Here is a 55,855-nt window from a genome sequence, read left to right as displayed (position 1 = left end):
CTCGGGGACCAGATGGTCGAGATATTCGATGATGATCGACGATTCGAACCAGGGCACGCCGTCGTGGACGAGCAGCGGGAATTGTCCGACCGGCCAGTGCGCCTTGAGTTCAGGCATATGATCCGGAAACGCCGGATCGACCGATCGATAGTCGAAGTCTGTCCCCTTTTCGTAAAGCGCGATCAGCACCTTCCATGTGTAGGACGAGAAGGGGTGGCCATAACAGATCAGCATCGCGTCAACCCTTCACCGCCGCCTCGATCGCCGCGATGTCGATCTTTTTCATCGTCATCATCGCGTCGAAGGCGCGCTTCGCGACCTCGGGGTCGCCGCCCATCGTCGCGTCGGTCAGGACGCGCGGGGTGATCTGCCAGTTGAGGCCCCATTTGTCCTTGCACCAGCCGCAGGCGCTTTCGGTGCCGCCGTTGCCGACGATGGCGTTCCAGTAGCGGTCGGTCTCCTCCTGCGTGTCGGTGTGGACCTGAAAGGAAAAAGCCTCGCTGTGCGGGAAGATCGGCCCGCCGTTAAGGCCGACGCAGGCGATTCCGAGGACGGTGAAATCGACCGTCAGCGCGTCGCCTTTCCGGCCGCCCGGAAAATCGCCGGGTGCCTTGTGGACGGCGCCGACCCGGCTGTCGGGGAAGGTCGCGGCATAGAAATTTGCCGCGTCCTCGGCGTCCTTGTCGTACCAGAGGCAAAGCGTCACGGGCTGGCTCGTCGGCTGGCTGGACATCATTTCTCTCCCTTGATCGGCCCGCCGATCGACCAGAGATGGCCGAACGGATCCTTCACCTGGGCATAACGGTCGCCCCAGAACGCATCGTGCGGGTCGAGCGTCGAGGAGGCGCCCGCCGCGATCGCGCGCGCGAACCAGGCGTCGGTGTCATCGACGTGGAGATGCAGGGTCGTGCCGGTCGGAGCGCTCATCGCACTGCCCGAATATTCAGGAAAGTCGTCGTGCAGCATCAGCGAGGCGCCGTTGATGTGGACGTGCGCATGCAGGAAGCGCACGCCGTCCTCGGCCGGGACGCGCACCACTTCGGTCGCGCCGAACGCCTGTTTGTAAAAGTCGATCGCTTCGCTGCCCCGCTTGTCGGGGATCGCGATGTGCGGGGTCAGGCCCGAACTCGGGCGCTGATCGGCTTGGGTCGGCATGTCTCTCTCCTTTCAGTTCGTCATTGGTAGGAGCCGAAGGCGACGCGGCAATCTCCAGCTATCGAGATAGCGGAATGGGTGCCGGGGATTGCTTCGCTTCGCTCGCAATGACGCATGATCATTTCCGCGGCCCCACCAGGCCGAACGGGGCCCCTTGCGGGTCGATGCCGTTCATCGCGAACTCGCCGCCGGGGATTTCCATCGGTTCGTTGGTGATCGTGCCGCCGTTTGCGGTGACCGCGGCGTGTGCGCGATCGATGTCGCCCACGCCGATGTAAAAGCTCCACGCCGGGGCGGGCATGCCGGGCATCAGCGGCATCACCGCGCCAAGCCCGACGTCGCCGCGCTGGAGGAAGCGGTATGCGCCCATTTCGCCCATATCCATTTCGCCATCCTGACCCCAGCCGAAGTGGCGCGTGTAAAAGGCGATGGCCGCGTCGGGGTCGGACGTTGCGAGCTCGTTCCAGCGGATGCGTTGCGCTTCGGTGACCGAAAAGACGTCGCTCTCCATGCCTTCCATGCCCGGTGGCGGAACCGGATCCATGATATAGAAGGGCGCGCCCTGCGGGTCGGCGACCATTGCGATGCGGCCGACGGGGATGTCCATCGCCGGCATCTGGACGCTCCCGCCGTCGGCCTTGATCGCCTCGACCGCGGCGTCGACGTCGTCGGTGTGGATATAGCCGATCCAGAAGGGGCGGGCGCCGCCCGCGAGCATGTCGGCATTGAGCGCCAGCACGCCTCCGGCGTTGCCGCCGTCGCTGCGTCCGATCATGCGATAATCGATATCGCCCGCGGCGGGATCGCGTGTCGCGGCGATCGTCCAGCCGACGACGGCGCCATAGAAGCGCGCGGCGCCCGCCGGGTCGGGGGTCATCAGTTCGTACCAGATGAAGTTGGAGGCATCGGTCATCGGGGAATCCTCTCTTCTCGTTTGGGTCGCGGTATCGGGGCTGATCCCGCGTGCCGATCCCGGAGGCCTGTCCCTAAGCCTCGACGATCGGCTCGAAGCCGCCGTAGATCATGCGCTTGCCGTCGAACGTCTGGTCGGCGGGGTCGTGCTTCATCCGCTCGTCGGCCATGATCCTTTCCCAGCCGGTGGTGCGCGCTTCCTTGCTCGGCCATTCGACCCAGCTGAAGACGACCGTCTCGCCGGCCAGCCGGTGTGCGGCCCGGTTGTAGTCGGTGATCTTGCCGTCGGGGACGTCGTCGCCCCACGCCTCGACGACCCGCGTGGCGCCATGGTCGCGGAAGACTTCGGAGGCCTTGACCGCCATTGCCCGATAAGCGTCCCTGTTGCCGTCGGGGACCGGCACGAGATAGCCATCGACATAGCCCATCCGGCCCTCGGCACGGTCGTCGATCATCGAATCGAAACCCGCAAAGATCATCCGCTGGCCATCGAAAGGCATGTCGGCGCCCATTTCCGCCATGCGTGGATCATTCATCATCCTGTCGGTCGCGGCATCGCGCGTTGCCTTGTCGGGATATTCGAACCAACTGAAGACGACAGTCTCGTCGGGTTTTGCCTGCACGGCACCCTTGAAGTCGTTGACCTTGCCATCGGGGACGTCGTCACCCCAGCATTCGACCATCCGCGCGACGCCAAATTCCCGGAACAGCGGCGCGGCGCCCGCGGCATGCTTGCGATAGGCGTCCTTGTTGGCCGTCGGTACCGCGAGCACAAATCCTTCTACATAAGTCATCGTATCTCTCCTCGGGGGTTGGCGTTCGGAGTCAGGCGGTCGGCCCTGCCTCTTCGTCGAAAGCGTCGAGCTGCGCGGCGAGCGCGCGCTGGAAAGCGGGGCGCGCGAGGCAGCGGTCCAGATAGGCTTGCAGGCGTGGCTGCTCCGCGATCAAACCCGCTTCGACGGCCTCGCGCAGGACGGTCGCCATCGCGATGTCGGCGACGGTGAACTCACCGGCGAGATAATCCTTGCCGCCGATCGCATCGTTCAGTCGGCCGAGCCGGCCCTGGATGAATTCGATCAGGCCCGGACGCCGAAGCTGCGCCCATTGCTCGTCCTTTGCGAACAGATCGACATTGCCGAGCTCGAACAGCATCGGTTCGACGCTGTTATAGGCGGCGAACAGCCAGGCGAGGGTGTTGGCACGGGCTTGCGGGTCGCGGGGCAGCAGCCGTGCGTCCTTTTCGGCAAGGTGGAGCAGGATCGCGCCGCTTTCGAACAGGCGGATGCCGTCGTCGTTCAGGACCGGTACCTGTCCCCAGGGCTGGAACAGGAAATGGTCGGCCGGCCGGTTGATCGCGCTGATCAGATGTTCGGCATAATCGAGTCCGATCTCCTCGCACGCCCAGCGTGGACGCAGGTCGCGGACATAACCGCGCGCAAAATCGGGCACCCAGTCGAAGGCGGTGACTTCGAGCGTGCTGTGGGGGTTGACGGGCATGATCCAGCTCCTCTTCCTTGCTTTCCCGTCGTCCCGGTCTTCGCCGGGATGACGACATACGGGGCGCGGCTCTAGCTTCGCTTCCCCTTGATATAGGCGACGATCGCCATCGCGTGGCCGTGCCCGAGGTCGAAATCGCTCTTGAGCCAGTCGACGATCGCGGTCGCCTTTACGCCCGGTGCGAGGCCGCGCTCGTCGGCGAGGCCCCTTTGGGTCGCGATGGCCCTGAGTTCGTCGGCCGATTGGCCCGTCTTCGCTTCGACATTGTCGAGATAGGCCTGAAAGCTCATGACGAGACCTCGGGCACGGCGGCCTCTCCATTGGCGACGGCGGGATCCATCCAGAAGGGCCCCCAGACATGACCGTCGGGATCCAGAATGTCGCGACCGTACATGAAGCCATGATCCTGCACCGGGTTGACGTCGGCGGTGCCGCCGGCGGCCGCGGCTGCCCCGACCATCGCGTCGACGGCGTCGCGGCTGCCGAGCGCCAGCGCCAGCGAGACCTCGCTCGACCCCCGATCGGCGATCGGGCGATCGGTGAAGCTTTTCCACTTGTCGTGCGACAGGATCATCACGAAAATCGTATCGGACCACACCATCGCGGCGGCCGTGTCGTCGGTGAAGCGCGGCTCGTTGGTGAAGCCGATCGCCTCATAGAAGGCCTTCGATCTGGCGAGGTCGGCGACCGGGAGGTTCACGAAAATCATCCTGGGGGTATCGGGCGTGTCGGGCATGGTGGCACTCCTTTCGTGAAAATCTTCAATTCCGTCCGAACAGCATCCGGACATAACGCTTCAGATGGGTGACGGTGCCGCGCGCAATCGCCGGATCGTTGGTCGTTTTCGCCAGGACGAAGGCGCCCTGCAGTACCGACTGGACATGCTGGGCCAGGCCGATCGCGGTCATATCCTCCGGCACGCCATAAGCCTCGATCGCCGCCTGGATGTCGGGCGCAAGCGCTTCGCAATAGGCGTTGATGCTCGCCTCGCACGCGGCGCGGATGCGGTCGCTCGTCGCATAGGCCTCCTGCACCATCGTGCCGACGAAGCAGGTATAGTCCTCCGTCGGTCCGTCGAGCATCGACAGGCGGAAATCGATATGGCCGAGCAATCGGGCGAGCGGATCGTCCAGCCGGTTGTGCGGCGCCAGTTCGAACATCGGCCGCGCACGCTCCGTCCAGCCTTCGGCCGCCGCGACCGCGAGCGCTTCCTTCGATTCGAAATGGTGGAAGAAGGCGCCTTTGGTGACGCCGGCGACCGCGCAAATCTCGTCGACGCTGGTTGCGGCATAACCCTGCCTGCGCACCGTCGCGTGCGCCGCCGCAATGAGAGCCGAACGCGCGCTGCCACGCGGCGCGCGGTTTCTGGGGACTGGGGAAGAGTGAGTCGCGGCCATGTCTTCTACATACCGACTGGTTGGTATGTTGTCAAACAGGTCGCAGCAGATTGCGCCAAGGCGGCGCTAAATTGACTCGACCCCCCCGACGCTTGGCGTAAGAGGGAATGGGAACAAAGGGGGATCATGGTCGCGATCGTTTCTACCGTCGCCTATCTCGGCATCGATGCGCGCGGGGTCGAGGTGCAGTGCCAGATCACTCCGGGCGTTCCGCGCTTCGTGGTGGTCGGGCTACCGGACAAGGCGGTGGGCGAAAGCCGCGAGCGCGTGCGCGCCGCCATCGCCGCGATCGGCCTGTCGCTGCCGCCGAAGGTCATCACGGTCAATCTGTCGCCTGCCGACCTGCCCAAGGAAGGGTCGCACTATGACCTGCCCATCGCGCTCGCCCTGCTCGGTGCGATGGGCGTCATCGATGCCGAGACGCTCGCGTCCTATGTCGTCGTTGGCGAACTGGGTCTGGACGGGCGGGTCGCGGCGTCGCCCGGCGTGTTGTTGGCGGCGATCCATGCGGGCAGCGTCGAGCGCGGGCTGATCTGCCCTGCCGCGCAGGGGGCCGAGGCGGCCTGGGCCGGCAGTGTCGAAGTGCTGGGGGCGCCCGACCTTTTGGCGCTGCTGGGTCATTTCAAGGGTCACGCGATCCTCGCTCCCCCGATCCCGGGCGAGGTCGAGGCGCCGGTGCGTGCGGTCGATCTCAATCAGGTCAAGGGGCAGGAGACGGCGAAGCGCGCGCTCGAAATCGCGGCCGCCGGCGCGCATAACCTGCTGATGTCGGGGCCGCCGGGGTCCGGAAAATCGCTGATGGCGGCGTGCATGCCGGGCATTCTGCCCGATCTGACCCCGGCCGAGGCGCTCGAAGTCTCGATGATCGCGTCGGTCGCCGGAAAGCTTGAGGGGGGTCGGCTGATTCGCGCGCGCCCGTTTCGCAGTCCGCACCATTCGGCCTCGATGCCCGCGCTGGTCGGCGGCGGGCTGCGCGTTCGTCCCGGTGAAGTCAGCCTTGCCCATCTGGGCGTGCTGTTCCTCGACGAGCTTCCCGAATTCCAGCGCGGCGTCCTCGACAGCCTGCGCCAGCCGTTGGAAACCGGCGAGGTCAGCGTCGCGCGCGCCAATGCGCATGTCACTTTTCCGGCGCGCGTGCAGCTCGTTGCGGCGATGAACCCGTGCCGGTGCGGCCATCTTGGCGACCCTGCGCTGGCATGTAGTCGCGCGCCGCGCTGCGCCGCCGACTATCAGGCAAAGCTGTCGGGTCCTTTGCTCGACCGCATCGACCTGCATGTCGAGGTCGAGGCGGTGAGCGCCGCCGATCTTGTCCTGCCGCCCGCCGCCGAGGGAAGCGCCGAAGTCGCCGCGCGTGTCGCAGCGGCACGGGCGATTCAGACGACGCGCTATTCGGCGTACAAGGTCCGTACCAACGCCGAAATCGATGGCGAGCTTCTGGACGCGGTTGCGACCCCCGACGCGCCCGGCCGCCAATTGCTCGCGCAGGCGGCCGAGGCGATGCGCCTCTCGGCGCGTGGCTACACGCGCATCCTTCGCGTGGCGCGGACGATCGCCGACCTGGCGGGCGGCGGAGTGATCGGGCGCACTCACATCGCCGAGGCGCTGGCCTATCGTCGTCAGGCACCGCGGAGTTGAAGGTCATGGACGATATCGTGTTCGAGGCGGAGATCATCGAATGGCGCGGACCCGCGCCCTATGTCTTTGCCGTCATCCCCGACGACCATATCGCCACCATCCGCTATGCGGCGCTGTCGGAAAGCTATGGTTGGGGCGTCGTGCCGGTGGTCGCCCGGATTGGCGCGACCGGCTTTGCCACCTCGCTCTTTCCGCGCGATGGGCGATATCTGCTGCCCGTGAAGCGCGTCGTGCAAACGGCCGAGGCCATCGGTCTGGGCGACCGGGTCGCGGTCCGATTGCGGGTCGGCCGCCCGAACGACGCCGAGCGGGCGGACCCGGCACGCGAAGGGAAAGTCTGTCGGTGGTAAAGATTTTCCAAGATATTGGTGCGATGGGATGATCATGACTGCGGGGCGCGATCATCTGATGGACCTGTTCGGCCGGCTGACGCTTGGCCTGATGGCGTTCGTGTTCGCGCTGTCGGCGGCGCCCGTCCACGCCGAAGCGCTCAAGGTCGATCGCGGCCTGTGCCACGCGGAAGGCGACGTGCAGGCGCCCGATTCAAGCCTTCCGGCAATCGCCTTTTCCTGTACCGGCACGCCTTCGGGCTATCATGATCGCAGCCTGTGGCTTCGCACCGATGCCGATCATCTGGCTTCATGGCGCAATGATTTTGTGCTGATGGTCCATCAGTCGCGCTTCGATCGTCTGGCCGTCGCCTTCACCTACGCCGATGGACAGGTGCGCTGGCAGCAGGTGCGGCAGGGGGATTATGGATCGCACTGGCGCGCCGGCGGGCAGATCCTGTTCGAGGCACCCGAACGGACGGTGCCGCTGACGGCGGTGACGATGCGGTTCGATCGCCTTGCGAGCGTGGGGTTGCTCCGCGCGCGGCTGATCCCGAAAACCGACGCGGTCGTCCAGTCGACCGGAATGGCGGTCGCGATCGGTGCCGCGCTGACGCTGTTGCTTGTCAGCGGCATCTACAGCCTGTCGCTTGCGGTCGCGGTGCGGCGCCAATATCTTGCCTGGCAGGCGGCCTGGTCGGCAACGATGCTGCTGTGGGGCGGGATCTGGTCGCAGGCGCATCTTGGCCTGCTGCCCTCGCTTGCGGGGACGGTGTCGTCGCAGATCGCGACCTTTCTGGCCTGCATTGCGATTGCGATCGCGACCGCCAGCGCGACCCTGGCCGTCGAGCCCGGCCTCGTCTCGCGGCGGCTGCGTGTGGCGGCGCTTCTGCTCGGTGCTTTCGTCGCGGTCATCGGGGTGCCGCTGGCGCTGGTCCGCAGCGAAAGCCTGCCCCAATGGGCCGATATGCTGGGCCTGATCGTCCTCGCCGACCTGGTCGCCGTCGCCGCCTATCTGGGCTGGGCCTGGCGACGCGGATCGGTCGAAGCGCGCGACTTCCTGGCGGCCTGGGGGCTGCCGATGGCTGTTCTGGCCCTGATCCATGTCGTCAACGTCGACGACAGCCTGTGGGGCGGCGGGTCGCAGATCATGGTGCTGCTTGCCGCGACCTGGCAGGCGCTCTGGCTTTCGGCGTCGGCGACGCGGAGGCTCGCCCGGTTGCGGATCGAGCGTGACAGCGCGCGCGCCGCCGAAGCATTTGCGCAGCAGCTTGCGCGGCGCGATCCGCTGACCGGGCTGCTCAACCGGCGTGGCTTCGTCGAAAGCGTGACGCCACTGCTTGGCCGTGCCCATGCCGACGACCTGTCGGCGGCGCTGCTACTTGTCGATATCGACCGGTTCAAGTCGATCAACGACGTCCACGGCCATGATGCCGGCGATGCAGTGCTGTGCGAGGTCGCGCGGCGCATCGAACGGTGGGAAGGGCCGATGTGCACGGTCGCGCGGCTGGGCGGCGAGGAATTCGGGCTGCTGACCGTCGGGATGGAAGGCATCGTCCTCGCCCGCTTTGCCGAGAGCGTCCGGCGCGGCATCGCGGCGTGCGATCATCGTCTGGTGATTGGCGAGGGAACGGTCACCGCCAGCGTCGGCGTCGCCGAGGTGCGGCCCGCCAGCGATTTCCAGCAGCTTTACCGGCTGGCTGACGAAGCGCTGTACGACGCGAAACGCGCCGGCCGCGATTGCGTCGTGGTGCAGCGCTGCGTCAACGGTCCGCCGGGCGACGATCCGGCCGGTTGCGAAGCGGCCTTATCGAGCTGACATCGGCGTCGGCCCGGTTCAGAGGCCGAGCGACTTGTTCTCGACGACTTCGAGCGGCGGCGGCGACTTCACCGCGCCGTGGCGACGGTGCGACAGCTTGCCGTCGACCTTGCCGCCATTCTCGATCGTGATGGCTTCGTAGATCACGTCCCCGGTGATCCGTGCGGTCGCATGGACGATCAGCGTCTTCGCTTCGATCGAACCGTCGAGGAGGCCCGCGATCTTTGCGGTCTCCGCGATGACGGCCCCTTTGATTTCGCTCGCTTCGCCCTGGACAAGGTTCGCGCATTTCAGGTCGCCGTCGATTTTGCCGTCGACATGCAGGTCGACGCTTGCCGAGACGTTGCCCGTGATGACGACATCCGATCCGAGGACCGAGAAGGTCGTGTGGCGCGCGCCGGTTGCCATCTTAGCGGGCACTGCTGGCAGCGAGGGCGCCGACTCGCTGTCGGGCGTCGTCTTTGACTTCGAGAACATCGGCTTTGGCCTCCAGGAAACGGCGCGGATTGACCGCGACACCGTTCAAACGAACTTCGAAATGGAGATGACTGCCGGTCGAACGACCGGTCGAGCCCATCTTGGCGATCTGCTGGCCGGCGGCGACCTGGCTGCCGACCACGGTGTTGAATCCGGACAAATGGGCATAGCGGGTCAGGATGCCCTGGCCATGATCGACCTCGACGACATTGCCATATCCCGACTTCTGCCCGACGAACACGACCCGCCCGGGAGCCGCGGCGACGATCGGGGTGCCGAGCGGCCCGGGGAAGTCGATGCCCGCGTGCATCGCGCCCGCGCCGGTGAACGGATCGCTGCGATAGCCGAAGCTCGACGAGAGCATCAGCACGTCGGCGGGCTTGCCCGAGGGGACGGCGACGAGCGTGCGTTCGAGCACTTCCATGCGGAACAGCGCGCCTTCCAGTGCCGCAAAGGACGGCCCCAGGGCGTTCACCTTGCCCATCTTGCCGCGGTAGGGGATGAACGGACCACCGCGACCGGTCGCCGCGTTGCGGACGAGCGATTTGGGATCGAGCCCAAGCTGCGCGACCGCAACTTCGGCCTTGGCCGCGCGCGCATTGACGGCGGCCAGCAGGCGGGCAGCAAAAGCTTCCTGCCGCTTTTCGATGCGGGCGAGTGCCTGGGCTTCGGGCGGCAGCGTCGGATCGATGGCGCTTGTTTCGAGCGCGGCGGGTTCAGGCTTCGCCGCGCCGTTGTCGTCGGGGGTCGCGGCAGCGGGCTCGACGCCGAAATGGGCGTCCGACCATTCGTCGAGCTGATCCTGCCGTTCTTCAAGATCGGCCGCGGTTTCGGCGACCCGATCGCGATATTTGGCGATGCGAGCCTCGGCGGCGGCGGCGGCGGCCTGCTTTGCGGCGACTTCGGCGCGTTCGCCCGAGGTCAAGAGCTGGTTCGCGAGAATCGCGAGCGTGATGCCCGCCCAGACGAGCAGCACAGCCCCGACGATCAGCGCCACGCGCTTTTGCCAGACCGCCGAAATACGGAGGAAGCGCACGTTTCCGTGCGTACGGATGAAGATTTCATGGTCCTGAAACAGCGCAGAAATGCGCTGGCGCAAATTGCGCAGGCCCGTTGCTTTCGAAGACAAGTGGCGACCCCATCTTGTTGTTCTGTGGAGCCCTCCGCCCCGACTTGATGGCGCCCTTATCAGGCCGGCCGACCCCTTGCGAATCTTTGCACCGCGACTCGCGCCGAGTCGAACATGACTCGCGGTGAACGGTGTCATGGGGGATGAAAGGTGTCATTTTGGGAGAATTTCAGGGCGCGACTCACCCGTTAACATTGACGGCTTGCTTACCATTTCGGGCTAGGGGAAGGTGGTGACCCATATGCCCAGAATCTCCCCAGCCGAAGGTACGAACATCGTGGACGGCCCGGTCGGCGAAAATGCGCTGCGGCCGCGGTCCGCGGTCAGCGCCGGGGTTGGAGTGGTCGGCCTGCTCGGGCTGATGAGCTATCTTCTCGTGGCGCGTCATGCACCCGAGATCGCGGCCTTCCTGGGGATCGACTGGGGACAGCGCGGCCGGATGGATGGCCCCAATTCGGCCATCGCCAGCGTGCTGGCCTGCGGTATCCCGATGGTGCTGTGGTCGGTTCTGGTCGACAAGGTGCATCGCAATCCTTCGACCGGTATCGACTGGGCGCAGCGCCGCCCGTGGCGCGAGACGATCGACATCAGCCTGACCAAACTTGCCGGCCTGTGGGCGACATGGGCGTTGATCGCCGGGTTTTACGCGACGATGCGCTATTATTGGGAAGGCAATTACGCCTTTTCGATGGACCTGCTCGAGCGTGCGGCGCCGTGGCTGCTGCTTGTCTCGATCCCCTACATGGTGTGGCTCGATCGCCGCATGGTCGAGCCGCGCGACGGCTGTTACCAGTTCGGCCGCTGGATGTTGTCGCCGGGCCAGCCGGTCGATGGCCGCGCCATCGCCCATCATTTCCGCGCATGGGCGGTCAAGGGATTCTTCACCGCGTTCATGCTGTCGATCGTGCCGGGCAATTTCGCGTCGCTGGTGTCGGTCGAGATGAGCGAGGTACTCGCCAACCCCTATATGACGGGCATATGGACGATCAACGTCCTGTACCTCGTCGACGTCCATATCGCGACGGTGGGCTATATCCTGACGATGAAGCCGCTCGATTCGCACATCCGGACGGCAAACCCCTATTTCATGGGCTGGATTGCGGCGCTTGCCTGCTATCCGCCCTTCATCCTGATGAACGGCGGACCGCTCGACTATCAGGTGCATGGCGCCGACTGGGGCTATTGGCTGGAAGGCCACGACGGGCTGATGACGGTCTGGGCAATCGTGCTGTTTGCGCTCGTGGCCGTTTACGCTTGGGCAACGATGGCGTTCGGCATCCGCTTTTCCAACCTGACGCACCGCGGCGTGATCACGCACGGCCCTTACGCCTTCACGCGCCATCCGGCCTATGTGTCGAAGAATCTGAGCTGGTGGGTCGCTTCGCTGCCTTTCCTCGTGACCGCAGGCGGCGCGATCGAGGCGGTGCGCAACACGCTGTTGCTCGCAGCGGTCAGCGGCATCTATTACTGGCGGGCAAAGACCGAGGAGAAGCACCTCCTCGCCGATCCGGCCTATGCGCGATACTGGGCCTGGGCACAGGCGCACGCGCCGGTGCCGCGCCTCTTCGCAAAGCTGGGCGGACGGACGCGCCCGCTGATCCGCCTCGATCCCGATCCGCGCGTGGGACCGGTGGCTTAGTTTTCTCCCCCTCGCGCAAGCGGGAGGGGAAGCGCGCGTTCAGAAGCTCAACTCGTCGTAGATTTTGGAAAGGTCGTGGTCCCACGGCCCTTCATAGCGATCGAGCAGATCGTGCGCGGGGGACTTCCCGCTGGCGGCGATCCGCCGCAGCGGTTCGAGGAAGCCGACCTCGTTGTCGCCCATCGAATTGACCTCGCCGCGCGCCGCAAGGCCGGCCGCGGCAATGTCGAGAACGCGATGCGCGAGGTCGCCGACGGAGCCGCCGCCGGGCGCGGGGGCGTCGAGCCCCTCGCTCGGCACGGCGTCGCGCAGCGCTTGCTGCTCCTCGATGCTCCAGTCCTTGACGAGGTCCCAGGCGGCATCGAGTGCCCCCTGATCGTAGAGCAGGCCGACCCAGAGCGCCGGCAGCGCGCAGATGCGGTTCCACGGGCCGCCGTCCGCCCCGCGCATTTCGAGGAAACTCTTGAGGCGGACTTCGGGAAAGGCGGTCGACAGATGGTCGTTCCAGTCCGACAGGCGCGGCAATTCGCCCGGCAGCGCGGGCAACCGACCTTTCAGGAAGTCGCGAAAGCTCTGCCCCGCCGCGTCGATATATTTCCCGTCGCGGAAGACGAAATACATCGGCACGTCGAGCATATAGTCGACATAGCGGTCGTATCCGAACCCGTCCTCGAACACGAACGGCAGCATGCCGGTGCGGGCGGGATCGGTGTCGGTCCAGATGTGGCTGCGATACGACATGAAGCCGTTGGGTTTGCCCTCGGTAAAGGGCGAAGCGGCGAAGAGTGCGGTGGCGAGCGGCTGAAGCGCCAGCGAAACGCGGAACTTCTGCACCATGTCGGCCTCGCTCGCATAGTCGAGGTTGGTCTGGATGGTGCAGGTGCGCAGCATCATGTCGAGACCCATGGTGCCGACGCGCGGCATATGGTCGAGCATGATCTTGTAGCGTCCCTTGGGCATGCGCGGCAGGTCGTCGCGCGTCTTGTCGGGCCACATGCCGAGACCGAGGAAGCCGAGTCCGAGTTCGGCGCCCACTTCCTTGACCTGCTTCAGGTGGCGGCCGGTCTCGGCGCAGGTCTGGTGGAGATTTTCCAGCGGTGCGCCTGACAGTTCGAGCTGCCCGGCCGGTTCGAGGCTGATCGCGCCGTCGCTGCCGGACAGCGCGATGACATGGCCGCCCTCATAGACCGGTTCCCAGCCATAGCGGGTCAGCGCCATCAGCAGGTCGCGGATGCCGCCTGGTTCGTCATAGGAGGGCGCGCGGTGATCGGCGGTGCGGTAGACGAATTTCTCGTGCTCGGTCCCGATCCGCCACCGATCCTTGGGCTTTTCGCCCTTCGCCATGGGTACCGCGAGCTGGTCGCGGCTTTCGATGAAGGGATCGTTCTGATCTGAGGTCGTCCGCGTGCTCATTCCGCGCCCTTAAAAGGACCGGTGGAAAATGCAATCGGCTGTTTGATACCGCGATTCCACCCGCGTGCCGGTCGATCGCGCAGCCTTGTCCCGGCACCATACCCATATTCGCGCGGCAGGTGCCGGAACCATGAACGTGCATTTCGGCGAACGCCGCGCCGCCACGGAGGAATCGGCTCGTCAGTTCACCGTCACGTCGAACACGATGGCCATCGCACTGGCCGGGGCCAGCGTTGCGGCGCCGGCCGAAATGGTCGTGCCGGCGCGCGATGCACCGAAAGGATCGCTTTCGTCGGCACCCACCGCATCGTCGTCCTCGACCGTCGTGGCGCCGGTGCAGGTCGTGCCGCTACGCAACGAGCCTGCAACGAACGTCGTCGTTGCGGGGAGCGGGTCGGAGACGATGATGTTCGTCGTCGTCGCGCTGCCGTTGTTGGTGACAAGCAGGCAATAGCGCACCGTCGCGCCGGGAATGGCCTTGGGGTTGGCGGCGCCGTTGATCGGGTCGCTCACGACGCTGCTTGCCTTCGCGATCAGCAGATTCGCCACCGGGCGGCAAAAGCTGATGTCGTGGATCGCCATACCCTGTTGCCCCGGATTGGCGGGCGCCAGGGCGTGACTGCCATATTCGATGACGATGCTGTCGATCGGCGAACTGAAGGTAACGACCACCGTTCCGTCGGCGCTGGTGTCGGCCGACAACACATCGCCATACGCGCTGTTGCCGACGACATAATTGGCGACGCCGTTGGTCAGCACCGGATAGACGGGCGCGCCGTTATAGGTTCCGGTCACCGTCACACGATCGGCGAACTGGCCGGAGGCATAATCGATGTCGAACAGACGGAATTGCGCGCCGGGCACCGCGGTCGGCAGCGTGATCGTCGACGTGACGGTCCCGGCCTGGCTGGTGAAGTCGACCAGTTCGAAGATCGAATATTGGCCGGTCATGCCACCGTTGACGACATTCTGGCGGGTCGGGGACTGGCCCCCATAGGTCGCGTTGCTCAGGAAGGCCCCACCGCTGATCGCGATGTTGAAACCGGTATTGCCGATCGCGGTCAGCGCCGCGCTGCCGCTGGTCGTGCCGGCAGACCAGGAGACGGTGTCCCAGTCGTGGAGAGTCGTTCCCGCCGAACAGATCAGCGTCGGTGGCGTTCCGGCGGTGCGCGTTCCCGACACGGTGAAACTCGCGGATGCATAATCGTCTTCGCCCGCCGCGCCGTTGCCCGGTGTGGAATCGAAGTCGAAGGCGGAGGAGGCGCTGACCTCGGCGACATTGGTCACCGTCGCGCCGGAGGTCGCGGCAACGGTGCCGCCGATCGTCAGGGTTCGCGTCGTGCCAGGCGGAATGCTCCCGACACTCCAGACGCCGGTGGCGCTGTTATAGCTCCCGAAGCCCGAAGCCGACGCGAAGCTGAATCCTGCCGGCAGCGTATCCTGTACCGTGACCCCGTTGGCCGTCAGCGTCGACGTCCCCGCATTGGTGACGCTCAGCGTATAGGTAATATTGGCGCCGAAGGCCGGGGCCGCATTGCTCACCGATTTCGACAGCGACAGGTCGGCATAGGGCGAAAGCGGCACGGTCGTCAGATACAGGTGAGCGCGGGCGAAGGCGCCGCTGTCGCCGCTGAGCGAATCGCAGATCGATAGCTGCCAGGTTCCCGCCGACCCCTGTCCGTTGAAGCCCGCAAGCGATCCTTCGGGCTGGAAGGTCCTTTGATAAGGCGGCGCGGCGGTCGTGGTGTCGTTCGTCGTATGCGTCGAAATGTTCGTCGGCGCGCTGTCGTCGAACAGCACGTTCAGATTGTCCGCCGACGTGCCGACATTGGTGATCAGATTGACGACCGTTCCGCTGGGCGACGTCAGCGTCGCGCGAAGATCGCCGCGATAAGTGTGGGTAAGCTGGACGCCGATGTTGACGTCGCTGACCTGGGCATTGGCGGCGACGGTGAAACTGCGCACAAGCGGGCTGGTGCACGGCGTCGCGGTGTCGCTGATCGTCCCGGTCGTCGTATTGGCATAGGTTGTGGAGGTCTGTGCCCGGGCGGGTGCAACGGCGAGCGCCAGCGCCAGCCAGACGAGCAGGGTCAATGCTCGTCCTGGCAGCGTTCGCTGGCCCCCACGCCAGCGATCTCGGCTCTGGTCCCGCCGTTGCATGCCCCCGCTCTGGGAGCAATATGACTAATATGGAGTTAAAAGCTGCCAGTCTGGCAGTAATTTTGTCCTGAAATGAGACAGGTTGGATGCGGGGCGGATCATCGCCTGCGTCCGCCCCGCGCTCAATCGCGCCAGTCGCCTTGCTGCGCCATCCACAGGCTGATCGCCGCGATCGCAGCGGTTTCCGCGCGCAGGATGCGCGGGCCGAGAGCGATGCGGCGCACGGCGGGCGTCGCCAGCAGCAGTTCACGTTCGCGCGCGGTAAAGCCGCCTTCGGGACCGGTCAGGATCGCCGCCGGGGCGGGTGCTGCGACCGACGCCATCGGCAGGCCGCCTTCCTCGTCGGCGAACAGCAAGGTTCGCTCCCCGGGCCAGTTCTGCAAAAGATGCGGCAGTTTGATCGGTTCGGCCAGTTCGGGAATCGCCGTGCGGCCGCATTGTTCGCAGGCCTCGACGATCTGCGCGGACAGCCGCTCCTGCTTTACCCGCTCGACGATCGTGCGCTCGGTGATTACCGGCTGAAGGCGGCGTACGCCGAGTTCGGTCGCCTTTTCGATGATCCAGTCGAGCCGCGCCTTTTTGACCGGCGCGAAGCACAGCCACAGGTCGGGCACCTGTTCGATCGGCCGCATCTGGCGATCGATCCGGATCGTCGCTGCCCTCTTTCCGGTATCGGCGATGACCCCTAGCCACTCGCCGCTGCGGTTATCGAACAGCAGCAGCGGGTCCCCGGCCTTCAGCCGCATGACGTGGAGCAGATAATGCGCCACCGGCCCGTCGACCACGGGGGTCGAGTCGGGGCCCAGGGGTTGGTCGACGAAAAGGCGGGGCGTGCTGGCAGGGGGCCAGGCTGGTGTCGCGGGCATGACCTGCCGATAGCAGAAGGTGATTTCTTGCGCATCTATCGCCTCGATATGGGCCATTTTGTCCCGATACGGGTCAAAACTGGCGGAAAACCGCGGATGGCGCGGGGGGCGATTAGCAATTTGGTAAGCACTCCTCCCCTAGGTGCAACGATGCCGGACACGCATCTGGGTGGGTAGCGGGTCGTGGCCAAGAGGGGTTTAGACCATGCGAGGGACCTTTATCAGCCGCCTCAGGGCCGGCACCTCGAACCTGATACGCGATCAGCGCGGCAATGCCATGATGCTGACCGCGGCCATGATTCTGCCGATCATCGGCTTCGCGGGTTCGGGTATCGACATCGGGCGCGCCTATATGGCGCAGATCCGGCTGCAGCAGGCTTGCGACGCGGGCACGCTTGCCGGTCGCCGCGCGATGGCCGGGGGAACCTATAACGCCGCCGCGAAGGCCGAAGCGAGCAAGATGTTCGCCGTCAACTATTCGTCCACAGCCTATGGCAGCACGGGTGTCACCTTCGACACCGTTGCGCAGGGTACCGCCAACGTCAACGGCACCGCGACGGCGCACCTGCCGACCACGGTCATGCGCGTGTTCGCGTTCGACGGCTTCGATCTGACGGTGAATTGCACTGCGAAGCTCGAAATCTCGAACACCGATGTGATGATGGTCCTCGACGTCACCGGGTCGATGACGACGGTCAATTCGGGCGACTCGGTCGATCGCATGACGGCGCTGAAAAACGCGACGATGGACTTTTTCGATACGCTGACCACCGCCGACCTCGGCGATGGCCGCCTGCGTTTCGGCGTGGTGCCGTACAGCTCGACCGCGAATGTCGGCAAGATCCTGTACGACAAGAATCCGGACTGGCTGTCGAACACGACGACGCTGCCGTCGCGTACCGGCGGCGCGGTCACCTGGACCAACCCGCAGACAAACACTGGCACGGCGTCAAATGGCCCGGCAACGGTCGTGTCCTCGCCCGAATGGTCGGACACCGGCAACACGATTTCCGGCAAGAACAGCACGACCTGTCCTGCGACTACGCCGCAGGCCAATTCGTCGGCAACGACGTCGGGGGGTTCGTCAACGACGCAGACCGGCCAGTATATCGACGCCACGGGCGATCGCGTTACGACGTCGGATACGACCCAGAATTATCGCTATTTCAACTACAGCTATTATTGGGTGGCTGGCAGCCCTTCCGGCACGTGCAGGGAGCGGCGTCGCACGATGCAGTATACGCAGACGACGCCGAAAACCGTGACCGAGGACCGGGTTCAGAACTATACCTATCAGGACCAGACTTTCGACGTCACCTCGGCCAAGGCCGGGACGGCGCTCGATACGCTGACAGGTGATGGCGGCACGGCCTTCAGCGCCAATTGGGGCGGTTGCGTGATCGAACGCAACACGACCGCCTTTGCCTCTAACGCGGCGGCTCCCTCGACCGCGCTGGACATGGACGTCGATACCGCGCCGACGAGCGACGACAAGACCAAGTGGAAACTGCTGATTCCGGAAGTCGCCTTCCCGCGGGCGAGCGGTCCGGGCGGCACGCCCCCGTCGCCCACCACCAACCCGCGCGTGGTCAACTACAACGACGTCACACGCGACAATGCCGGTTCGAACGGCAGCTGGCAGCGCTATTCGAAATATTGGAGCAACGGTTGGGGCGTCTGTCCGGTGCCGGCCATGAAGCTGACCACCATGACGAAGACCGATCGCGGCACGTTCGACAGCTATGTCAGCTCGCTGGCGGCGGTCGGCGGTACCTATCACGATTCGGGTATGGTGTGGGGCATCCGCCTGCTGTCTCCCGACGGTATGTTTGCGGACGAAAATGCGACCGCGCCGAATGGCCGTCCAATCGGTCGGCACATCGTGTTCATGACCGACGGCGACATGTCGGCGAATATGGGCAACCTGACCTTCCAGGGCTATGAGTGGACGATGAAGCGGGTCGGCGGGACAAGCGACAGCGACCTGACCGCGCGCCATAACAATCGCTTCCTCCAGCTCTGCGAAAAGGCGAAGTCGAAGAATATCACCGTCTGGGTGGTCGGCTTCGGCACGGCGCTCAACACGCAGCTCACGACCTGCGCGACGCCGGGCAAGGCGTATCAGGCCGCCAATGCGGCGCAGCTCAAGGAGAATTTCCAGGCCATCGCCCGGCAAATTTCGCGCCTGAGGTTGTCGCAATGATCCGCCGGCCCTTCTTCGTCCGCCGCCTCGCACGCGACCAGCGTGGCACGGCCTTCATGGAGTTCGCGCTGGCGGCTCCGCTCTTCCTGCTGCTCGCGCTTGGCGGCATCGATTATTGCTGGCAGCTCTATGGGCAGCAGGTGCTGCAGGGCGCGGTGAACAAGGCGGCACGCTCGTCGACGCTCGAAGGCTATGTCAACGATCCCTCTTCGCTCGATGCCCAGGTGCGCGCGAAGGTGAAGACCGTTTTCAGCAACGCGCAGGTGAACTTCTCGCGCAAATCCTACGAGAGTTTTTCCGAAGTCGGCAAGCCGGAGCCCTTCACCGACAAGAACAGCAACAACCGCTATGACAGTGGCGAATGCTTCGAAGACATGAACGGCAACGGCAATTGGGACGCCGATCGCGGCACCAGCGGTAACGGCAGCGCCGACGATGTCGTCGTCTATGTCGCGACGATGAAATATAATCGCATTCTTCCCGTGTGGCGCATGCTTGGACAACCGCAGGAAAAGACGCTGGTTTCGACCACCGTGCTGCGCAACCAGCCGTACACGACCAACACAGCGACGAGTAAGGTGATATGCACGTGAGCCCGCTCTTCCGCCAGACCAAAATAGCCGGCCGCCGCGCGATGCGCCGTACGCGCCTGCTGCGCGACAATCGCGCGACCGTGATGGTCGAAATGGCCTTCTGTGTCCCGCTGCTCGTCCTGATCGGCTTTGGCGGTATCGAGATGTCGAACCTGACGCTGGTCAATACGCGCATCAGCCAGATCGGCCTCAACACGGCCGACAATGCGTCGCGTATCGCGTTCGGCAGCAACCTGTCGCTGCCGCGCGTCCGCGAAGTCGACATCAACGACGTCTTCGCCGGCGCCGAAACGCAGGCGACCGGCCTCAATTTCAAGAAGAACGGCCGGATCATCCTGTCGAGCCTCGAGGTCAATGCCGATGGCGGCCAGACGATCAAGTGGCAGCGCTGCTATGGCGATCTGAAGCTTGCTTCGAGCTATGGCACGCAAGGAACCGGCAAGACCGGAACCGCCTTTCCGGGCATGGGGCCATCGAACAATCGCGTGAAGGCGATCGCCGGCACGGCGATCATGTTCGTCGAGGTCACCTATCAATATCAGCCCGTCGCTTATGGCAACTGGCTGGGGCCACGGCAGATCCGCAGCGAAGCGGCGTTCACGATTCGCGAGGGCCGCGATCTTCAGGGACCCGACGGTAACGGCGTCTATAATCCCTCGCCGTCGGTGACCGCCTCGTCCTGCGCCTGAGGCGTCGGGAAAAGATTTAAGGCGATCGGGCATTTATTGGCGGCCTGCCGGCTGCTATCGCGCGGGACCATGACCGCGATGCACTCGCCCGACAGCCAGTTTCAGGGCTTTCTGACCGTTCTCCCCGTGGGCGCGCGGCCATATGCGCTGCTCGCGCGCTTCGATCGGCCGATCGGATGGTGGCTCCTCTACTGGCCCTGCGCTTTTGCCCTGGCGCTCGGCGGCGGGGCGGTCAGCCATTGGACGTTATTCCTGTGGTTCCTCCTTGGTGCGATCGCGATGCGCGGAGCGGGTTGCGTTTACAATGACATCGTCGATCGCGACCTCGACGCGCAGGTCGCGCGCACGGCGTCGCGCCCCGTTGCCAGCGGCGCCGTGTCGGTCCGAAACGCGCTGCTGTGGACCGCCCTGCTGTCGCTCGTCGGGTTGCTGGTGCTGGTGCAATTGCCCTGGCCTGCGCAGATCGTCGCGCTGGCCAGCCTTTTTCTCGTCGCCGCCTATCCCTTCATGAAGCGGTTGACCTGGTGGCCGCAGGCCTGGCTGGGCCTTGTGTTCAGTTGGGGCGCGTTGGTCGGATGGGTCGCGGTCGGCGGCACGGCGGGCTGGGCGCTGCCCCTGCTCTATGCGGGCTGCATCGCGTGGGTAATCGGGTACGACACCATCTATGCGCTTCAGGATATCGAGGATGACGCCCTTGTTGGCGTGCGGTCGAGCGCGCGTGCGATGGGTACGCATGTGAAGGGCGGCGTCGGTTTCTGCTATGCCGCGGCCTGCGCCTGCTGGGCGGGATCGCTGTGGTGCGTGCGGCCCGATCCGCTGGTCCTCGTGGCCTTGATCCCGGCGGCCCTGCACCTGACCGGACAGGTGGTGACGCTCGACCTCTCCAACGGGGCCGACGCGCTCGCGAAATTCCGCAGCAACCGCTTCGCGGGGTTGCTGGTGTTCGCGGCGATGCTGGTCGTGGGTAGCGCCCCCTGACGCGCAGCGCCGCGCGCCGGGTTCACTCGGCTGCAAGAAGCTCCTCGGCGCCGCCGAGGTCGACCGAGACGAGGCGGCTGACGCCCTTTTCGATCATCGTGACCCCGAACAGTCGGTGCATGCGCGCCATCGTCACGGCGTTGTGCGTGACGATCAGGTAGCGAGTGTTCGTCTCGCGCGTCATGCGATCGAGCAGGTCGCAGAAGCGTTCGATATTCGCGTCGTCCAGGGGTGCATCGACTTCGTCGAGGACGCAGATCGGCGCCGGGTTGGTGAGGAACAGGCCAAAGATCAGCGCGACCGCCGTCAACGCCTGCTCGCCGCCCGAGAGCAGGGTCAGCGTGCCGAGCCGCTTGCCAGGCGGCTGCGCCATGATTTCGAGGCCGGCTTCGAGCGGATCGTCCGAATCGACGAGTTCAAGATGCGCCTGACCGCCGTTGAACAAGGTCGTGAACAGGCGCTGGAAATGGCCGTTCACCGTCTCGAAAGCGGCGAGGAGGCGGGCGCGGCCCTCGCGGTTCAAATTGCCGATCGACCCCCGCAGCCGGTTTACCGCCTGCGTCAGTTCCTCGATCTCGGCGGCGCTCTTCTCCCGTTCGGTGTCGAGTTCGGCAAGTTCGTCGGCAGCGACGAGATTGACCGGGCCAAGGCGTTCGCGGTCGGCGATCAGGCGGTCGTGCTGCGCCGACTCCTGCCCTGCGTCGCCGACGCTCTCGCTAGCGAAGCCCGCCTTCTGCGGCAGGAGCGGTGGGGGGCATTCGAAACGTTCGCCTGACAGCCGGCCCATTTCGACGCGCCGAAGTTCGGCATTTTCGGAGCGTGCGACCGCGCCCGCGCGGTTCTCGCGCGCGGAGGCGACGCGCTCGCGGATCGCGGTCAACGCCGCTTCGGCTTCGCGTAGCGCCGCTTCGGCTTCGCGTTCGCGGGCTTCGGCGGCACCGACCTGTTCGCGCAGAACGGATTGCTGTGTTTCGGCGCCGGCGCGTTCGCCGGCCAGCTTGTCGGGAAGGTCTGCGAGCTTCGCAGCTTCCGCAGCAAGGCCCTCGGCACGCTTGTCCATTTCGGTGACGCGGCGAGCGGCTTCGCCGGCGCGGGCTTTCCAGCTCCTGATCTCGGCCATGACGACCGCTTGCCGTTCGCTCAAGGCGGCCAGCGCCCGGTCGTGTCCGGCTAGCGTGTCGCGCGCGGCGCCGGCATCGACACGGGCGCGTTCGGCGGCGGCTTCCGCCGCTTCGAGCGCCGCGCGGGCGATGCCATCGTCCGGGAGCGCCGCGAGGGCCGCGTCCTGAACCCTCAGTGCATCGGCGGCTTCCTGCGCGGCGTCGCCGATTTCGCCAAGGCGGCGATCGAAAAGGGCGGCGGCATCGCGATGGCGATCGATTGCCGCCTGTGCCTGATCTGCAGCACGCAGAGCGATACGGCGCGATTCGTCCGATCGGCCGACGGCCTTGCGGGCGAGGGCTGCGGCTTCGGCGAGTTCGGTGGCCTTGGCGGCGGCGGCGTCGCGGCGATCCTTCAACTCCTGTACGCCGAGTTCGACTCCGGGGCGCTGTGCCGCAAGCGCGTCGAGGCGGTTCTGGCGTTGCAGCCGTTCGGTCGCGGTCGCGCCGTCGCCGCGCGTGACGAACCCGTCCCAGCGGCGCATCACGCCTTCGGCGGTGACCAATCGCTGCCCGACGGCAAGCAGCTGCCCGCCGTCGCTTTCGGTCACCGCAACCTGCGCAAGACGGCGTGACAGAGCGGGCGGTGCCTCGACAAATTCGGCCAGCGAGCGGGTGCCCGCGGGAAGGGCGGGGTCGTTCTTTGCCGCATCGGCGCCGTTCCAGCTCCGCGCGGCCTGCGCGTCGGTACCCGCATCGAGATCGTCGCCGAGAGCGGCGGCAAGCGCCGCCTCATATCCCGGAGACACGCGCAACCGGTCGAGGATACGATCCTCGTCGCTGCGCGCCGCGGCGAGAGCGCGTTCGAGCGTCGCCGCTTCCCCGTCGAGTGCGGCCAAAGCCGCCCGCGCTTCAGCAAGGCCCGCTTCGATCGTGGTAAGGTCGGCGGCGATGGCTTCGCGATCGGCTTCGGCCGCGGCCAGCGCGGCTTCCGCCCCGGCGATGGCCGCCTCGGCGGCGTCGGCGGCGCGGACGCTTTCGGTCAGTGTTTCGGAGAGTGCCGAGCTGTCGCCGAGCGCTGCGATTTCGGTCTCGATTCGCGTCTTGTCGTTGGCAATACGGCGAACCGCGGCCTCGGCGGTGTCGCGCGCGGATATCGCGATGCGGCGGTCTGCGGCCTCGCTCGCGGCTTTGGCCCGCGCTTGCGCCAGCGACACTTCGGCGTCGCGGAGCCGCGCCTGTGCAGCCTGATCGGCATCGACAAGCGCCGCCTTGTTCGCGTCGTGCGCGGCGATATCCTGTGCGAGCGTCCTGGTTTCCGCATCAAGCGCGGAGAGCGCGCCATGGGCCTCGCGGGCAAGCTCGCCTTCGCGCGCGCGGTCGTCGGCGATCCGCTGTTGCTGGGTGACCAGATCGTCGAGTCGTTGTCGTGCGGCGCGTTCTTCGCCTTGCAGGCGGACGAGTGATGCGGTCGCCTCGGCGAGAGCGTCGCGCTTCGCCTGCGCTTCGGTCCTTGCGGCACCGACGCGCGTCGCGACCTCGACCTGCGCCGACGATATGGTTTCGAGCTCGGCCTGCGCGGTCCTGACCGCGGCTTCGGCGACATCGGCATCGCGGCGCGCCTGGTCGGCCGCCGCTGCGGCATCGCGCCAGCGGGCATAGATCAGCCGTCCCTCCGCAACGCGGATTTCCTCGCTGAGCCTTTTATAGCGTTCCGCCGCACGTGCCTGACGGCGCAGCGCGTTGGCGCGGACTTCCATGTCGGCTACGATTTCGGAGAGACGTCCAAGGTTGGTTTCGGTCGCCCGCAGTTTCTGTTCGGCATCCTTGCGGCGGACGTGCAGGCCGGCGATCCCGGCGGCTTCCTCCAGCATCGCGCGGCGGTCGGTCGGTTTGGCGGCGATCACGTTGGCGATCTTGCCCTGGCTGACCAGTGCCGGGCTGTGGGCGCCGGTTGCGGCGTCGGCGAAGATCAGCGCGACGTCCTTTGCCCGCACGTCGCGACCGTTGGCGCGATAGGCACTGCCCGCGCCGCGATCGATCCGGCGGATGATTTCGAGCTCGCGGCCTTCGCTCGCGTCTGAAAGTCCGGCGACCACGCCGCCTTCGGTGTCGCAGTGGATGGCGACCTCGGCAAAATCGCGCGCCGGCCGCGACGACGTGCCGGCGAAGATCACATCGTCCATCCCGCCGCCGCGCATCGACTTGGGGCTCGATTCACCCATGACCCAGCGGATCGCTTCGAGCAGGTTCGACTTGCCGCAGCCATTGGGGCCGACGACGCCGGTCAGTCCGGGTTCGATACGCAATTCGGTCGGTTCGACGAAGGATTTGAAACCGGTCAGGCGCAGCCGCTTTATCTGCACGGAAGGCTCCCGTGCAGTTTACCGAATCGGAGCTGGTGAAACCATGGTGTCACATATCCCCCTCGCACCGTCATGGCGCGTGGGCGGACGAGTCGCAAGGGGCGGAAAATCCTCCCCGCCGCGCGGCGGCAGGGAGGGGGGTGTTACGTCAGCGCGCGCCCATGGTGCGCAGGCGGTCGCGCAGCGGACCCCAGGAGGCGATGCCTTCCGCGACCTGGCCGTTGATGACGAAAGTCGGGGTGCCCTGAATCGAATATTTCTCGGCCGCAGCGTTGGTGTTCGCCTCCAGCTTCGAGATATTGTCGATATTGGCGAGGCAGGTGTTGATCTGGTCGGCGGTGACGCCGCGCGACTGGAAGAAGGTGTCGAGCTTCCACGCCTTGGCGAGCGCGGGGAAGCGCTGGGCCGGAGCCAGCTTCATCGCGGCTTCGCCCCCTTGCGGGTTGCCCTGGGCGCCCGCGAACAATTCTTCCTGCGAAGCGAAGACATTTTCCTGGAGCGGAAAATAGCGATCGACCGGCGCGCAGTGGATGATGGCCGCAGCGGAAGCGTCGAGCGGGTCGCGGATGAAGTTGCGAACTTCGAGGCTCACCCGGCCGGTGTCGATGAAATCGCGCTTGATCTCCTCATGACTTTCCTTGGAGAATTCGGCGCAGTGCGAACAGGTCAGCGATGCGAATTCGATGATCTTGATCGGCGCGTCGGGGTTGCCCATCGCATAGCCGCCATCGGCGGTCTTGGTGACCGTCGCCGACCATGTCTTTCCGGCGGGTGCTGCGGTCTTGGCAATGACATCCTGCTCCTTGGAGGGGTCGGTCTTGCTTTCGCCGCAGCTCGCAAGCGCGAGCGCGCCGAGCGACGACAGGAGGAGGATGCGCAGCGGGGACTTCATCATGATCGGACTTCTCCAGCAAATAAGATTTGGCGGGCTTTTACGAGCCCTTCAGCGCGGCGTCGAGTTTCGTTTTGATCGCCGCCCATGATGTGACGCCCGCCTGCCTGCCGTTGATGAAGAAGGCGGGCGTGCCCCCGACGCGATCAGCGTTGACGCCGATATTGGTCATGCCGGTGAGTTCGGCCTGCGCGACTTCATTGTCGAGGCAGACATTCTGCTGTGCGGTGGTGTAACCGCGTGCGGTCATCAGCGCGGTAAGGCCGGTGTCGGCGGCAATCTTGCGTGCGCGTTCGCCCGTCGTGCCTTCGAACCAGCTTTTCTTCTGCTTGTCGGTCGCCTTGGTGATGCGATCAAGGATCGCAGGCTGCGCGGCGAAGATCGCCTGGTGATTGCCAGCGAAGGCTTTGGCGCCGCCGCAGCGCGCGAGCAGCGCCGCCGTCATGTCGATGGGATCGCGCACGAGGTTGCGATATTCGAACTGGACCAGACCCTTGTCGATATAGAGCGTCTTCAGCGGCACCCCCGCCGCCCGGGCGAAATCGCCGCAGACGTGGCACGTATAGCTGAAATATTCGACGACCTTCACCTTCGCGGCGGGATTGCCGATGCTGTAGGCGCCGATCCCGCTTTCGGCAATGGTCGCCGACCAGCGCGGCGCGGACTGCTGGGCCGGGGCGGCCGACGTGAACAGGACGAGCGCGGTGGTGGACAGCACCACGACGGCGGCACGGCGAACCCGGTGGGCAAGATATGATGCGGGCATGATCAGACCGTCTTCCTAGCTTATTTTGGGGATATTGGGTGCGGCCGCCAGTCCCGCCGCCATGCGTTCGAGCACGGTACGCAGTTCCGGATCGCCGATGTCGCGCAGACTATCGCCCAATTCGGCCGGTACCGGCTTCAGCATTGCCGGCGGCTGAACGGGGGCAGCGGGCGTCACCTGGCCGTGCGTCATGCGGACGGTTGCGATCGCGGCATAGCCGAAGAAGCGGTTGACCGACGCGATGATGTCGGGCGCGACATGCTGAAGCATCGGGGCGTGCGCGCCGCTGATCGTGAGGTGCAATGTCCCGCCGGCCTTCTGTCCGGCCGGGAATCGGATCATTGCCGGCTGGGTCACGTCGGCCAGCCGGTCGCCGACGATCTCGCGCCACCGACTGACCACCGAAGACTGGACAAAGCCGAACTTGCGGAACGCGGTGCGGCCGATTTCGGGAACAAGGTCGGCGATCGCACGCGCGTTGCCGCCGCGTGGGCGCTCATAGGGACGTTCTGTCGAGAGGCGTTCCCTGAGCGCGCGCGCCTCGGTCTTTTTCCGGGGCTTCTTATCCGCTCCCTCGCCGTCGTTGCTGCCTGCTTTCGCCATCGCCGCCGCCATGCCATAGGCGGGGGGTGAGCGTCCAGACGTCCGATCCCTCCAGCGAAACTTTCCCGGCACGCCTGCTGGGCTGGTACGACCGGTCGGCGCGCGTCCTGCCGTGGCGAATTCCGCCGCGCAGCGGCGCGGTGCCCGACCCTTACCGCGTGTGGATGGCCGAAATCATGCTGCAGCAGACCACGGTCGCGGCGGTAACCGCCTATTTCCGGCGCTTCATCGAGCGGTGGCCGACGGTCGTCGATCTGGCGGCGGCGGACGACGCCGACGTGATGGCGGCGTGGGCCGGGCTTGGCTACTATGCGCGCGCCCGCAACCTGCTGGCGTGCGCGCGCGCCGTCGTGGCCGATCATGCCGGGCGCTTTCCCGACAGCGAGGCGAGCCTGCGTGCGCTGCCGGGAATAGGCGATTATACCGCGGCCTCGGTCGCCGCGATCGCCTTTGGGCGGCCGTCGGTCGTGATCGACGCCAATATCGAGCGGGTCATGGCGCGGCATCGGCTGATCGAAACCCCGCTTCCGGCGGCGAAACGGGAGATCCGTAGCGCGCTGGCGCCTCTTGTCCCGGCCGACCGGCCGGGCGATTTCGCGCAGGCGCTGATGGATCTCGGCGCGACGGTCTGTACCCCGCGCGCGCCCGTCTGCGCCATCTGTCCGGTCATGGCCGACTGCCGCGCGCGCGGGCGTGCCGACATCGAAAAGCTGCCCGTGAAGCCGCCGAAGAAGTCGAAGCCGCAGCGCTATGGCGTGGCCTGGTGGATCGAACGCGATGGCGCCGTCTGGCTCGTCCGCCGCCCCGGCAAGGGCATGCTCGGCGGTATGCGCGCGCTGCCCGGTGATGAATGGAGCGACCGTGCGCCGCCCGAGTCCGGCCTTACCCACGTCGATCATGGCTTCACCCATTTCGACCTCCGGTTGATTCTGGTGCGCCGTGAAGTCCAGCTTGCCGCAGGGGAAGGCGAATGGTGGCCGCTTTCGGCGCTTGACGCGGCCGGATTGCCGACGCTCTATCGCAAGCTGACCGACAAGATGCGGGAGAGAGTCACATGAACATGATGGTTTCGCGGCGGGCGCTGCTTGGCGGCATCGCGCTGGGCGGAGCGGGGGCGATGCTGCCCGGTTCGGCCTTTGCGTGGAAAGCCGACGGCGCGGCGCTTTATCCGTCGACCTATGGGTTCATCAAGGGGTTCGTCGACCGGCGCGAACTGGCGGGAACGCTTGCCGCAATCGGCAAGGGGCAGGAGGCCCTCGATGTTTTCGGCGCCGGGACGCAGGCGATGGATTCAGCGAAAGCGGTCGATGCGGACACGCTGTGGCGCCTCTATTCGATGACCAAGCCGGTGACGGGCATGGCGGCGATGATCCTTGTCGAAGATGGCAAGATCAAGCTCGATCAACCGATCGCCGACTTCCTGCCCGCCTTTGCGAAGATGAACGTCCAGAACACGCCCGACGGATCGATCACCGACGTGCGGCCTGCCAAGGGGCCGATTACGGTGCGTCAGCTCCTGACCCATACGGCGGGGCTCGGCTATGGTATCGTCCAGAAGGGACCGCTGCGCGACGCTTATAACGAGCAGGGCATCTTGGGTGGGCAGGTCAGCCGGCTGCCGATTCCGGGCTTTCCGCCGGCGACGCCGGCACCGAGCCTGGCCGCCTTCGCCGATCGGCTTGCGAAATTGCCGCTCGTCTATGAACCCGGGACGCGCTGGAGCTATTCGGTCGGTCTCGACCTGATGGGCCGCGTCATCGAGGTTGTTTCGGGGCAGCCGTTCGATGCGTTTCTGAAGGCGCGCATCTTTGATCCGTTGGGTATGGTCAGCACGGGCTTTCAGGTGGCGGCCGCCGACGTCGGGCGGCTGACGACCAACTATGCGCCCTACGGCGGTGCGTTGCTGCCGATCGATCCGGCGACAAGTTCGATCTATCTCGACAAGCCGCCGATTCCCTATGGCGGCGGCGGGCTTGTTTCGAGCGCGCGCGACTATGACCGCTTTCTCGCGATGCTGCTCGGCGAGGGGGAAACCGGCGGCGTGCGGATCCTGAAGCCCGAGACCGCGCGGCTTGCGATGTCGAACCTTCTGTCCGATGCGGTCGATCGCAAGGGCACGTTCGTCGACGGTGAGGGCTTTGGCGCGGGCGGCCGCGTTTCGCTCGCGACCTCTCCGACGGGCGAAGGCATTTACGGCTGGGGCGGTGCCGCGGGGACGATCGCGTTCGTCGATCGCAAGCGCGGGTACCGGGTTGGTGGTTACGCGCAGTACATGCCGTCCGAAGCGCTCCCGTTTCAGCGCGATTTCGGTAAGGCTTTCTTCGCCGACATATTGTTGCGCTGATGCCGTTGCCGCTAGGCTTTACCGGCGCGCGGATCGATCGCGCCGACCAGCTTCGGTCCGATGCCGCGGCGTTTGCGGCGACGGTCGCCGATCCGCGCGCGACCTGCCTTGCCATGGACGGGATCGACCCGGTGCCGGGCGAGCGAGGCGGACTGGTGTGGGAGCCGCTTGACCGATCCGACGAACGGCCGCTGCTCCTGCTCGGGATCGACGATGCCGGCGCGCCGCGTTTTGTCCGGGCGCCTGCTCCCGGCGCGCGCATCGACGCCCGCTCGCGCACGGTGATGCGGCTGCTGCCGCTGTTGTCGCCCGAGGAGGCGGCGCTCTATGGCGGCGCGCGCAGCCTTGTCGACTGGCACGCGCGGCACGGATTTTGCGCGGTCTGTTCGGCGCCGACCGAGATTTTTCGCGGCGGCTGGGGCCGCCGGTGCGGGGCCTGCGACGCCGAACATTTCCCGCGGGTCGATCCGGTCGTGATCATGCTCGCCGAATGTGACGGGCGCGTCCTGCTTGGCCGTCAGCCCGGATTTCCGCCGGGTTTCTTTTCCGCGCTGGCGGGCTTCGTCGAACCCGGCGAATCGCTGGAGGAAGCGGTCGCGCGCGAGCTTTTCGAGGAAGCGGGCATCCAGGTATCCGATGTCTCTTATGTGGCCAGCCAGCCCTGGCCCTTCCCTTCATCGCTGATGATCGGTTGCCGGGCGGTCGCGCGCGACCCCGCGCTCACGCTGGACATGACCGAACTGGAAGCGGCGATGTGGGTCGATCGCGCCGAGGTGCGCGCGGCGCTGGCCGGCGATATGGGCGCGAGTTTTCTGGCACCGCCGCCGCTGGCGATCGCACGCTATCTGCTGGAAGACTGGGCGAGTTGAAACCTTTCGCCGCGTCGCGGCAGAGAGGGATCTGAAGGTCAGAATTTCTTGCCGGTGATCCGGCTGATTTCCTTTGCCACCATCGCCTCGACCATGCCGGGCAGGTTGGTGTCGAGCCAGTCCTTGAGCATTGGACGGAGCGCTTCGAGAACGACGTCTTCCATCGTCCGTCCGCCGGTGGCGACGGGCGCGGGCGCCGCAGCAGGCGCGACCGCGGCGGTCAGCGCCTCGAGCGACTGACGCGCGGCATCGGCGCTGGCCGCCGAAACCAGTTCTTCTTCGGTCGGAATCGCCGGGGCGGGGGCGGGTGCATCGTCCGATTCCGCATCGTCGAGGTCGAGGACATCCTCGCTTTCCGCGACCGGGCGCTGCTCACGGGAGCCGGGGGCCTCGTCGCGCGCAATCACGCGCCGAATCGACGACAAGATATCTTCCATCGATGGCTCTCGCGACATGTCGCCCATTGTTGCCCCCTGTGCCCCACGAAAATCGGGCGGTTAACCATCTTCTACCGGTCGGGGGCGGCCTTTGCCAAGCCCTATTGTTGGGGCGACGTCTCGACATAGGCGGGGACGTTCGCCGTCGCGGCGGGGACGGACTTGGTGTCGGTGGCGACCTGCTGGGGTTTCGGATCGTCGGCCCAGTCGAAAATCTGGCCCCGGACGCGGCGATAATTGACCTCGGGATCATAGAGCGCGCCGCCTTCGACCCCCAGATCGCGCGCTTCCGCCTTGCCCATCGCGGCAAGGACCGAGAATGCCGCGACATAGGAATTGCGCCGTGCCGAGACGAGTTGGACCTGGGTGTTCAGATATTCCTGTTCGGCATTGAGGATGTCGAGGATGGAGCGTGTGCCGACGCTGTTTTCGGCACGAACGCCCTCAAGCGACAGGCCGTTCGCACCCACCGCCTGTTCGGTCGCGGCGATGATTCGCTCGTTCGCCTGCCACGCGGCATAGGCGCCGCGGGTCTGGGCGATGACATCGCGTTCGACTGCGACGTAACTTTCGATCGCCTGGCTCGTCTGCGCTTGTGCCTGACGCACGCGGGCCGAGGGCCGCCCGCCCTGGAAGATGGGTACCGTCATCGATACGCCCGCGATCGTGCTGGTCGTGGTGTTGTCCGATGTCGTGTTCCCCGCAGGGATCGAATTGAGATTGTTGTTGTAGCCGCCGGTCAGCGTTGCCGACAGCTTTGGCGCGCGGGTGGCGCGAGCGGCGCCGATGTCGGCGCGGGCCGCGCCGAGGCGCTGGTTGGCGGCATCGATATCGGGGTTGTTGTTCAGCGCGATGGCGACCGCTTCCTCGGCGGTCGCCGGCAGGTTCGGCAGCGTCGGGGGCGATTGCAGATCGTCCGGCGCGTCGCCGACCAGCCGGATATAGGATTCGCGGCTGCGGATCAGGTTCGATTCGGCGGTGCGCAGATCCCCTTCGGCGAGTGCGAGGCGCGCCTGCGATTGGGCGACGTCGGTTCGCGTCAGGTCGCCGATCTCGAACCGGTCGCTTGTCGCCTGCAGATTGGTGCGCAGGACGGATACATTCTTCTGGTTGAGCTGGACGATCGCGATGTCGCGAATCACGTCCATATAGGCACCAACGACCTGCGAGAAGACACTCGCCTCGGTCGCGCGAAGATCGGCCTGTCCAGCCTCGACGCGATATTTGGCGGCCTTCACCGCATTGCGGACCGCGCCGCCCTGATAGATGGGAACCGACACCTGCGCGCCCGTCGACAGCGATCGGCCGGGGGTGAAGAAGCTGTTGCCGGGGACGACCAGATTTTCCTGATAATCGACGCTCGCGCCGACCGAGGGCAGTCCCGCGGACTTCTGAATCGGGACATTCTCGTCGTTCGCGCGTTGTCCGGCACGGGCACCGGTGAGCGTGGGGTTGTTCTCATACGCCTTGGCCAGCGCCCCTTGCAGCGTTTCGGCGTGCGCCGGCGCAGCCATGGCGAGTGCTCCCAACGCCATGCCGGCAAGCCAGCGGGCGCGGCGATCGGCAACCTTGTTCTGTTTATCGTGCATCGTGATGATCAGCCTGAAACGGGAAGGGGGGAGGCGTCTTTAGAACTGGAATCCCGCGGGCGCGGCAAAACCGGGTAGCGGCGGGACATCCATGTCGGCGAAGGCGCGGATCGCGATCGTGCCGCCGGCTTTCACGCCCTGGACCAGCCGCGCGACATTGCCTTCGCGCCAGGCGGCGACGATTCGACCATTTTCGGAAAGCTGCGCCGCGATGGCGTCGGGCAGCGTTTCGATCGCGCCGTCGATGACAATACGGTCGAACGGCGCGGCCTTCGGCGCACCGGCGCTCAGCGGTCCCTCGATCCAGTGGATGGCCTCGTCGGGAGCGGCGGTGCGGGCGACGGCGAGCAGGTCGGCCTGTTCCTCGACGGCGTAGACCTCGGCGCCAAGCTTTGCGAGCAGCGCTGCGGTATAGCCGGTCCCGGCGCCGATCAGCAGCACGCGCATGCCGGGCCGGATTTCGGCTGCGACCAGCAGGCGCCCGGTGACCAGCGGCGGATTGAGCACGCGGCCTTCGCCGATCGCGATGGCGCGGTCCATATAGGCGACACCCGACAGCGCGGCCGGCACATGCGCCTCGCGCGCGACCGCGCCCATCGCACCGACCACGGCGGGATCGATGACATCGTTGGTCCGGAGCTGACTGTCGACCATCGCCGCGCGCATGTCCGCCGCACCAATCTCGCTCAATTTCGTTGCCATCGTTCCGTTTCCGATTCCCTGGGATCCAAAGCTTTGCAGGCAGCCGTAGCCCAAGCCACGCTGTATTGCAATACTAATACAGCCGTGCTCCCGCATCGCGCCGCGCATAGCTGGCAAAGGGAATGCCGCCAAGTCCGCAGTGCGGTCGGGGTTCGACGAAACGAGGCTGAAATTGCGAAACAATCGGATTGCAGTGGCGGAGCATAATCGCTAGGGGCGCTATCTCCACGCAAATCTGCGCTCGAGGCCCGATGGCGGAGTGGTGACGCAGAGGACTGCAAATCCTTGCACGCCGGTTCGATTCCGGCTCGGGCCTCCATCTCCTGTCCTGCTCTGTACGGACAGCCTCGGCGTCGAGATTCCCGGATGATCGGTTGCTTTCCCCAGTCCGCAAGTGGTGTAGGGGCGCCGCTCGCCGCGCTCCTGATTGGCGGTCGCGGCTATCTGGCGGCTTCGAGATCCTTGGATCGCCGCTAATCGACCTTGTGGGCCCGTTCGGTATTCAGCGACGGGCCTGCTCGGTAGCTTTGCGACGAGGCGAGAAACCCGAAAAAGGCGGTGCGCACTTCTTGCGGGATCGCCTTGTTCAGCACGATGTCGCGGTCGGAAAGACTATGCCGCGGTGCTCGGTGAGAGACGATGGTAGCACCGGTCAAAATAGACCAAGCCTTCCATCCGATCGAGCAGGCGCATCGATTCAACCTGACAAAAAAATACGCTATGCGTACCGATTTCGTTCACTTCCGAGATGCGACAGTCGAGCGATGCCAAGGCATCCCTCAGCGCGGGGGCTCCGGTGAACAGGGTTGTCCACGCCGAGTCATCTGCGAAACGGTCGAGCACTTCCGATCGAGCGAAAAGGTCTGCCATTCCGATATGCTGCCCCGTGAGAATATTCACGCAAAGCACCCCATTTGCCTTCAGCACAGCGTTCGTCGCGGCAGAGCGATTGACGCAGACGATGAGCGTCGGCGGCTCGTCGGTGACGCTACAGACGGCCGACGCGGTAAACCCGCGTCGACCGGCTGGTCCGTCCGTGGAAATGACGCACACTGCTGCGCCCAATCGGGCCATGCCTGCTCGAAAAAGGATGGGATCGACCATCGTGACCTCAGTTCATGAAATGGCTGCTGTTGGCATCCGAAACGGCGCCGTTGACGAACGAAGAACCGCGCGAGATGGGCTGTCCGACAATGTCCGCGCCAGGGCAGGGCGAACGGGTCCGATCTTCAAGGTTCGATATCGAAGCGAATGTCCGTGAAGTTGCCGCGCTGCCGTTTTGGGCAAGTGCGGTGCCGTCGGCCGGGTGCGCCCATCGGCGGGGCGGAAGCACGGAGAAATATCGTCTTTCGACTGCACCGGCGCTCGAGAATGAATTCATTCTGCCGTCCATCCGCCGTCTATGACGAGTGACGTGCCTGTCATAAGACTGGAGGCGTCAGAAGCCAGGAACAGAACGGCGCCCATGATGTCCTCAACCGCGCCGATCCGTCCAAGCTTGATCTTTGCAAGAACACTGGCCTTAAACGCCGCGTCCTCGAACATCGGTCGGGTCAGCGGGGTCTCGACGAAGGTGGGGGCGATGGTGTTGGAGCGGATGCCGTGGATCGCAAGATCGAGCGCGAAGCTCTTGCTCATTCCTTCGAGAGCCCATTTGCTGGCGCAGTAAAGCGAGCGCTCCGGGCCGCCGACGTGGCCCATCTGGCTGCCCATGTGAATCAGGCTGCCCTTTGCGTCCTCGGCGATCATCCGCCGCGCGCAGGCCTGCGCGACGAAGAACGCACTTTTGAGATTGAGATCGAGGACGGCATTATAGTCTGCTTCGGTCACCTCCCACATTGGTTTGGGGCGGTTGGTTCCGGCGTTGTTCACGAGGACGTGGAAGGCCGGGCGCTCATCGAAGAAGACTGCGACTGCGGCGAGATCGAACACGTCGAGCGCGGCAGCCCTGGCACTGTGCCCAGCAGAGCGGATCGCCTGCGCTGCGGCCTCAAGTTCGTCTATTGTGCGCGCGGTCAGCGTCACATCCGCGCCCGCCTCCGCCAAAGCAGTGGCACAGGCAAGGCCGATTCCGCGCCCTGCGCCTGTCACCAGCGCTCGGCGCCCGTCGAGGCGAAAGCTGGGTGCGCAGGGCAACGCCACGATCAGGCTGCAGTCTGGGCGCTGGGTTCGGCCTGGCCGGCATACGGGACATTGCGCCCGCCGAAACGGCGCACGCGGATGTTGGCCTGCTCGCCATGTCCGGCAAAACCTTCCAGCGCGCAGAGCCGGCTGCAGTATTCGCCGACAAGCGCGCTTGCCTGGTCGGTCAGCACCTTCTGATAGGTGCAGGTCTTGAGGAATTTGCCGACCCAGAGGCCGCCGGTATAGCGCGCTGCCTTCTTCGTCGGCAGGGTGTGGTTAGTGCCGATCACTTTGTCGCCGAACGAGACGTTCGTGCGCTGTCCAAGGAACAGCGCCCCGTAATTTGTCATGTGCTTCAGGAAATAGTCGGGATCGGCGGTCATCACCTGGACGTGTTCGCTGGCGATCTCGTCTGCTATCGCCACCATCTCGTCATAACCTTCGGCCACGATCACCTCACCGAAGGTGTCCCACGCCTTGCGCGCGTAGTCGGCGGTGGGGAGGATCTGGAGCAGACGCTCGATCTCGACCATTGTTTCGCGCGCGAACGTCTCGCTGTTGGTAAGCAGCACGCCAGGACTGTCGGGCCCATGTTCGACCTGGCCCAGGATATCGGTCGCCGCCATCTCGGGATCGCATCCGACCGTATCGGCGATGATCAGCGTTTCGGTCGGACCGGCGAACAGGTCGATGCCGACGCGGCCGTAGAGCTGGCGCTTGGCCTCGGCGACGAAAGCGTTGCCGGGACCAACGAGAATATCGACGGGTTCGATGCTCTCGGTCCCCAGCGCCATCGCTCCGATCGCCTGGATGCCGCCGAGAGCGTAGATTGCGTCCGCCCCCGCGAGCGCTTGCGCGGCGACGATGGCGCGCGCAGGCGTGCCACGGAATGGAGGGGCGCAGGTGATCACGCGCGGAACGCCCGCAACCTTTGCGGTGATCACCGACATGTGCGCCGAAGCGAGCAGCGGATACTTGCCGCCGGGGACATAGCAGCCGGCATTCTGGATCGGCAGATGGCGGTGGCCGAGCACGACGCCGGGCATGGTTTCGACCTCGACATCTTTCATGCTATCACGCTGAATTTTAGCGAAATTATAGACCTGTGCCTGGGCGAACTCGATGTCCTTGCGTTCCTGGGCGGTCAGGCTGTCGACGCAGGCGTCGATCTCCGACTGGCTGAGGCGATAGTCATCGCGGTCCCAACCGTCGAACCGGTTGCTCATCTCGCGCACCGCCACGTCGCCGCGCGCCTCGATGTCGGCCAGGGCTGCTTCCACGATGTCGCGAACCTTGCGATCGGTATTTGCCTTGGCCTCCGCTGCCAAGCCGCGCTTCAGATACTTTGCCACCATATCGCTCCGATTACATGCCTGTGAATGATGCTTTGGCCTCAAGCGACGACGCGATTTTCGATCGCGCCAATGCCATCGATTTCGCAGCGCATCACATCACCCGGCCGGAGAAAGCTCGGCGGGTCCATGGCAATTCCGACGCCCTCGGGCGTGCCGGTCGCGATCAGATCTCCGCTTTCGAGCGTGAAGGCAGTCGAGAGATAGGCAATCTGCTGCCAGAGGTTGAACACCATCTCCGACGTGTTGCTTTCCTGTCGCAGCGTGCCGTTGACGAAACAACGCAGCGGAAGATTGTGCGGGTCGTCGATCTCGTCGGCGGTCACGATCCAGGGACCGATCGGACCATGCGTGTCGAAGGATTTGCCCATCATGAAGGTCGGCGAGTGAAACTGCCAGTCCCTGGCGCTCACATCGTTGCAAACCACATAGCCGAACACGTAACGACGGGCATCCTCTTCACGGACGCCTTTGGCCGGCGCGCCTATGATCGCGGCCAGTTCGACCTCATAGTCGAGCTTTTCGGTAACACCCGCAACGACGTCGTCGAAGGGGCCGGCAATGCAGGTCGTCTGCTTGTTGAACCAGAATTGCTGCTGTGGCTTGGGTACCCCGAGCTTCTCGGATTCAGCCATATGCTTGCGGTAGTTCATGCCAATGGCCAGAAACTTCCCCGGTCGTTCGATGGGCGCCAGCAAGCGGACACCGGCGCTGGCCCGAGTATGTTCACGCGCGGCAATGGTGTCCTGGACTCGTGCCAAGGCGGCATCTCCGCCCCGAACGATCGACAGTATGGTGGGATAATCGGACGCGATCGGGCTCAGGTCGACGATTGTTTCGCCTTCAAGCGCGCCAAGACGGGTCTGATCACCTTCGGAATAACGTAACAGCTTCATAACAATGCTCCGGAATTGCGCCTGAGCTCACCAGGCCGTGGTTCCACCATCGATGCGGACATCCGTCGCGGTGATGAACGAGCTTTCGTCCGAACCCAGAAATACCGCCAACGCAGCCACTTCCTCCGGCCGCCCAGGACGTCCCAGCATGATTTTCCTCAGCATCGGATCCCTGAAGTCGGGATCCTGCAGTAACCCTCTGGTCGCGCCCGTTTCGATCAACCCCGGCGAAAGCGAGTTCGCGCGAATGCCGTGGTGGCGCCCCTCCATGGCGAAATGCCGGGTCATTGAAAGCACGGCGCCCTTGCCCGCCGAATGCGCCAGGCCCGGCAAGGCTTCATATCCGATCCAGGCCGATGCGGAGGCCATGTTGATGATCGCTCCACCCCGTTCCGCGAGAGCAGGCCACGCAGCCTTCGTCAGATTGAAGACGATGCTGACTTCGGCATCGAGCGTATCGACGAAGTCATCGCGCGAAAGGTCATCGATCCACGCGAACCGGGCATCCGCCGCGCAGTTGAAGAGGACGTCGAGTCGCCCGAAGTGCGAACATGCGAGATCGACCAGCGCCTGGCACATCGATGGATCGCGTGGGTCGCAAGGATGGATCGAGATCATTTCTCCCCCGGCATCGCAAACGCTGTTCACACAGGCTGCCGCCGCCTCGACATCGACGTCGCATCCAACCAGCCTGGCCCCTTCACGCGCGAACAATTCCGCCGATGCACGACCAATGCTGCCACCGGTTCCGGTAATGATGCAGACTTTCCCTGCAAGACGTCCAGCCATGTGCATTGCCCCTGCATGCCGAGAAGCCGGACAGAAGCGGCTCCTCGGCTAGGATCCGTCAGTAGTTGAACGTCAACCGGGCGCCGAACGTCCGGGGAGGACCGAGCTGCGTGGCAGTGGGGCCAGGAATGCCGCCTAAAGCCGATGATCCGGGAACGGCCTTGTCCGAGAGGTTCTTCCCCCAGATGCCGAAGCTCCAGCGTTCGTTCTCGCTGTAGTAAGTAAGCGACGCATCGACGAGCAGGAAGTTGCCGAGGCGATCACCGGCGACATGCGCAAAGTCGCCCCAATAGGAGGATTCGTAGCGCGCGTCGGCACGCGCTCTGATATAGCCTGAATGCAGGGTAAAATCGTGCGAATACCCTGCAGTGACGGTCCAGGCGGGAGCGAATGCTATCGAATTCCCGCTGTAGCTTGTACCGTTCGGCTGAACGAAATCCTTGTAGATCCCGTGTAAATAGCCAAGCGAGAGATTGAACTGGTCGGTGGATGCGGGCTTTACAACGAGGTCGGCCTGCGCGCCGTAGATTTCTGTTCGCTTGGCATTGAAGATCGGGTTGAAAACCGCACTGATATCATAGCTTTGCTGAAGAAGGTCGTTGTATCTGTAATAGTATCCTTCCAGATTCAACTGCACCATATTGTCCAGGAATCTTGATTTCATGCCGGCTGAAAATGCGCTGAGCTTTGATGGCTTTACAGCATTGTCGAATGTGGTGGAACTGGCCTTCTCATTGAAGGTGCCGGGGGTGTATCCGGTTTGGAAGCCGGTGTAGACCAGCACCTTGGGCGCGATGTCGTAGTCGATCCCCACCTTGAAATCGACGTGACGATAGCTCTTGTCGAAATCAAAGAGCGTGCTGTCGTAAGCCACGCCAGCCCCCTCGCGCTTGAAATGGCTGGCGCGCGCGCCGGCGGTGAGGCGGAGGCGGTCGCTCGCCGAATAGGTAAGTTCACCGAACGCGGAGAGATTATCCAGCCGATTGCGTGTGACATTGCTGATGTACGCGCCGCCGCCGAATAGGGCGAACGCTCCGCTGTTGGTGAGCCGCGACCCGTATAGTCCGGCCAGCCAGCGCAAGCGGCCGGCCTCGCCGAGCAGGCGGAACTCCTGCGTAACCTGCTTGTAGCGCCCGGTGAGATCCGCCGGGATTGAGGTCAGCCAGAAATTCTGGTCCGAGTTGATGTATTGATAGGATGTGATCGAGGTCAGCGTAGTGCTGCCCAATTGGGCATCGAGTTGGGCACCGACTGAATAATTATGGTATATTTGATCGAGCGCGGAAATTGCTCCGAACGGCGCCAGAGCCGCCAGAGCACCCGTTCGCGTATCATCCCAAGGATCGTTTGCGTGAAGATAGGCCCCGTTACGCAGCCCCATAGAGGTTGCATCGAATGACCGCGTGACGACGTTGATCGGATGGCCGTTCTTTGTTGCAACCGATCCCCAGACATTGAACGAGACGGCATCGGACGGGGTAAATAGCGCTGAAAGCCGGCCGACGAAGTCGTTCTGGGAATTCGCACCACTTTCCTGGTAGCCGCTATGGCGTGCATAATCGACCGCGCCGCGGATCGCCAGGTCGTTCGAAACCGGAATATTCTGAACGGCCGTCACGTGGAAGAAGTCATAGTTCCCACCTTCGACAGCCAGCTTCGTCTGATAATGATCAGTGGGACGGTTGAAGTTGATGTTGACGGTGCCGCCCATGGCGGTTCCGCCATAGAGTGTGCCCTGCGGTCCCGGCAGCACCTCGATCTGGGCGACATCAAGAAAGCCTGCGCTCGCGCCTTCGCGTGGGGTCGATACGCCGTTCAGGTTCAGCGCCACAACGGGCTGCACGTTAGCGAAATCCAGCGACGCGCCTACGCCGCGGATGAAAACCTGAACAGACTGCTGCTCGATCTGAAAACGGGCGCTCGGCACCAGCGCTTGCACGGCGGGAAGGTCGCTGATCCCACGCTCGACGAGCGTTTCACCGGTGACAGCGGTAATGGCGGCCGGCGTCTGCTGCAAAAGGGTGGAACGCTTCTGCGCCGTCACCACGATGTCCTGAACGGTGGCATCATTCGCGGCATCTGCGGGTTGGGCCCCGGCCTCTTGTGCGTGCGCAGCGGTACCATGTGCGAGACCGAGAGCAGACACGCACAATATCAATGTTTGTTTCCGCGCCATACGTCACCTCCCCTTGAGATTATCTTTTGGAATATCGGCAGGCTGCTAGATAGCATCCATGCATAAGGCGAATTAATATTCAAAATGAAATGGATAAATGCAACTTATAGTTGAAATATATATGGAAATATGTCCAAAAATGAGGACGTAATTATATAATATTCAATATATTATAATGTAGTTGAGAGTATAAATTCTGAATATTATATCTATTTGTCCATTCTATTCTCAGAATTCTGGCTGATTGTTCAGGTCGCCGGCCTCGGAAATGAATGTTCCGATGCGATTTCCCTTCACGACGGGCACAAAAAGTGCCGAAGGATGCTCCGCGTCGTGATGGATGGTGACCCAGGAGGGCCGTTGCTGCACGACATGCCCCTTGCCCAGCCGGGCGAAGAAGGAATCCGAGCGATCGGTGTCGCTGGAACTCACGCCCAGCGCGATGCGGTGCCCTTGTTTGAACACGTTCGCGGTTGGGACGAGATTGATGTCGAAGCGATGAGGTACGCCGTCAGCGAGCTCGGAAGGCTGGGTGAAGTCGTGATGCCAAAGCCACGGTCTTGACCGGCTTTCGTCGCATTGCCGCATGCTGCCCCGCAACCATCCGCGTGTCAGGAGGCGACGATCTCCGTTCGGGGCGATGTCCCACAGTGTCAGGAAAAGGAGAAGTTCGGGTTGCGTGTTCGACGCATATATGGTGGCAGTCAAAGGGCCGACGACCTCCGTCTCCTCGACCATCGCCGGCGAGGTAAACAATATGCCTCCCCGCTCGTTGTAGCGGTTGTCCTCGTAGCTGGTGCCGCCCTCGTGGGGCCAGTGTTCGTGTTCAGACAGCAGCCCTTTGAAGTGAAGATAGAATGGCTGCCAGACGGTTTCCGGCAGCGGCCAGGAATGGCCCTGCTTCCAGTCGCCTCCGCTCCCCATCAGATAAAGATTGACTGCGGGCTCATCGAGATAGCCCGTATCGTTTCCCTTGAGCCAATGATCGAACCAGCGCAGTGATTCCAAGGCATATTGGTAAATCGGGCGATCGAGATACATTGGCGGCCCGACGATCAGCTTTTTCGGTGCCGGGACTTTCTCCCACGCCCTGAATTCACCGGGCAAATGTAACATGTACATGTCCCAGGATGCGCCGATCATGATCGGGACCTCGATGTCCTCGAGTCGCGGATTGCGCTCCGCCCAATAGGGTCCGTCATGCGAGTTGATGAGGACGTCGATAATGAGCGGATGGCCGCCCTCCTCGGGGGTGGTGATCGCTTTCGCCAATGCGGGGATCGCCATCAGGTCGTGATCCGCGCGCAGTTCGGCGAGCCGGCGCTGGTACTCATCTTCGCCCAGAGCGTCGCGCGACCAGCCCTTGATTCTGGACCCGTCGAGATGCCCGGCCCAACTTGTCAGGAAGCCGGCGGCGAGAATGCCCCCGTGATAGAATTTGTCGCGATAGAAATCGTTGTAACCATAGAGGCCGAATACGGCCTTGAGGGCGGGCGGATTGCGCGCGGCAACCTGTTTGGCGCAAACAGAGAAGTAGGACGCACCGAACATGCCCACGTCGCCCGTGCACCATGGCTGTTCGGCGAGCCAGGCGATGACTTCGACCACATCGTCCACTTCACGCGGACTGTAGTGGGCATAGACGCCTTCCGATTGCCCGGTGCCACGGGCATTGACGATCACATGCACATAGCCGCGCCGCACATAGAAGTTCGGATCGCCGGCTTCGGCCTGGGCGTTGGGCAGGGTGATCGCCTTGGGGATGGATGGGGCCGACTGCATGGCCTGATCATAGGCGTGGACACCGACGATCGCCGGGAAGCGTCCGGTCGAGGCCGGGCGAAACAGGTCGACCGAGATGCGAACACCGTCGGACATCTCGACTTTGATGTTGCGCTCGATCGTTACCGCATGTTCGCGGGGCGATAGTTGCCAATCAAGGGCAAACATGCGTCAGGCCTGCAAACCGGCGATCGCGGCCTGCGCAACCGCCAAATCCATTTCCGCGGTGGCGCCGCTAACGCCGACGGCCCCGACACAAACTCCATCGACGACGATCGGCAAGCCACCCGCGATCACCGAGAAGTTCGCAAGATGGGGCATGGAAAGAGATGAGCCTTCGTCGGATGCGATGAAGGCGCGGACGTCGGTCGTCGCCGCGCCGGTGACGGCAGCGGTCCAGGCTTTTTTGAAGGCCACCTGATACGGCAGTTCACCCGCGCCATCCATCCGCGCAACCGCCTTGACCTGCCCCGCTCGATCGACTGCGACGAGAGACATGGGCACTCCCATCCGCTCGGCTGCGCTTACGCCGGCCGCCAGGGCCTTCTGCGCGGCCTGCAGCGACATCATTGGGCAAGGGACCGCGACTTTATCCAAATCTGTCATGAAGCATCTTTCCAGAATGGCTGAACTGATTGCATCGATGAAGGCCAGCTTTCGCAGCGCAGCGCATGATCATCGTTGCTGCCTCACAAGTACCGACGGCCGGAACGATCAAAAATTGTCATTTTTTATGAGCCGCATTAGAGGCATTTATCGGATGCATATGGCACGCATGCCGAGGCCCGCCGGGTGCCGTCGCGCGAACCCGGCCAACGACATTCCTCCGCGGGTCATCGTGTCCGATATCAATGGCTTGCGAAGGCAGGTGAGCGAGAGAAGTTCTTCAGAAAGTCGCGAAGCCAGACATGCGCCGGATCATTCTCGTTGCGGCGATGCCAGATGAGCTTGTGGTTGAGCGGCGCCAGTTTGAACGGCGGTTCGAATATCGCGATTCTGCCGAAATGCGGTGATCTTTCCGCGACCTTGCGCGGCACGATCGCCGTCATCGACGTGCCAACCACCGCGTCGATCGCCAGCGCGTAGGTCGATACCAGAAGCGGCGTTCGTGGCCGATCAGGCATCGTGCTGAGGGTGCGCTCGACGGTGCTGCGAAAGTCCCCGCCAAAACGGGTTTCGACATGGTCGGCAGAGCAGAAGTCCTCGAAGCTCACACCCTTGCGTATGAGCTGGTTCGACCGATCGACGACGACCACATAGTGATCGCGAAAAAGGGGCTCGCTCGCCAGCGCTTCAAGATCGGTGATCGGTTCCCACAATCCTGGTTCATAGAGCTGCACGGCCAGATCAATTTCACCATCCTGAAGCCGCCGAAGCAGGCCGGCTGTCACGAAGATATCGATCTGACAGCGAAGATACGGGGCGACGTCATGCAGGCTGCGCATGGCCGGAACCCCCAGGATCTCAGCGATCGAACTTGACATGAGCAGACGGAAGTCCCGACTGTCGGTGGCGGGATCGAATTCGGATTGCCGATTGAGTACCGACCGAATTTCAAAGAGCAGTTCTTTGACGGAGCCTGCCAATTGCTCGCCGAACGGGGTCACCTCCATCTGACGGCCGACCCGTTCCAACAGTTGGTCCGAAAATTGTGCGCGCAACTTGCTGAGCGCTATGCTCATCGCGGGCTGCGTGACGCAGAGTCGCGACGCCGCTCGTGTCACGCTGCGCTCGCTGAGCAGCGCATCCAGCGCGACCAGCAGATTGAGATCCATCCCGTCGAGGTGCATCTTGTGTGCCTTTCCACAACTTCAGCGGGCATTGCGCCATGAAGACAAGAATAGCCGTTTGCCGGTTTGCCGCCTCGCTCTGTGTTCCGGAAGCAATCGGCGCGCGTTCACTAGTTGACAAGATAACCGCCATCGACGGGCATTGCGGCACCGTTGACGAAGGAAGCATGATCCGAAAGCAGCCACGCGACCGCTTCACCAACTTCACGCGGGGTGGGAAATCTTCCCATGAGATGACGATCTTTTGACCGCCCGAGGAACGTCTTGAACTCAGGCTGTGCGGCAAGGCGCGAAATAAGATCGGTCTCGACGATCCCGGGCAGCACGCTGTTCACCCGGATGTTTCTTCCCCCAAACTCGACTGCGGCGGCGCGCGTCAGTCCAACGACACCATGTTTGGCAGATACATATTCGGCGGCGTTGGCGATCGCGATCTGGCCAAGCCCCGACGCGGTATTGACGATCGCGCCGCCGCCGCTTCGTAGCATCGCGGGAATCTGATGCTTGAGGCACAGGAAGACGGCGGTGAGGTCGATCCGCAGCGCGCGTTCCCAATGTTCGAGCCGCAATTCGGTAAGCGGAACATTGCTTTGCTCCACGCCGGCATTGTTGAACGCGCCATCAAGGCGTCCGTAATGGGCCAGAGTTTCAGCCACGAGCCGCTCAATCTCTGCCTCGGATGCAAGATCGGCCTGCAGAAAAATCGCTTCCCCGCCGGTTGCGCCGACATGTTCCGCGGTACGTTTCGCCGCCGCCTTGTCGATGTCGCTCACGATCAGGCGTGCGCCATGTTCGCTCATGACCGCACAGGCCGCCGAACCAATTCCCCCGCCGCCGCCAGTTATCAGGATCACCTTGCCGTCAAGCATCCTTTTCATCGATTGCCCTCCCGTTGTTGTCGTCCGCTTCCTCAGCGGAGCGCAATTTTGGCTGCGAGTTCGATCTGATCGCTGAAACTGCCCTGAACCTCATCAGCACTGACGACATCGAGAATGACGCGCTCATAGGCATCTCCCAGTGCTGCCCAGAAGAACGCCCCGGCGCGCAATCGCGCCTCCTCGGGGGGGAACAGCTTGCCAAGAATTCTCTCGATCACCGAAATCGCCTGACCGGGACCACCTCGATAGAAGACGTCGCCAAGGCCATTGAAGCGATTGATTTCGCCAATCATCATCCGGAAGAGCATGACGATATCGCGGCGCGTGATGAGATCGACCACGATATGTCCGTAGTCGATCAGCATTGACTCTGCTTCGTCCAGCGAAGCGGCGCTTTCATAGCGATCGGGCACGAGCATTTCACGACACTGATCATTCATGCATGCGATGAAGAGCGTGTGCTTGTCCGTATACTGACGATACACGGTCATTTTCCCCACGCCAGCCTCGAGCGCGATCGCATCCATGCTGGCGCGCTCATATCCGTTACGCAGGAAAACCCGCTGGGCGGCCTGAAGGATCTGCAGCTTTTTTTCAGCCATGCGCGCGAACCGTTTGTCGTCGGCGCTCCAGATGCGGCGGTTTTCATTTTTCATGATGATACGATACCGTCTTGTCTCATATTAAATCAAGTCCTATTAGAGCCCGACTCGCGGCACTTGGTGCGGCTTGGCCAATATGCCGAGATCGGATGATCGTCTTCGGACGAAGGTCAATAGGACACAACAGGCAGCCGCCCGCCAAAGCGAGGACAGGCGGCTCGAAGCCAGGAGATGGATCGTGAGCAATTTGGCTTTGGAGACGAACACCAACCCCGGTCTTCCGGCCCGACCGAGCGTCACGTTTGCGACGCGCGCCGCGGAACTTCGGGATTTTATCAAATCGGAGGCCGGGAAACCGGAAAATGCTGCCACCACATCCTTGAACGTGGTCGAGGCCATGCGCGAGGCCGGATTTTACTGGCTATTGGTGCCGGAAAGCCTTGGCGGGGCAGACACTGGCGTCTGTGAATTCACCGCGCTGGCTGAAGAAGTGTCGAGTGCGGATTCTTCGACGGGCTGGTCCCTGGCCGCGCAAAGCATTGCAACCATGGTGGCCGCCAACTTCTGCTCTGATGCGCACGTCGAGCGGATGTTCGGCGGCGCCCGTCTGCCGGTAATGAGCGCCACCTATGCGCCAACCGGGAAGGCGATACAGATGGGCAACACCTACAAGGGCAGTGGCCGCTACGGCTTCGGCAGCGGCTGTTCTCACGCCGACTGGGTGTCATCCGCCTTCGTCCTGCAAGAAGAAGGCAAGCCGGTCTTGCAAGCGGACGGTCAGCCGCGCGTGATCGGTGCCTTCCTGCCGGCCGAAAAGATTCAGATTCTGGGGAACTGGGATGTTGTGGGAATGGAGGCCACGGGCAGTTTCGACTATGAGGTTCCCGAACAGGCTTTCCCTGCCGACTGGACCTTCAACCAATATTGGACCGAACCGATGCGGCAATCGCGTGCCGCGACGATCGGAACCCTGGTCTCGGTCTGCGCCGGCCACACGGGAGTGGCGTTGGGGATCGCCAGGCGGTCGCTTCATGAAGCGGCTCATGTCGCAAGTTTGAAGAAGCGACTCTATGCGACGGCTTCGATTGCCGACACTCCGACCTTCAAGCTCGATTTCGTTCGGAACGAGGTGCTGTTCCAAGCTGCTCGTGCACGCGCATATGAGCTTTTCGCCAATGTGGACCGCAAGGCGAACGTCGGCGAAGCGTTGACGGAGGCCGAGATCCAGCAAATCCGGCAGATTACCACCTGGACGCACCAGGTATGTCGGAATGTTGCGGTCGCATCATACAGCTCGGTCTCTTCGTCGCTTCGTCGGCCGAGCGTCCTGGCGCAAAATCTGTTGGATGCTGCCGTTGCCGCCCAGCACTTCATCGTCAATGACATGAGCCTGTTCGACGCAGCCTCGTCGGTCATCGATCAATGGGCGAACGAGGGCGCTCAGAGTGTAGGATCCGGCTGGTGACGGGCGAATGGCTTGCCGAACCTGAAACGGTGGGTATCCATTCGCTTGACCATTATGCCCTGATCGTGCCCGATCTGGTCGAAGCAAAGCGGTTCTATGAGGCTTTTGGCCTGGACGTGAAAGACGACGGCGGGACACTCGCGCTCTATGCTTTCGGGTCGCCGCATCTCTGGGCCAGGTTGCACGAGGGGGAATCTAAGAGTATATTTTATTTAAGTTTTTCTGCCTTTCCGGAAGACATCCGGCACCTTGAGCATCGCCTGAACAGCCTGGATGTCGAACGGATCGATGCTCCCGTGGGCGCCTTTGATACCGGCGGCCTTTGGTTCCGCGATCTGAACGGCATCCCCGTGCAGATCAGGACGGGTTGCAAGAAAACGCCGGATGCAAAAGAGGAAAGCCGCCAGGCACCGAGTCTCGCGGGATGCCGCAATGCGCCAATGCGAGGAATGCAGCCGCCGGTTCGTCCATCGCGCCTTTCGCACGTCCTGCTGCTCGTCCCCGACGTTCCGGCGGCAGTGGCGTTCTATGAGCGCACTTTGGGTCTGCGGCTTTCCGACAAATCCGAGGATGTCGTCGCGTTCACGCATGCCAAGCATGGATCCGATCATCATCTGGTTGCTTTCGGGAAAGCCAACGGAACCGGCTTCCACCATTCCAGTTGGGATGTTCCTTCGATTGACCATATCGGCCAGGGCGCCTCCCAGATGCATCTCGCCGGATATGCGCGGGGCTGGGGTGTCGGGCGCCACGTGTTGGGATCGAACTACTTCTACTATGCCCGCGATCCATGGGGGAGCTATGCGGAATATTCATACGACATAGATTATATTCCCAAAGATACGCCGTGGGTGCCGACATCGCCGCCTGCAGAAAATTCGTTCTACCTTTGGGGGCCGATCCCGCCCGAGGACTTCACGTACAATTACGAAGATCCGCGAATTTGAGATATGGCTGGCGGCGCCAACTTCGATGGCTGATCTGGCGCGCATCTTTCGTCCATCGGCAACCAGAGGCCGAGGGATGTCGTCGCGGGCCACGACGCTCAGCGGGCGGTAGGTAACACCCATCGCCGCGGCCATCAGATCGTAAACGAGGACGGGCAAAAACGGCTGACGGTCGGCGTGATCGCGCGGCGCCGCGGTCTCAGCAGGACAAAGCTGATGCGCGGCTTTCGCAAACTCTATCGATGTACGGTGCCCGAAGCCCTCGGCGCGCGGTGACTGGATCGCGCGCGCCAGCCCTTGTCTCAATGCGACCTCCCCATTTCGACGGCGGGTTATCGCTGTGGATGCACTAGCAACGGCAGCTTCACGCCCGCCTTTGGGCGTAGGTTCGGGGTGGCACCCGCTGAAATGTGGCGGCGGGAACAGGGCGCCGAATATTTCCTGTGGAGTTCGTGGGCTTCGGGCGGAATGGCGCCCGCCCTTGCCAAAAGAAACACCGATGCCCCTCGCGGCATGTGGCTGCGCCGTGCCGATATGGCGGTTTGACTCAACTCGGCTCCGGCGGAATGGCGGCGAGCAGCCCGGCAGCCAGTTCGGCGGGCCGCGAGAGAAAGGGCGAATGATCGGCGGCGATCGACAGCACGGTGGTGCCGGGGCAGAGGCGCTGCATGCGATGCTGGCTTCTTAGCGGGATGACGCGGTCCTCGGTGCATTCGATATAGGTGCGCGGGATCGCGCCCCAGCCCTTTGCCGAGAGCGTAAGCGGGGTCAGGCGGGGGCCGTCGGGTTCGGCGACCAGTCGTGCCATCGCCGACGCCGCGACATCGCGGTCCGATAACTGCGCAAAAACCGCTGCGGCATCTTGGCCGGTGATCAATGTGCCGCGGCCGCCGGGGGTCGGTGACGCCAGATCGTCGTACAGCGGATTGTCGGGCTCATCGGCGCGGAAGGCGGCGCGGGACATGCCGTCCGGCAGCATCATGGCGCAGATATAGACGAGCGCGTCGATCGCATCGGGCGCCTGCTCCGCTGCCTGGCTGATGACCGTACCGCCGCGACTGTGCCCGGCCAGGATAACGGGCCGCGAGGGTGCGGCGCGGCACTGCGCGGCGATGAAATCGGCCCAGCCTTGCAGGCTGACGGCCGCGAGTTCCTCGTCGGAGCCCCCCATGCCGGGCAGGTCAGGCGCGATGACCTCGTGCCCCGCCTCTCGCAGCAGGGCACCCACCGCGTCGAAGCACCAGCCGCCGTGCCATGCACCGTGAACGAGGACGAAGGTCGCCAAAGCCGAAATCCTCCGCGGCGCGGCCCGTCAGGGCCAGAAACGGCGCGACGCGATTTTCGCGCCTTCGGCGAGGACGGCCAATTTGGCCCACACGATGTCGCGTTCGACCCCGCCCGAACCGACGTGGATCGAAAAGCCGCAATCGATGCCCGCCATCACATTGTCGCGCCCGACGAGGTGCGCATAGCGGCCGATCCGCTGCGCCACGAGTTCGGGATGTTCGAGATAGCCCGACTGGCATTCGATCACGCCGGGGATGAGCATCTTCCCGTCGGGAAGCTTCACATCCTCGAACATCGCATATTCGTGGGCGTGGCGCGGATTCGCCGCCTCGAACTGGATCGCGTGCGGCCGTGCGCGCCAGACAAGGTCGATGACGTCGCGGAACGGGACGTCGCAATGATGCGGCCCCGGATAATTGCCCCAGCACATGTGCATGCGAAGCTGGGATTCGGGAATATTGGCGGTTGCCCGGTTGATCGCCTCGACATTGAGCATGATGCGATCGCGAAACTGCGAAAGGCTGAGGTCGCGGAACTGAGTATGCCGTCCCATCGCAAGGTCGGGGCAGTCGATTTGCAGGGTGATCCCGGCGGCGGCGATCGCCTCATATTCGTGACGCAGCCCCTCGGCGAGCGCGAACAGATAGGCCTCGTCGCTGTCATAATATTCGTTGCGAAAGAACAGGGCCGTGACGCCCGGCGAGGCCGCGCTCATGAACGCCCGCCGGCCATCGTGATGCGACAGCGCCGCGGTGAGCGTCGATGCGTCCTTTTCGACCGCGAGCATATCCTTGACGGTGATCGGCGCGTTGCAGGCCGGCGTCTTGCGGTGCCGGCGGCCGGGGTCTGCGACGATGCGGTCGCGGACGCCGGGGAATTCCTCCAGGTCCTGAAAGACATAGGAATTGCCCGAACCGCCGAAGCCGTTCAGTCGGTCCTTGATGTAGGTGGCATAGCTGGGTTTCGACTGTTCGCCGTCGTTGATGATGTCGATGCCGGCCTCGGCCTGCTTGCGCACGACGAAATGCACCGCCTCCTCGATCCGCGCGGCGAGCGCGTCGGGGGAGACGGCTTCCCCCTCTTCCTGCGCGACCATCAGGTCGACAAGGTCATCCTCGCGCGGCAGCGACCCCACATGCGTGGTCAGGAAGCGGTCATGGCTCATCGCGGGGCGACCCGTCAGTGGGTTTCGGCGAAATGGCGCACGTCGTTGTTCGGCCGATGATCGCCTGCGAGCCAGCGCTTGAGTTCGCTATGCGCGTCGGCGGCGCGGGCCGCGTTGATCTGGTCGGCGTTTGTCGCATCGAGAGTGAATTCGAGGATCATCCCGTCGGGATCGATGACATAGACCGACCGGCAATAGCCATGTTCGAGCACATAGGTCTGCGGCGCGACGAAGCCCGCCGCGTCGATCCGCCGCTCCAGTTCGGCCTGCGCCTCGGCGTCGACGTTGAGGGCGACGTGACGGAAGGGGCTGGGCGGCAGGTCGGGGCCGAACTCATCCTGGTCGCCGGGATCGACGAACTGGAAAAAGGCGAGCGCGCTGCCGTCGCGAAGCGCGAAGAAGCAGTGGCAATAGGTCCGTTCGGATCCGAACAACTCCTCCTGCTCGCACCAGGTGGCGACCAGTGGGAAGCCGAGGATATCTTCATAGAAATGCCGCGTCGCTTCCAGATTCTTCACGACATAGGCGGTGTGGTGCAGCCGATTGGCCAAGGGTGCAGTCATCGCTCGTTTCCTTTGCTTGTCGTCAATGGCGGGGTCGATCAGCCGAACAGCCTCTTCGCGATTTCGGCGACATGTTGTCCCTGGAAGCGCGCGCCGGCAAGTTCGTTCGCGCTGGGCATCCGCGATCCGTCGGCGCCGGCGATCGTCGTCGCGCCATAGGGGGTGCCGCCGCTGATCTCGCCCATCTCGGCATTGCCTTCGAAACTGTAGGGCAGGCCGACGATGATCATGCCGTGATGCAGCAGGCTGGTATGGAAGGAAGTGATCGTCGTCTCCTGCCCGCCATGCTGGCTGGCGGTCGACGCGAACACGCTGCCGACTTTCCCGACCAGCGCGCGCGTGAACCACAGGCCGCCCGTCTGATCGAGGAAGTTGCGCATCTGCGCCGCCATGTTGCCGAAGCGCGTCGGCGTGCCGAAGATGATCGCGTCATAGGACGGCAGGTCGTCGACGGCCGCGACCGGCGCGGCCTGATCGACCTTCATGCCCGATGCCGCCGCGACCTCCGCCGGCACGAGTTCGGGCACGCGCCGGACGTCGCAGGTGCACCCCGCGACGCTGGCTGCGCCTTCGGCGACCGCCGCGGCCATCGCCTCGACATGGCCATAGCCCGAATAATAGAGAACGAGAATCCTGGCCATTGTCGCTCCTTAGAAGGAATAGGTCGCCTCGAGCCCGTAAACGCGCGGCCGTGCCTTGAAGACGAACCCGCCCGGCGAGAATTCGGCGTTGTATTTCTTGTTGAACAGGTTGGTCGCATAGGCGGTGAGGCTCCAGGCGTCGCTCTTCACCCCGGCGCGCAGGTCGACGAGGTCGACCGGCTTGCGGACCGTGGTGTTGTACGGTTCCCACCAGGTCTTGCCGGTGCGCCGGTAATCGACGCGGAACAGCCCCTCCAGGCTGCCGCCCAGCGACGGCGTGAACTGCGCGCCGAGGTTATACGTGTAGCGCGAGATGAGCGGTGCCTCGTTGCCGATGACGGTCGGATCGGGGAATTTCTTGATGTCGCTCCATGTGTAACCGACGGCCGCGTTGAGCTGGACCGACGGGGCCGGGCGCGCCTGCAGCTCCATCTCGAAACCCTGGATCCGCGTCCTGGGGATGTTGCCCAGATTCTGGGTCGAGTTGGCGGCGAGGAAAACGAAGAAATAGCTGTTCTTCGACATCGTCGTGTAGGCGGCGGCGTTGAACGTGATCTTGCGATCGGCGAACCGCGTCTTCAGGCCGACCTCGAACGTGTCGGCGGTTTCCGCCTCGAACACGTCGCCGACCCCGACGATGCCGTTCGATGCCGCGATCGAGCCGACGCCGGTCTGGTTGAAACCGCCCGACCGGAAACCGCGGCTGTAACCGCCATAGAGCGTGACATCGTCCGACGGCTTGTAGGTCAGCGTCGCTTTCGGCTGCCAGTCGCTGAACGTGTCGCGGCGTACGTCGCCGGTCGCGCCCTGCGGGAAGCCCGGCAGGTTGGGCAGGAAGGCGGTCGGCGTCAGCGTGGTATTGCGCCGCCGGTCATGGTCATAGCGCAGCGACGCATCGACGCGCAGCGTGTCGGAAAAATCATAGCCGAGGTTGGCGAACACCGCCCAGGCGAAATTCTTCTGGCTGTCCGACAGGAAGGTCGCCTGCGGATTGAGCGGGTTGGTGCTGGGCGTGCGATACACGGGGAAGACGCCGTTGCCCGTATCGACCATGTTGCCGGTCGAAATGAAACGGCTGGTGTCGATCAGGTAGCCGCCGAACATCCAGAACAGCTTGCTGCTCGGCGCCGACTGGAATCGCAGTTCCTGGCTGAACGCCTTCACGTTCAGATACTGGCTCTGGTTGAGGTCGAAGCCCAGCAATTGAAAGAACAGCGAGTCCTGGATCGGCAGGAAGTCGAAGGCGTCGCCGGTCAGGACTTCCTTCACCGTGTCATAGGAGGAGATCGACGTGACCGAGAAATTGTCGGTGTCATAGCTGATCTTGGCCGCGACGTTCATCAGGTCGCGATCATTCTGGCCCGAATTGTTGACCCGGATCGGCAGGCTGGTGTCGTTGACGTCCTGGACGATGTTGAAATAGAGCGCCTGCGTTTCGAGCCGCGCATAGGAAGCGCGCAGGTCGACGGCCAGCCCGCCGCCCGCATCGATCAGCAGATTCCCGCGAACCGCCATGTCCTTGTAGGGATCGGCCTTTTCCTTGAGGAAGGTATTGCGGAGGTGTCCGTCGCTGTCGACATAGGACCCCGAGACGCGGAACCGGATGTTATCCGACAGCGGACCGCTGATCCCCCCGCGCGCCTGCCATCCGAAGCCGTTTTCGACCCCGACCTTGATCTTGCCTTCGAAGGTGTCGGTCGGCTGTTTGGTGTTGATGATGATCGCGCCGCCGATCGCGTTGCGCCCGTACAGGCCGCCCTGCGGTCCCTTCAGCACTTCGATCTGGTCGATGTCGAACAGTTCCTGGTTGAACGCGGCGGGATTGACCTGCTGCACGCCGTCGATGACGACCGCGACCGAGGGTTCGCTGTTGCGGGCCTGCGTGATCCCGCGGATGATCACGAAGGCATTGCCCGCGTTCTGCGTCTCGACAAGGTTCACGTTGGCGGTGAGGTTCACGAAGTCGGCCGGCCGTTCGATCCCGGCGCTTTCGATCGTGTCGGACGTGAACGCGGTGACCGCGGCGGGGGTGTCCTGAAGATTGCCGTCGCGGCGCAGCGCGGTCACGACGATATCGTTGCCGTCTTCCGCTGAATTATCCTGGCTGGCTTCTTGTGCCCAGGCCGGCGTCAGCGCGCTGCATGCCAGCAGCAAAGCGACGCCCGAACGTGCAAAAGCATTCATGCCCCTCTCCCTATATTGTTTAGTTGGGAGTGGCTATATGACTTTCGAAATGCGAAGTCAAATTCGATAATCGAAAAATTAGGGTGATGTCTCCATCGCGTGGAGCAGCGCCGGCCACCGCCGCAAAGCCTGCTGAATTTCGCTGGCGGCGGCGCGCAGATCGTCGAGGCGGGTCGCGATCATTTCCTGGGGATTGGTCCGGCCTGTCGTCGTCGAGCAGTTGATCGCGGCGATCGAATTGTGGCGCGCATCGAAGATCGGGACGGCAAGGGAAATGATACCCATGTCGAGTTCCTCGCAGGTCGAATCATAACCCTGCGCGCGCGTTTGCAGCAGCCGCTCGCGCAGTGCATCGGGCCGGGTGATCGTGTTCGGGGTGAAGGACCTGAGGTCCGCCGACGCCAGAAAGGCCTCGATCTCCGCATCGGGTCGGAACGCGAGGATCGCCTTGCCCATCGACGTGGCGTGCAGCGGAAAGCGCGTGCCCGCGGCGGCGCCGAGGCGGATCTGCCGCCGCGTCGAGACATGGGCGAGATAGAGGATGTCTTCGCCCGCGAGAACCGCCATCGACGCGCTGTCGCCCGTCTCGTCGCGCAGCCGCTGCAACGACGGGGCGACGACCTGTTCGATGTTCATCGACGACATGAAGGCCGAACCGAACGCCAGGACTTCGGGCTTCAGAAGGAAATTGCGGCCGTGCTGGCCCACATAGCCGAGCGAAACCAGCGTGTTCAGGCAGCGCCGCGCGACGGCGGGGCTGAGGTCGGCCTTGGCCGCGACCTCGCTGAGCCGCATTTCGGGATTTTGTTCGTCAAAGGCCCTTAAAACCCTGAGTCCGCGTTCGAGCGTCGAGAGATACTCAGGGTCTTTATCGGCCTTGTTCGTCATGGAGTTCCTGGCGGTCTTTTCCGGAGGGGTTCTGTGATCGCGTCATTGTCGGCCCCGAGCAACGGCGGCGCCACGACGTCGGTCATGCGCTCGCCGTCGAAGCTGACGGGAAAGCGTATAGTCCGGAATGGACCCTGGGGTCCATTCGCGTCTTCGACGACCAGACCCAATGCCTCCGCCTGTGGACAGGTGGCCGCCTCCTCCGACGTCCGCATCGCCGAATGGGGCACTTCGCGCGCGGTCAGCAGGTCGCACCATTCATCGCGTTTCCGCTGCCGGAACAGCGGCGCCAGTAGCGCGACGACATTTTCGTAATTGGCGATCCGTTCGTCTCGCCCCTTGAATTCGGGCAACGACAGCATGTCCGGCCGGCCGACGACCTCGGCCAGATTCTCCCAGAACTTGGCCGGAGACGACATGTGGAGCGCGATCCATTTCGCATCGCTGCATTCGAAGACATAGGATTGGGACACATGCGGCCGACTGAGCGGTCCCATGATTTCGCCGGCGGAAAACAGGTGGGTGAAGTCGTCGAGGTTGAAGTGGCACATCGATTCGAACATCGACGTTTCGACCCGGCGTCCGCGCCCCGTCGCATGCCGTTCGTTCAACGCCGCCAGAACGCCGAGCGCGGTGTAGAATCCGGTCATCGAATCGGCGATCGCCGGTCCCACGACGCGCGGATTCGCCGGATTGACGAGCAGGCGCAGAAATCCGCTGGCGGCCTGCGCCACGGTGTCGAACGCCGGGCGGTCGCGGTCGGGGCCTTCCGCGCCGAAGCCCGAGATCGAGGCATAGACAAGACGCGGGTTGATGGCGCGCAGCCGATCCGCATCGACGCCGAGCTTCGCCGCCACGCCGGGACGGAAATTCTGGATGAAGACGTCGGCATCGGCCACAAGGGCGTCGAAGACGGCCAGGTCGTCGGGGTCGCGCGTGTTGAGCGTGACGCTGTGCTTGTTGCGGTTATAGGTCTGATAGTGCGGGCTGTAGAGACCGCCTTTGAACGCGCGAAAGGGGTCGCCAGTGACCGGCTGTTCGATCTTGATGACCTTCGCACCGAGGTCCGCCAGCAGCATTCCGGCGGCCGGACCGGTGATGAAAGTGCCCATTTCGAGCACGGTTATGTCGGCCAGCGGCTTTGCCATTCTGTCTCTCCCGGAGCAACTTGACAGCCCTCCTAAAAAATTCGCATAGTGAAATCAACTTCGATGATCGAAAAAAGAGGAAAAGGCCATGCGCATCGGCAAACAGGACAATGGCTATACGTCGATCGCGACCTCCGATGCGAAGAGTATCACGGTCCGCGGGCTGAATGTTGCCGATGAGGTCATCGGCCATCTCGATTTCACGCATTATTTCTGGCTGCTGGTCACCGGGACGCCGCCGACCGAGACGCAGAAATTCTTTGCCAACGCCGTGCTGTGCGCGATTGCCGAGCATGGTTTGGTGCCGAGCGTCGCCGTTGCGCGGATGACGATGGCTGCCGCGCCGGAAGCGTTTCAGGGCGCGGTCGCGGCGGGATTGCTCGGTTGCGGATCGGTCGTGCTGGGGAGTGCGGAAACCGCTGGCCGCTTCCTGGCCGGGAGGATCGAGGCGATGGACCGCGACGGCCTGACCGAGGCCGACTCCGCCAGAGCGGGCATCGCCGCGCTTCGCGCCGACAGGCAGGCGATCCCCGGCCTCGGCCATCCCGAACATTCGGCGGGCGATCCGCGCGCGATCCGCCTGCTGGCGCTTGCCCGCGAACATGGCGTCGATGGCCGG

At 64.0% G+C, this 55,855-nt stretch carries 53 protein-coding genes, 1 tRNA gene and 1 pseudogene (2 of these 55 only partly in view); 15 read left to right on the top strand and 40 right to left on the bottom strand.

Going from position 1 to position 55,855, the window contains the following annotated elements; all coding sequences use genetic code 11:
- The 10 genes and pseudogenes from JNM03_RS18630 to JNM03_RS18585 all read right to left on the bottom strand — a co-directional run.
- Positions 1-234: the start of a glutathione S-transferase family protein gene (locus JNM03_RS18630; protein WP_294038971.1), read on the bottom strand. It extends 420 nt beyond the left edge of the window; the window shows 234 of its 654 coding nt (coding positions 1-234); it begins with the start codon at positions 232-234; the stop codon falls past the left edge of the window.
- Positions 235-238: 4 nt separating this feature from the next.
- On the bottom strand, positions 239-733 hold the full coding sequence (locus JNM03_RS18625; protein WP_294039078.1) for a VOC family protein: 495 nt from the start codon (positions 731-733) through the stop codon (positions 239-241).
- Positions 733-1,155, bottom strand: a complete 423-nt coding sequence (locus JNM03_RS18620) for a VOC family protein (protein WP_294038969.1) — start codon at positions 1,153-1,155, stop codon at positions 733-735. The genes JNM03_RS18625 and JNM03_RS18620 overlap by 1 nt, the downstream gene beginning before the upstream one ends.
- Before the next feature lie 118 nt (positions 1,156-1,273).
- Positions 1,274-2,068: a VOC family protein gene (locus JNM03_RS18615; RefSeq protein ID WP_294038967.1), complete on the bottom strand. Its 795-nt coding sequence runs from the start codon at positions 2,066-2,068 to the stop codon at positions 1,274-1,276.
- A gap of 73 nt (positions 2,069-2,141) precedes the next feature.
- Positions 2,142-2,495 (bottom strand): DUF1428 domain-containing protein, encoded by a 354-nt coding sequence (locus JNM03_RS18610; protein WP_294039077.1) that lies wholly within the window; start codon positions 2,493-2,495, stop codon positions 2,142-2,144.
- Positions 2,496-2,528: 33 nt separating this feature from the next.
- Positions 2,529-2,861 (bottom strand): annotated as a pseudogene (locus JNM03_RS18605) (DUF1428 domain-containing protein); the annotation flags it as partial.
- Between the two features lie 31 nt (positions 2,862-2,892).
- Complete coding sequence (locus JNM03_RS18600) at positions 2,893-3,564, bottom strand: glutathione S-transferase family protein (RefSeq protein WP_294038965.1); 672 nt, start codon at positions 3,562-3,564, stop codon at positions 2,893-2,895.
- A 71-nt stretch (positions 3,565-3,635) separates the two neighbouring features.
- Positions 3,636-3,854: a DUF4287 domain-containing protein gene (locus JNM03_RS18595; protein WP_294038964.1), complete on the bottom strand. Its 219-nt coding sequence runs from the start codon at positions 3,852-3,854 to the stop codon at positions 3,636-3,638.
- Complete coding sequence (locus tag JNM03_RS18590) at positions 3,851-4,300, bottom strand: VOC family protein (RefSeq protein ID WP_294038963.1); 450 nt, start codon at positions 4,298-4,300, stop codon at positions 3,851-3,853. Before JNM03_RS18590 ends, JNM03_RS18595 begins: the two co-directional genes overlap by 4 nt.
- 25 nt (positions 4,301-4,325) lie before the next feature.
- Positions 4,326-4,961, bottom strand: a complete 636-nt coding sequence (locus tag JNM03_RS18585) for a TetR/AcrR family transcriptional regulator (RefSeq protein WP_294038962.1) — start codon at positions 4,959-4,961, stop codon at positions 4,326-4,328.
- A 126-nt stretch (positions 4,962-5,087) separates the two neighbouring features.
- Here JNM03_RS18585 and JNM03_RS18580 point away from each other — a divergent pair, with 126 nt between their 5' ends.
- From JNM03_RS18580 to JNM03_RS18570, 3 genes are read left to right on the top strand one after another with little or no spacing between them, the layout of a single operon-like run.
- Entirely contained in the window at positions 5,088-6,596 is a 1,509-nt protein-coding gene (locus tag JNM03_RS18580; RefSeq protein WP_294038960.1) for a YifB family Mg chelatase-like AAA ATPase, read from the top strand.
- A 5-nt stretch (positions 6,597-6,601) separates the two neighbouring features.
- Positions 6,602-6,946, top strand: coding sequence for a DUF1905 domain-containing protein (locus tag JNM03_RS18575; protein ID WP_294038958.1), 345 nt, complete (start codon positions 6,602-6,604; stop codon positions 6,944-6,946).
- Positions 6,947-6,980: 34 nt separating this feature from the next.
- The gene (locus JNM03_RS18570) at positions 6,981-8,744 is read left to right on the top strand and encodes a GGDEF domain-containing protein (protein ID WP_294038957.1); all 1,764 of its coding nucleotides are present in this window, start codon (positions 6,981-6,983) and stop codon (positions 8,742-8,744) included.
- Positions 8,745-8,762: 18 nt separating this feature from the next.
- Here JNM03_RS18570 and JNM03_RS18565 read toward each other — a convergent pair whose 3' ends face one another.
- Together JNM03_RS18565 and JNM03_RS18560 are read right to left on the bottom strand one after the other, a co-directional pair.
- Positions 8,763-9,152 carry a polymer-forming cytoskeletal protein gene (locus JNM03_RS18565; RefSeq protein WP_294039075.1) on the bottom strand — a complete coding sequence of 130 codons (390 nt, stop codon included), beginning with the start codon at positions 9,150-9,152 and terminating at the stop codon, positions 8,763-8,765.
- Between the two features lies 1 nt (position 9,153).
- Positions 9,154-10,350: a M23 family metallopeptidase gene (locus tag JNM03_RS18560; protein WP_294038955.1), complete on the bottom strand. Its 1,197-nt coding sequence runs from the start codon at positions 10,348-10,350 to the stop codon at positions 9,154-9,156.
- A gap of 241 nt (positions 10,351-10,591) precedes the next feature.
- Here JNM03_RS18560 and JNM03_RS18555 point away from each other — a divergent pair, with 241 nt between their 5' ends.
- Positions 10,592-11,989 carry an isoprenylcysteine carboxylmethyltransferase family protein gene (locus tag JNM03_RS18555; RefSeq protein ID WP_294038953.1) on the top strand — a complete coding sequence of 466 codons (1,398 nt, stop codon included), beginning with the start codon at positions 10,592-10,594 and terminating at the stop codon, positions 11,987-11,989.
- A gap of 39 nt (positions 11,990-12,028) precedes the next feature.
- Here JNM03_RS18555 and JNM03_RS18550 read toward each other — a convergent pair whose 3' ends face one another.
- From JNM03_RS18550 to JNM03_RS18540, 3 genes are all read right to left on the bottom strand, one after another.
- The gene (locus JNM03_RS18550) at positions 12,029-13,402 is read right to left on the bottom strand and encodes a glutamate--cysteine ligase (protein WP_294038951.1); all 1,374 of its coding nucleotides are present in this window, start codon (positions 13,400-13,402) and stop codon (positions 12,029-12,031) included.
- Positions 13,403-13,582: 180 nt separating this feature from the next.
- On the bottom strand, positions 13,583-15,496 hold the full coding sequence (locus JNM03_RS18545) for a proprotein convertase P-domain-containing protein (protein ID WP_294038949.1): 1,914 nt from the start codon (positions 15,494-15,496) through the stop codon (positions 13,583-13,585).
- A gap of 188 nt (positions 15,497-15,684) precedes the next feature.
- A complete protein-coding gene (locus JNM03_RS18540; RefSeq protein ID WP_294039074.1) occupies positions 15,685-16,428 on the bottom strand; it encodes a 16S rRNA (uracil(1498)-N(3))-methyltransferase in 744 nt (247 codons plus the stop codon).
- A 205-nt stretch (positions 16,429-16,633) separates the two neighbouring features.
- Between JNM03_RS18540 and JNM03_RS18535 the strand changes: the two genes are divergently transcribed.
- The 4 genes from JNM03_RS18535 to ubiA all read left to right on the top strand — a co-directional run bounded on the left by JNM03_RS18535 (position 16,634) and on the right by ubiA (position 20,891).
- Positions 16,634-18,631 (top strand): pilus assembly protein TadG-related protein, encoded by a 1,998-nt coding sequence (locus tag JNM03_RS18535; protein WP_294038947.1) that lies wholly within the window; start codon positions 16,634-16,636, stop codon positions 18,629-18,631.
- Positions 18,628-19,224 carry a TadE/TadG family type IV pilus assembly protein gene (locus tag JNM03_RS18530; protein ID WP_294038946.1) on the top strand — a complete coding sequence of 199 codons (597 nt, stop codon included), beginning with the start codon at positions 18,628-18,630 and terminating at the stop codon, positions 19,222-19,224. The genes JNM03_RS18535 and JNM03_RS18530 overlap by 4 nt, the downstream gene beginning before the upstream one ends.
- Entirely contained in the window at positions 19,221-19,913 is a 693-nt protein-coding gene (locus JNM03_RS18525) for a hypothetical protein (RefSeq protein WP_294038944.1), read from the top strand. The genes JNM03_RS18530 and JNM03_RS18525 overlap by 4 nt, the downstream gene beginning before the upstream one ends.
- A 69-nt stretch (positions 19,914-19,982) precedes the next feature.
- Entirely contained in the window at positions 19,983-20,891 is a 909-nt protein-coding gene (gene ubiA, locus JNM03_RS18520; protein ID WP_294038943.1) for a 4-hydroxybenzoate octaprenyltransferase, read from the top strand.
- A 22-nt stretch (positions 20,892-20,913) separates the two neighbouring features.
- Here the strand turns inward: ubiA and smc are convergent, their stop codons facing one another.
- The 4 genes from smc to JNM03_RS18500 all read right to left on the bottom strand — a co-directional run bounded on the left by smc (position 20,914) and on the right by JNM03_RS18500 (position 26,618).
- Positions 20,914-24,357, bottom strand: coding sequence for a chromosome segregation protein SMC (gene smc / locus JNM03_RS18515; RefSeq protein ID WP_294038941.1), 3,444 nt, complete (start codon positions 24,355-24,357; stop codon positions 20,914-20,916).
- A 148-nt stretch (positions 24,358-24,505) separates the two neighbouring features.
- Entirely contained in the window at positions 24,506-25,252 is a 747-nt protein-coding gene (locus JNM03_RS18510; protein ID WP_294038939.1) for a thioredoxin domain-containing protein, read from the bottom strand.
- A 37-nt stretch (positions 25,253-25,289) separates the two neighbouring features.
- Entirely contained in the window at positions 25,290-26,015 is a 726-nt protein-coding gene (locus tag JNM03_RS18505; protein ID WP_294038937.1) for a thioredoxin domain-containing protein, read from the bottom strand.
- 15 nt (positions 26,016-26,030) lie between these two features.
- Positions 26,031-26,618: a DUF721 domain-containing protein gene (locus JNM03_RS18500; RefSeq protein WP_294038935.1), complete on the bottom strand. Its 588-nt coding sequence runs from the start codon at positions 26,616-26,618 to the stop codon at positions 26,031-26,033.
- Between the two features lie 26 nt (positions 26,619-26,644).
- Between JNM03_RS18500 and JNM03_RS18495 the strand changes: the two genes are divergently transcribed.
- The 3 genes from JNM03_RS18495 to nudC are packed head-to-tail and all read left to right on the top strand — an operon-like array spanning position 26,645 to position 29,831.
- Entirely contained in the window at positions 26,645-27,676 is a 1,032-nt protein-coding gene (locus tag JNM03_RS18495) for an A/G-specific adenine glycosylase (RefSeq protein ID WP_294038934.1), read from the top strand.
- Entirely contained in the window at positions 27,673-28,962 is a 1,290-nt protein-coding gene (locus tag JNM03_RS18490; RefSeq protein WP_294038933.1) for a serine hydrolase, read from the top strand. The genes JNM03_RS18495 and JNM03_RS18490 overlap by 4 nt, the downstream gene beginning before the upstream one ends.
- Positions 28,962-29,831, top strand: a complete 870-nt coding sequence (gene nudC, locus JNM03_RS18485) for an NAD(+) diphosphatase (protein WP_294038932.1) — start codon at positions 28,962-28,964, stop codon at positions 29,829-29,831. Before JNM03_RS18490 ends, nudC begins: the two co-directional genes overlap by 1 nt.
- Before the next feature lie 38 nt (positions 29,832-29,869).
- On the opposite strand, the gene JNM03_RS18480 is transcribed toward nudC, so the two are convergent.
- From JNM03_RS18480 to JNM03_RS18470, 3 genes are all read right to left on the bottom strand, one after another.
- Positions 29,870-30,295, bottom strand: a complete 426-nt coding sequence (locus tag JNM03_RS18480) for a DUF2497 domain-containing protein (RefSeq protein WP_294038931.1) — start codon at positions 30,293-30,295, stop codon at positions 29,870-29,872.
- 74 nt (positions 30,296-30,369) lie between these two features.
- Positions 30,370-31,857 carry a TolC family outer membrane protein gene (locus JNM03_RS18475; RefSeq protein ID WP_294038930.1) on the bottom strand — a complete coding sequence of 496 codons (1,488 nt, stop codon included), beginning with the start codon at positions 31,855-31,857 and terminating at the stop codon, positions 30,370-30,372.
- 39 nt (positions 31,858-31,896) lie between these two features.
- The gene (locus JNM03_RS18470) at positions 31,897-32,559 is read right to left on the bottom strand and encodes a protein-L-isoaspartate O-methyltransferase (protein ID WP_294038929.1); all 663 of its coding nucleotides are present in this window, start codon (positions 32,557-32,559) and stop codon (positions 31,897-31,899) included.
- Positions 32,560-32,804: 245 nt separating this feature from the next.
- Between JNM03_RS18470 and JNM03_RS18465 the strand changes: the two genes are divergently transcribed.
- Positions 32,805-32,878 (top strand) — tRNA-Cys (locus JNM03_RS18465).
- 293 nt (positions 32,879-33,171) lie between these two features.
- Here JNM03_RS18465 and JNM03_RS18460 read toward each other — a convergent pair.
- The 11 genes from JNM03_RS18460 to JNM03_RS18410 all read right to left on the bottom strand — a co-directional run bounded on the left by JNM03_RS18460 (position 33,172) and on the right by JNM03_RS18410 (position 45,002).
- On the bottom strand, positions 33,172-33,663 hold the full coding sequence (locus JNM03_RS18460; RefSeq protein WP_294038927.1) for a flavin reductase: 492 nt from the start codon (positions 33,661-33,663) through the stop codon (positions 33,172-33,174).
- A gap of 273 nt (positions 33,664-33,936) precedes the next feature.
- Positions 33,937-34,701 (bottom strand): SDR family NAD(P)-dependent oxidoreductase, encoded by a 765-nt coding sequence (locus tag JNM03_RS18455; RefSeq protein WP_294038925.1) that lies wholly within the window; start codon positions 34,699-34,701, stop codon positions 33,937-33,939.
- A 2-nt stretch (positions 34,702-34,703) separates the two neighbouring features.
- Positions 34,704-36,038: a histidinol dehydrogenase gene (gene hisD, locus JNM03_RS18450; protein WP_294038923.1), complete on the bottom strand. Its 1,335-nt coding sequence runs from the start codon at positions 36,036-36,038 to the stop codon at positions 34,704-34,706.
- A 38-nt stretch (positions 36,039-36,076) separates the two neighbouring features.
- A complete protein-coding gene (locus JNM03_RS18445; protein ID WP_294038920.1) occupies positions 36,077-36,931 on the bottom strand; it encodes a fumarylacetoacetate hydrolase family protein in 855 nt (284 codons plus the stop codon).
- A gap of 27 nt (positions 36,932-36,958) precedes the next feature.
- Positions 36,959-37,720, bottom strand: a complete 762-nt coding sequence (locus JNM03_RS18440) for an SDR family NAD(P)-dependent oxidoreductase (RefSeq protein ID WP_294038918.1) — start codon at positions 37,718-37,720, stop codon at positions 36,959-36,961.
- Positions 37,721-37,778: 58 nt separating this feature from the next.
- Entirely contained in the window at positions 37,779-39,896 is a 2,118-nt protein-coding gene (locus JNM03_RS18435) for a TonB-dependent receptor (protein WP_294038916.1), read from the bottom strand.
- Positions 39,897-40,124: 228 nt separating this feature from the next.
- A complete protein-coding gene (locus tag JNM03_RS18430; RefSeq protein WP_294038914.1) occupies positions 40,125-41,846 on the bottom strand; it encodes a CocE/NonD family hydrolase in 1,722 nt (573 codons plus the stop codon).
- 3 nt (positions 41,847-41,849) lie between these two features.
- Positions 41,850-42,248 carry a heme-binding protein gene (locus tag JNM03_RS18425; protein WP_294038912.1) on the bottom strand — a complete coding sequence of 133 codons (399 nt, stop codon included), beginning with the start codon at positions 42,246-42,248 and terminating at the stop codon, positions 41,850-41,852.
- 278 nt (positions 42,249-42,526) lie between these two features.
- Positions 42,527-43,468, bottom strand: coding sequence for a LysR family transcriptional regulator (locus JNM03_RS18420; protein ID WP_294038910.1), 942 nt, complete (start codon positions 43,466-43,468; stop codon positions 42,527-42,529).
- Positions 43,469-43,578: 110 nt separating this feature from the next.
- Complete coding sequence (locus JNM03_RS18415) at positions 43,579-44,346, bottom strand: SDR family oxidoreductase (RefSeq protein ID WP_294038908.1); 768 nt, start codon at positions 44,344-44,346, stop codon at positions 43,579-43,581.
- 32 nt (positions 44,347-44,378) lie between these two features.
- Entirely contained in the window at positions 44,379-45,002 is a 624-nt protein-coding gene (locus JNM03_RS18410; protein ID WP_294038906.1) for a TetR/AcrR family transcriptional regulator, read from the bottom strand.
- A 184-nt stretch (positions 45,003-45,186) separates the two neighbouring features.
- On the opposite strand from JNM03_RS18410, the gene JNM03_RS18405 reads away from it, so the two are divergent.
- The gene (locus JNM03_RS18405) at positions 45,187-46,413 is read left to right on the top strand and encodes an acyl-CoA dehydrogenase family protein (RefSeq protein ID WP_294038905.1); all 1,227 of its coding nucleotides are present in this window, start codon (positions 45,187-45,189) and stop codon (positions 46,411-46,413) included.
- A complete protein-coding gene (locus tag JNM03_RS18400) occupies positions 46,410-47,360 on the top strand; it encodes a VOC family protein (protein ID WP_294038904.1) in 951 nt (316 codons plus the stop codon). The genes JNM03_RS18405 and JNM03_RS18400 overlap by 4 nt, the downstream gene beginning before the upstream one ends.
- A gap of 547 nt (positions 47,361-47,907) precedes the next feature.
- Here JNM03_RS18400 and JNM03_RS18395 read toward each other — a convergent pair.
- The 7 genes from JNM03_RS18395 to JNM03_RS18365 all read right to left on the bottom strand — a co-directional run bounded on the left by JNM03_RS18395 (position 47,908) and on the right by JNM03_RS18365 (position 55,236).
- Complete coding sequence (locus tag JNM03_RS18395; protein WP_294038903.1) at positions 47,908-48,645, bottom strand: alpha/beta fold hydrolase; 738 nt, start codon at positions 48,643-48,645, stop codon at positions 47,908-47,910.
- Positions 48,646-48,672: 27 nt separating this feature from the next.
- A complete protein-coding gene (locus JNM03_RS18390) occupies positions 48,673-49,812 on the bottom strand; it encodes a cobalamin-independent methionine synthase II family protein (RefSeq protein ID WP_294038902.1) in 1,140 nt (379 codons plus the stop codon).
- Between the two features lie 14 nt (positions 49,813-49,826).
- Complete coding sequence (locus JNM03_RS18385) at positions 49,827-50,375, bottom strand: VOC family protein (RefSeq protein WP_294038900.1); 549 nt, start codon at positions 50,373-50,375, stop codon at positions 49,827-49,829.
- A gap of 38 nt (positions 50,376-50,413) precedes the next feature.
- Complete coding sequence (gene wrbA / locus JNM03_RS18380) at positions 50,414-51,016, bottom strand: NAD(P)H:quinone oxidoreductase (RefSeq protein WP_294038898.1); 603 nt, start codon at positions 51,014-51,016, stop codon at positions 50,414-50,416.
- Between the two features lie 9 nt (positions 51,017-51,025).
- Positions 51,026-53,200, bottom strand: coding sequence for a TonB-dependent receptor (locus JNM03_RS18375; RefSeq protein ID WP_294038897.1), 2,175 nt, complete (start codon positions 53,198-53,200; stop codon positions 51,026-51,028).
- A 78-nt stretch (positions 53,201-53,278) separates the two neighbouring features.
- Positions 53,279-54,088: an IclR family transcriptional regulator C-terminal domain-containing protein gene (locus JNM03_RS18370; RefSeq protein ID WP_294038896.1), complete on the bottom strand. Its 810-nt coding sequence runs from the start codon at positions 54,086-54,088 to the stop codon at positions 53,279-53,281.
- A complete protein-coding gene (locus JNM03_RS18365; protein ID WP_294038895.1) occupies positions 54,085-55,236 on the bottom strand; it encodes a CaiB/BaiF CoA-transferase family protein in 1,152 nt (383 codons plus the stop codon). Before JNM03_RS18365 ends, JNM03_RS18370 begins: the two co-directional genes overlap by 4 nt.
- Positions 55,237-55,324: 88 nt before the next feature.
- On the opposite strand from JNM03_RS18365, the gene JNM03_RS18360 reads away from it, so the two are divergent.
- Positions 55,325-55,855, top strand: partial view of a citryl-CoA lyase gene (locus JNM03_RS18360; RefSeq protein WP_294038893.1) — the 5' portion only. The gene runs 252 nt beyond the window's last position; the window shows 531 of its 783 coding nt (coding positions 1-531); the start codon lies at positions 55,325-55,327; the stop codon falls past the right edge of the window.

The sequence above is a fragment of the Sphingopyxis sp. genome, from assembly GCF_016793825.1.
In the GTDB taxonomy this organism is placed as follows: Bacteria; Pseudomonadota; Alphaproteobacteria; order Sphingomonadales; family Sphingomonadaceae; genus Sphingopyxis.
This window is presented reverse-complemented; position numbering and strand designations above follow the sequence as displayed.

Excerpts from the sequence above, each read along its gene's own strand:
- JNM03_RS18625 (WP_294039078.1), bottom strand. The coding sequence starts at position 733 with ATGTCCAGCCAGCCGACGAGCCAGCCCGTGACGCTTTGCCTCTGGTAC.
- JNM03_RS18620 (WP_294038969.1), bottom strand. The coding sequence starts at position 1,155 with ATGCCGACCCAAGCCGATCAGCGCCCGAGTTCGGGCCTGACCCCGCAC.
- JNM03_RS18615 (WP_294038967.1), bottom strand. The coding sequence starts at position 2,068 with ATGACCGATGCCTCCAACTTCATCTGGTACGAACTGATGACCCCCGAC.
- JNM03_RS18610 (WP_294039077.1), bottom strand. The coding sequence starts at position 2,495 with ATGGGCTATGTCGATGGCTATCTCGTGCCGGTCCCCGACGGCAACAGG.
- JNM03_RS18600 (WP_294038965.1), bottom strand. The coding sequence starts at position 3,564 with ATGCCCGTCAACCCCCACAGCACGCTCGAAGTCACCGCCTTCGACTGG.
- JNM03_RS18595 (WP_294038964.1), bottom strand. The coding sequence starts at position 3,854 with ATGAGCTTTCAGGCCTATCTCGACAATGTCGAAGCGAAGACGGGCCAA.
- JNM03_RS18590 (WP_294038963.1), bottom strand. The coding sequence starts at position 4,300 with ATGCCCGACACGCCCGATACCCCCAGGATGATTTTCGTGAACCTCCCG.
- JNM03_RS18585 (WP_294038962.1), bottom strand. The coding sequence starts at position 4,961 with ATGGCCGCGACTCACTCTTCCCCAGTCCCCAGAAACCGCGCGCCGCGT.
- JNM03_RS18580 (WP_294038960.1), top strand. The coding sequence starts at position 5,088 with ATGGTCGCGATCGTTTCTACCGTCGCCTATCTCGGCATCGATGCGCGC.
- JNM03_RS18575 (WP_294038958.1), top strand. The coding sequence starts at position 6,602 with ATGGACGATATCGTGTTCGAGGCGGAGATCATCGAATGGCGCGGACCC.
- JNM03_RS18570 (WP_294038957.1), top strand. The coding sequence starts at position 6,981 with ATGACTGCGGGGCGCGATCATCTGATGGACCTGTTCGGCCGGCTGACG.
- JNM03_RS18565 (WP_294039075.1), bottom strand. The coding sequence starts at position 9,152 with ATGGCAACCGGCGCGCGCCACACGACCTTCTCGGTCCTCGGATCGGAT.
- JNM03_RS18555 (WP_294038953.1), top strand. The coding sequence starts at position 10,592 with ATGCCCAGAATCTCCCCAGCCGAAGGTACGAACATCGTGGACGGCCCG.
- JNM03_RS18550 (WP_294038951.1), bottom strand. The coding sequence starts at position 13,402 with ATGAGCACGCGGACGACCTCAGATCAGAACGATCCCTTCATCGAAAGC.
- JNM03_RS18540 (WP_294039074.1), bottom strand. The coding sequence starts at position 16,428 with ATGCCCGCGACACCAGCCTGGCCCCCTGCCAGCACGCCCCGCCTTTTC.
- JNM03_RS18535 (WP_294038947.1), top strand. The coding sequence starts at position 16,634 with ATGCGAGGGACCTTTATCAGCCGCCTCAGGGCCGGCACCTCGAACCTG.
- JNM03_RS18530 (WP_294038946.1), top strand. The coding sequence starts at position 18,628 with ATGATCCGCCGGCCCTTCTTCGTCCGCCGCCTCGCACGCGACCAGCGT.
- ubiA (WP_294038943.1), top strand. The coding sequence starts at position 19,983 with ATGACCGCGATGCACTCGCCCGACAGCCAGTTTCAGGGCTTTCTGACC.
- JNM03_RS18510 (WP_294038939.1), bottom strand. The coding sequence starts at position 25,252 with ATGATGAAGTCCCCGCTGCGCATCCTCCTCCTGTCGTCGCTCGGCGCG.
- JNM03_RS18505 (WP_294038937.1), bottom strand. The coding sequence starts at position 26,015 with ATGCCCGCATCATATCTTGCCCACCGGGTTCGCCGTGCCGCCGTCGTG.
- JNM03_RS18500 (WP_294038935.1), bottom strand. The coding sequence starts at position 26,618 with ATGGCGAAAGCAGGCAGCAACGACGGCGAGGGAGCGGATAAGAAGCCC.
- JNM03_RS18490 (WP_294038933.1), top strand. The coding sequence starts at position 27,673 with ATGAACATGATGGTTTCGCGGCGGGCGCTGCTTGGCGGCATCGCGCTG.
- nudC (WP_294038932.1), top strand. The coding sequence starts at position 28,962 with ATGCCGTTGCCGCTAGGCTTTACCGGCGCGCGGATCGATCGCGCCGAC.
- JNM03_RS18480 (WP_294038931.1), bottom strand. The coding sequence starts at position 30,295 with ATGGGCGACATGTCGCGAGAGCCATCGATGGAAGATATCTTGTCGTCG.
- JNM03_RS18475 (WP_294038930.1), bottom strand. The coding sequence starts at position 31,857 with ATGCACGATAAACAGAACAAGGTTGCCGATCGCCGCGCCCGCTGGCTT.
- JNM03_RS18470 (WP_294038929.1), bottom strand. The coding sequence starts at position 32,559 with ATGGCAACGAAATTGAGCGAGATTGGTGCGGCGGACATGCGCGCGGCG.
- JNM03_RS18460 (WP_294038927.1), bottom strand. The coding sequence starts at position 33,663 with ATGGTCGATCCCATCCTTTTTCGAGCAGGCATGGCCCGATTGGGCGCA.
- hisD (WP_294038923.1), bottom strand. The coding sequence starts at position 36,038 with ATGGTGGCAAAGTATCTGAAGCGCGGCTTGGCAGCGGAGGCCAAGGCA.
- JNM03_RS18445 (WP_294038920.1), bottom strand. The coding sequence starts at position 36,931 with ATGAAGCTGTTACGTTATTCCGAAGGTGATCAGACCCGTCTTGGCGCG.
- JNM03_RS18440 (WP_294038918.1), bottom strand. The coding sequence starts at position 37,720 with ATGGCTGGACGTCTTGCAGGGAAAGTCTGCATCATTACCGGAACCGGT.
- JNM03_RS18435 (WP_294038916.1), bottom strand. The coding sequence starts at position 39,896 with ATGGCGCGGAAACAAACATTGATATTGTGCGTGTCTGCTCTCGGTCTC.
- JNM03_RS18430 (WP_294038914.1), bottom strand. The coding sequence starts at position 41,846 with ATGTTTGCCCTTGATTGGCAACTATCGCCCCGCGAACATGCGGTAACG.
- JNM03_RS18425 (WP_294038912.1), bottom strand. The coding sequence starts at position 42,248 with ATGATGTCGCTGCAGGCCGCGCAGAAGGCCCTGGCGGCCGGCGTAAGC.
- JNM03_RS18420 (WP_294038910.1), bottom strand. The coding sequence starts at position 43,468 with ATGCACCTCGACGGGATGGATCTCAATCTGCTGGTCGCGCTGGATGCG.
- JNM03_RS18415 (WP_294038908.1), bottom strand. The coding sequence starts at position 44,346 with ATGAAAAGGATGCTTGACGGCAAGGTGATCCTGATAACTGGCGGCGGC.
- JNM03_RS18410 (WP_294038906.1), bottom strand. The coding sequence starts at position 45,002 with ATGAAAAATGAAAACCGCCGCATCTGGAGCGCCGACGACAAACGGTTC.
- JNM03_RS18390 (WP_294038902.1), bottom strand. The coding sequence starts at position 49,812 with ATGAGCCATGACCGCTTCCTGACCACGCATGTGGGGTCGCTGCCGCGC.
- JNM03_RS18385 (WP_294038900.1), bottom strand. The coding sequence starts at position 50,375 with ATGACTGCACCCTTGGCCAATCGGCTGCACCACACCGCCTATGTCGTG.
- wrbA (WP_294038898.1), bottom strand. The coding sequence starts at position 51,016 with ATGGCCAGGATTCTCGTTCTCTATTATTCGGGCTATGGCCATGTCGAG.
- JNM03_RS18375 (WP_294038897.1), bottom strand. The coding sequence starts at position 53,200 with ATGAATGCTTTTGCACGTTCGGGCGTCGCTTTGCTGCTGGCATGCAGC.
- JNM03_RS18370 (WP_294038896.1), bottom strand. The coding sequence starts at position 54,088 with ATGACGAACAAGGCCGATAAAGACCCTGAGTATCTCTCGACGCTCGAA.
- JNM03_RS18365 (WP_294038895.1), bottom strand. The coding sequence starts at position 55,236 with ATGGCAAAGCCGCTGGCCGACATAACCGTGCTCGAAATGGGCACTTTC.